Annotated in this window: 45 protein-coding genes (2 of these 45 running past the window's edge); 26 read left to right on the top strand and 19 right to left on the bottom strand. The window is 61.7% G+C overall.

Annotation, left to right across the window (positions count from 1 at the left end):
• The 3 genes from IHE57_RS06255 to IHE57_RS06245 all read left to right on the top strand — a co-directional run.
• Positions 1 to 777, top strand: partial view of an acyltransferase family protein gene (locus IHE57_RS06255; RefSeq protein WP_209371729.1) — the 3' portion only. 1344 nt of this gene lie to the left of the window's left edge; the window shows 777 of its 2121 coding nt (coding positions 1345-2121); the start codon falls outside the window, past its left edge; its stop codon occupies positions 775 to 777.
• Between the two features lie 109 nt (positions 778 to 886).
• Complete coding sequence (locus IHE57_RS06250; RefSeq protein ID WP_209371728.1) at positions 887 to 3544, top strand: hypothetical protein; 2658 nt, start codon at positions 887 to 889, stop codon at positions 3542 to 3544.
• A 665-nt stretch (positions 3545 to 4209) separates the two neighbouring features.
• Positions 4210 to 5478 carry a glycosyltransferase gene (locus tag IHE57_RS06245; RefSeq protein WP_209371727.1) on the top strand — a complete coding sequence of 423 codons (1269 nt, stop codon included), beginning with the start codon at positions 4210 to 4212 and terminating at the stop codon, positions 5476 to 5478.
• A gap of 57 nt (positions 5479 to 5535) precedes the next feature.
• Here the strand turns inward: IHE57_RS06245 and IHE57_RS06240 are convergent, their stop codons facing one another.
• The 3 genes from IHE57_RS06240 to IHE57_RS06230 all read right to left on the bottom strand — a co-directional run bounded on the left by IHE57_RS06240 (position 5536) and on the right by IHE57_RS06230 (position 10145).
• Positions 5536 to 6828, bottom strand: a complete 1293-nt coding sequence (locus IHE57_RS06240; RefSeq protein WP_366933868.1) for a CDP-glycerol glycerophosphotransferase family protein — start codon at positions 6826 to 6828, stop codon at positions 5536 to 5538.
• A 197-nt stretch (positions 6829 to 7025) separates the two neighbouring features.
• The gene (locus IHE57_RS06235) at positions 7026 to 8027 is read right to left on the bottom strand and encodes a polysaccharide pyruvyl transferase family protein (protein ID WP_209371725.1); all 1002 of its coding nucleotides are present in this window, start codon (positions 8025 to 8027) and stop codon (positions 7026 to 7028) included.
• Positions 8028 to 8303: 276 nt separating this feature from the next.
• Positions 8304 to 10145, bottom strand: a complete 1842-nt coding sequence (locus IHE57_RS06230; protein ID WP_209371723.1) for a glycosyltransferase family 2 protein — start codon at positions 10143 to 10145, stop codon at positions 8304 to 8306.
• A 307-nt stretch (positions 10146 to 10452) separates the two neighbouring features.
• On the opposite strand from IHE57_RS06230, the gene IHE57_RS06225 reads away from it, so the two are divergent.
• The 4 genes from IHE57_RS06225 (at position 10453) to IHE57_RS06210 (ending at position 18217) form a co-directional block, all read left to right on the top strand.
• Positions 10453 to 11883: a bifunctional cytidylyltransferase/SDR family oxidoreductase gene (locus IHE57_RS06225; RefSeq protein ID WP_209371721.1), complete on the top strand. Its 1431-nt coding sequence runs from the start codon at positions 10453 to 10455 to the stop codon at positions 11881 to 11883.
• Positions 11884 to 12223: 340 nt separating this feature from the next.
• Positions 12224 to 15616, top strand: a complete 3393-nt coding sequence (locus tag IHE57_RS06220) for a CDP-glycerol glycerophosphotransferase family protein (RefSeq protein ID WP_209371719.1) — start codon at positions 12224 to 12226, stop codon at positions 15614 to 15616.
• Positions 15609 to 16982 carry a polysaccharide pyruvyl transferase family protein gene (locus tag IHE57_RS06215; RefSeq protein ID WP_209371717.1) on the top strand — a complete coding sequence of 458 codons (1374 nt, stop codon included), beginning with the start codon at positions 15609 to 15611 and terminating at the stop codon, positions 16980 to 16982. The genes IHE57_RS06220 and IHE57_RS06215 overlap by 8 nt, the downstream gene beginning before the upstream one ends.
• Positions 16983 to 17008: 26 nt before the next feature.
• Positions 17009 to 18217: a CDP-glycerol glycerophosphotransferase family protein gene (locus IHE57_RS06210; protein ID WP_209371715.1), complete on the top strand. Its 1209-nt coding sequence runs from the start codon at positions 17009 to 17011 to the stop codon at positions 18215 to 18217.
• A gap of 17 nt (positions 18218 to 18234) precedes the next feature.
• On the opposite strand, the gene IHE57_RS06205 is transcribed toward IHE57_RS06210, so the two are convergent.
• Together IHE57_RS06205 and IHE57_RS06200 are read right to left on the bottom strand one after the other, a co-directional pair.
• On the bottom strand, positions 18235 to 19908 hold the full coding sequence (locus IHE57_RS06205) for a stealth family protein (protein WP_253719947.1): 1674 nt from the start codon (positions 19906 to 19908) through the stop codon (positions 18235 to 18237).
• A 14-nt stretch (positions 19909 to 19922) separates the two neighbouring features.
• Positions 19923 to 21542 (bottom strand): stealth family protein, encoded by a 1620-nt coding sequence (locus tag IHE57_RS06200; protein ID WP_209371707.1) that lies wholly within the window; start codon positions 21540 to 21542, stop codon positions 19923 to 19925.
• A 298-nt stretch (positions 21543 to 21840) separates the two neighbouring features.
• Between IHE57_RS06200 and IHE57_RS06195 the strand changes: the two genes are divergently transcribed.
• The 7 genes from IHE57_RS06195 to IHE57_RS06165 all read left to right on the top strand — a co-directional run bounded on the left by IHE57_RS06195 (position 21841) and on the right by IHE57_RS06165 (position 29609).
• Positions 21841 to 22851, top strand: coding sequence for a TetR family transcriptional regulator (locus IHE57_RS06195; protein ID WP_366933867.1), 1011 nt, complete (start codon positions 21841 to 21843; stop codon positions 22849 to 22851).
• An 11-nt stretch (positions 22852 to 22862) separates the two neighbouring features.
• Positions 22863 to 24410, top strand: coding sequence for an ABC transporter substrate-binding protein (locus tag IHE57_RS06190; protein WP_209323618.1), 1548 nt, complete (start codon positions 22863 to 22865; stop codon positions 24408 to 24410).
• 1 nt (position 24411) lies between these two features.
• A complete protein-coding gene (locus tag IHE57_RS06185; RefSeq protein WP_209323617.1) occupies positions 24412 to 25365 on the top strand; it encodes an ABC transporter permease in 954 nt (317 codons plus the stop codon).
• Positions 25362 to 26279 carry an ABC transporter permease gene (locus tag IHE57_RS06180; RefSeq protein ID WP_209371705.1) on the top strand — a complete coding sequence of 306 codons (918 nt, stop codon included), beginning with the start codon at positions 25362 to 25364 and terminating at the stop codon, positions 26277 to 26279. Before IHE57_RS06185 ends, IHE57_RS06180 begins: the two co-directional genes overlap by 4 nt.
• Positions 26279 to 28075: an ABC transporter ATP-binding protein gene (locus IHE57_RS06175; RefSeq protein ID WP_209371703.1), complete on the top strand. Its 1797-nt coding sequence runs from the start codon at positions 26279 to 26281 to the stop codon at positions 28073 to 28075. Before IHE57_RS06180 ends, IHE57_RS06175 begins: the two co-directional genes overlap by 1 nt.
• Positions 28076 to 28247: 172 nt before the next feature.
• Positions 28248 to 28415 (top strand): GPGG-motif small membrane protein, encoded by a 168-nt coding sequence (locus IHE57_RS06170; RefSeq protein WP_209371702.1) that lies wholly within the window; start codon positions 28248 to 28250, stop codon positions 28413 to 28415.
• Between the two features lie 153 nt (positions 28416 to 28568).
• The gene (locus tag IHE57_RS06165; protein WP_209371701.1) at positions 28569 to 29609 is read left to right on the top strand and encodes a baeRF2 domain-containing protein; all 1041 of its coding nucleotides are present in this window, start codon (positions 28569 to 28571) and stop codon (positions 29607 to 29609) included.
• Between the two features lie 69 nt (positions 29610 to 29678).
• On the opposite strand, the gene IHE57_RS16675 is transcribed toward IHE57_RS06165, so the two are convergent.
• Together IHE57_RS16675 and IHE57_RS06155 are read right to left on the bottom strand one after the other, a co-directional pair.
• A complete protein-coding gene (locus IHE57_RS16675) occupies positions 29679 to 31151 on the bottom strand; it encodes a cryptochrome/photolyase family protein (RefSeq protein WP_209371700.1) in 1473 nt (490 codons plus the stop codon).
• Positions 31148 to 32872: a DEAD/DEAH box helicase gene (locus IHE57_RS06155; RefSeq protein ID WP_209371699.1), complete on the bottom strand. Its 1725-nt coding sequence runs from the start codon at positions 32870 to 32872 to the stop codon at positions 31148 to 31150. The genes IHE57_RS16675 and IHE57_RS06155 overlap by 4 nt, the downstream gene beginning before the upstream one ends.
• A gap of 269 nt (positions 32873 to 33141) precedes the next feature.
• On the opposite strand from IHE57_RS06155, the gene IHE57_RS06150 reads away from it, so the two are divergent.
• Together IHE57_RS06150 and IHE57_RS16320 are read left to right on the top strand one after the other, a co-directional pair.
• Positions 33142 to 33774 carry a phospholipase D-like domain-containing protein gene (locus IHE57_RS06150; RefSeq protein WP_209371698.1) on the top strand — a complete coding sequence of 211 codons (633 nt, stop codon included), beginning with the start codon at positions 33142 to 33144 and terminating at the stop codon, positions 33772 to 33774.
• Entirely contained in the window at positions 33746 to 34582 is an 837-nt protein-coding gene (locus IHE57_RS16320) for a phospholipase D-like domain-containing protein (RefSeq protein WP_209371697.1), read from the top strand. Before IHE57_RS06150 ends, IHE57_RS16320 begins: the two co-directional genes overlap by 29 nt.
• Here the strand turns inward: IHE57_RS16320 and IHE57_RS06140 are convergent.
• On the bottom strand, positions 34524 to 35663 hold the full coding sequence (locus tag IHE57_RS06140; protein WP_209371696.1) for a phosphatase PAP2 family protein: 1140 nt from the start codon (positions 35661 to 35663) through the stop codon (positions 34524 to 34526). The genes IHE57_RS16320 and IHE57_RS06140 overlap by 59 nt on opposite strands.
• Before the next feature lie 160 nt (positions 35664 to 35823).
• Here IHE57_RS06140 and IHE57_RS06135 point away from each other — a divergent pair, with 160 nt between their 5' ends.
• The 4 genes from IHE57_RS06135 to IHE57_RS06120 all read left to right on the top strand — a co-directional run bounded on the left by IHE57_RS06135 (position 35824) and on the right by IHE57_RS06120 (position 38394).
• Complete coding sequence (locus tag IHE57_RS06135; RefSeq protein WP_209371695.1) at positions 35824 to 36909, top strand: AI-2E family transporter; 1086 nt, start codon at positions 35824 to 35826, stop codon at positions 36907 to 36909.
• A complete protein-coding gene (locus tag IHE57_RS06130) occupies positions 36906 to 37280 on the top strand; it encodes an MGMT family protein (protein ID WP_209371694.1) in 375 nt (124 codons plus the stop codon). The genes IHE57_RS06135 and IHE57_RS06130 overlap by 4 nt, the downstream gene beginning before the upstream one ends.
• Positions 37222 to 38148 carry a YihY/virulence factor BrkB family protein gene (locus IHE57_RS06125; protein WP_209371693.1) on the top strand — a complete coding sequence of 309 codons (927 nt, stop codon included), beginning with the start codon at positions 37222 to 37224 and terminating at the stop codon, positions 38146 to 38148. The genes IHE57_RS06130 and IHE57_RS06125 overlap by 59 nt, the downstream gene beginning before the upstream one ends.
• 69 nt (positions 38149 to 38217) lie before the next feature.
• Positions 38218 to 38394, top strand: coding sequence for a hypothetical protein (locus IHE57_RS06120; RefSeq protein ID WP_209323607.1), 177 nt, complete (start codon positions 38218 to 38220; stop codon positions 38392 to 38394).
• 87 nt (positions 38395 to 38481) lie between these two features.
• On the opposite strand, the gene IHE57_RS06115 is transcribed toward IHE57_RS06120, so the two are convergent.
• The 4 genes from IHE57_RS06115 to IHE57_RS06100 all read right to left on the bottom strand — a co-directional run bounded on the left by IHE57_RS06115 (position 38482) and on the right by IHE57_RS06100 (position 41703).
• Positions 38482 to 39537, bottom strand: coding sequence for an alpha/beta hydrolase fold domain-containing protein (locus IHE57_RS06115; protein ID WP_253719945.1), 1056 nt, complete (start codon positions 39535 to 39537; stop codon positions 38482 to 38484).
• 64 nt (positions 39538 to 39601) lie between these two features.
• The gene (locus IHE57_RS06110) at positions 39602 to 40912 is read right to left on the bottom strand and encodes an MFS transporter (RefSeq protein ID WP_209371688.1); all 1311 of its coding nucleotides are present in this window, start codon (positions 40910 to 40912) and stop codon (positions 39602 to 39604) included.
• A 57-nt stretch (positions 40913 to 40969) separates the two neighbouring features.
• Complete coding sequence (locus IHE57_RS06105) at positions 40970 to 41425, bottom strand: DUF6098 family protein (RefSeq protein WP_253719943.1); 456 nt, start codon at positions 41423 to 41425, stop codon at positions 40970 to 40972.
• The gene (locus IHE57_RS06100; protein ID WP_209371684.1) at positions 41425 to 41703 is read right to left on the bottom strand and encodes a hypothetical protein; all 279 of its coding nucleotides are present in this window, start codon (positions 41701 to 41703) and stop codon (positions 41425 to 41427) included. Before IHE57_RS06100 ends, IHE57_RS06105 begins: the two co-directional genes overlap by 1 nt.
• Before the next feature lie 178 nt (positions 41704 to 41881).
• Here IHE57_RS06100 and IHE57_RS06095 point away from each other — a divergent pair, with 178 nt between their 5' ends.
• Both IHE57_RS06095 and IHE57_RS06090 read left to right on the top strand, forming a co-directional pair.
• Positions 41882 to 42571 (top strand): peptidyl-tRNA hydrolase, encoded by a 690-nt coding sequence (locus tag IHE57_RS06095; protein WP_209371682.1) that lies wholly within the window; start codon positions 41882 to 41884, stop codon positions 42569 to 42571.
• A gap of 228 nt (positions 42572 to 42799) precedes the next feature.
• Entirely contained in the window at positions 42800 to 43366 is a 567-nt protein-coding gene (locus IHE57_RS06090) for a hemerythrin domain-containing protein (protein WP_209371681.1), read from the top strand.
• A gap of 86 nt (positions 43367 to 43452) precedes the next feature.
• Here IHE57_RS06090 and IHE57_RS06085 read toward each other — a convergent pair whose 3' ends face one another.
• The 3 genes from IHE57_RS06085 to IHE57_RS06075 form a co-directional block, all read right to left on the bottom strand.
• Positions 43453 to 44193 (bottom strand): MBL fold metallo-hydrolase, encoded by a 741-nt coding sequence (locus IHE57_RS06085; protein WP_209371679.1) that lies wholly within the window; start codon positions 44191 to 44193, stop codon positions 43453 to 43455.
• 1 nt (position 44194) lies between these two features.
• Complete coding sequence (locus IHE57_RS06080) at positions 44195 to 44662, bottom strand: DUF4383 domain-containing protein (protein ID WP_209323600.1); 468 nt, start codon at positions 44660 to 44662, stop codon at positions 44195 to 44197.
• A 104-nt stretch (positions 44663 to 44766) separates the two neighbouring features.
• Positions 44767 to 45522 carry an OBAP family protein gene (locus IHE57_RS06075; protein ID WP_209371677.1) on the bottom strand — a complete coding sequence of 252 codons (756 nt, stop codon included), beginning with the start codon at positions 45520 to 45522 and terminating at the stop codon, positions 44767 to 44769.
• 211 nt (positions 45523 to 45733) lie between these two features.
• On the opposite strand from IHE57_RS06075, the gene IHE57_RS06070 reads away from it, so the two are divergent.
• The 3 genes from IHE57_RS06070 to IHE57_RS06060 are packed head-to-tail and all read left to right on the top strand — an operon-like array spanning position 45734 to position 51840.
• On the top strand, positions 45734 to 47536 hold the full coding sequence (locus tag IHE57_RS06070) for a thiamine pyrophosphate-requiring protein (protein ID WP_209371676.1): 1803 nt from the start codon (positions 45734 to 45736) through the stop codon (positions 47534 to 47536).
• Positions 47529 to 48653 carry an enolase C-terminal domain-like protein gene (locus IHE57_RS06065; RefSeq protein WP_209371675.1) on the top strand — a complete coding sequence of 375 codons (1125 nt, stop codon included), beginning with the start codon at positions 47529 to 47531 and terminating at the stop codon, positions 48651 to 48653. Before IHE57_RS06070 ends, IHE57_RS06065 begins: the two co-directional genes overlap by 8 nt.
• A 10-nt stretch (positions 48654 to 48663) precedes the next feature.
• The gene (locus IHE57_RS06060; protein WP_209371673.1) at positions 48664 to 51840 is read left to right on the top strand and encodes an FAD-binding and (Fe-S)-binding domain-containing protein; all 3177 of its coding nucleotides are present in this window, start codon (positions 48664 to 48666) and stop codon (positions 51838 to 51840) included.
• Positions 51841 to 52016: 176 nt separating this feature from the next.
• Here IHE57_RS06060 and IHE57_RS06055 read toward each other — a convergent pair whose 3' ends face one another.
• The 3 genes from IHE57_RS06055 to IHE57_RS06045 form a co-directional block, all read right to left on the bottom strand.
• Positions 52017 to 53354, bottom strand: a complete 1338-nt coding sequence (locus IHE57_RS06055) for a hypothetical protein (RefSeq protein WP_209371671.1) — start codon at positions 53352 to 53354, stop codon at positions 52017 to 52019.
• A 649-nt stretch (positions 53355 to 54003) separates the two neighbouring features.
• Entirely contained in the window at positions 54004 to 54192 is a 189-nt protein-coding gene (locus IHE57_RS06050) for a hypothetical protein (protein ID WP_209323594.1), read from the bottom strand.
• Positions 54193 to 54286: 94 nt separating this feature from the next.
• Positions 54287 to 54829: an STM3941 family protein gene (locus tag IHE57_RS06045; protein ID WP_209371669.1), complete on the bottom strand. Its 543-nt coding sequence runs from the start codon at positions 54827 to 54829 to the stop codon at positions 54287 to 54289.
• Positions 54830 to 54947: 118 nt separating this feature from the next.
• On the opposite strand from IHE57_RS06045, the gene IHE57_RS06040 reads away from it, so the two are divergent.
• Positions 54948 to 56477, top strand: a complete 1530-nt coding sequence (locus tag IHE57_RS06040) for a deoxyguanosinetriphosphate triphosphohydrolase family protein (protein ID WP_209371666.1) — start codon at positions 54948 to 54950, stop codon at positions 56475 to 56477.
• An 81-nt stretch (positions 56478 to 56558) separates the two neighbouring features.
• On the opposite strand, the gene IHE57_RS06035 is transcribed toward IHE57_RS06040, so the two are convergent.
• Positions 56559 to 57671, bottom strand: the end of a protein-coding gene (locus IHE57_RS06035) for a choice-of-anchor G family protein (protein ID WP_209371664.1). The gene runs 2532 nt beyond the window's last position; only the last 1113 of its 3645 coding nucleotides appear in the window; the start codon falls outside the window, past its right edge; its stop codon occupies positions 56559 to 56561.

The raw sequence follows: 57671 nt of genomic DNA, 5'->3' as shown, positions 1-57671 counted from the left end.
GCCGCTGCCAAGAACGACAAATCGAAAGCCTACGCTGACGGCTGCTGGGCAAGCGCCCCGTATCGCAAGAAGCCCGAATGCACCTACGGCGACGGTTCGAAGCATGTGGCCCTTGTCGGCAACTCTCACGCAGGACATTGGCTGCCGACTCTGGAGCGGTTGGCCGACAAGAACGATTGGACCATCACCACGTTCCTGGCATCGAACTGCGGCATCTCGACACTGCCGCAGCAGCTGTCGACGCAGGGAGAGACCAAGGGGTGTCAGGACTACTCCGACTGGGTCGTCGATCGGACGACTCAAGGCGGGTTCGATGCAGTGATCACCTCCGAACGTCAGTCCACACCGCTCCAGGGCATGGGGTGGGACGAGACCGAGAAGAAGGCACCTGAAGGGCACCGTGACATACTTCAGAGCTGGATCGACGCGAAGCTCGACGTCGTGGTCGTCAGGGACACCCCCTACCCGGGCGGGGAAGACATCAGCGTGCCCGACTGCGTGGCCAAGCATGAGGACGAACTCGAAGAATGCTCCGGAACTCCGGAATCATGGCACTGGATGGACCCTCTGGCCGCCTCGGCCAGAACCTTCGATTCGAAGAGGATGTCCATCGTGTACCCGCAGGACTGGTTCTGCCCTGACGGACGCTGTGAACCGGTCATCGGCGGAGTCATCACGTATTTCGACACCGCCCACATCACCGCCACCTACGCGAAGACACTGGCGCCGCAATTCGATGCAAGCCTCCGTCGAACCGGACTGGGCACTTTCGACTGACCCAACCGGAAGCGTCAGTTCATCGAACTGACAGTCAAGTCGGATACTGTGACCCTGATCGATCCCGACTACCGAATGTTCACCGAGACCTCTGCAAAGGACGAGACGAGTGACCGATAGACGAAACACCGCCGACCGGTACATCAGCAAAGGAAGAGAACTGATCAAACCTGTAGTCCACGGCGTTGCTCGTCGTGCCCTGCCGGTGGTGGAGCGAGCATCAGGCACGAAGTACGTCCGAGAACGCGCTGGCGGGGGAGCAGGGACTGGGAAATCGGCTGGAACTCCGAAGAAGACCGCGGCAGCCACCGCTCGGGCGTACCGCAAGCTTGCAACCTCTCTCAAAGGCAATACAGCCAAGGACATCGACGGTTGGACCGTCGCACCCTCCACGCGAGAGGTCGACGCCAAAGCACGACAGCTGACGCGGATCAAGGCACACGCTGCCCTGTCAGAATCCCTGGCAGGCGGCGCGTCCTTCGGAGTCTCGACCGTCGCGTCGGGGAGAGCTCTCATCGCGGGTGGTCTGCAAACGGAGGCAGTCTCCATCGGACTGAGTCTCCGCAGTCAGCCCGGGAACGAGGAAGCCGGCCGAGCCCTGCTGGGAATGGCGTATCAGCGCTCTTCCGATCCGGAGGTGGCATGGTCAGAATTCGCCCGGATCGACGATCGGGAAATCATCGTCGCCGCAGCCGAAGAATACTATCCGACAGCCATCGATTCCCTTGGGCGTGATGCACTGCCGCTCGTGGAACGTTCGAATGAGTCGGGAGAGACGGACAGGTGGAGCGACAGGGCCGTACTGCGTACTGCCGAGTCAGTCTTCTGCATCGATGCTTTCGACCATGTCCGCACACTTGCCGAAGCTCGCCTCGAGCAGGACTCGGACGAACTCGACCCTGCAGTGGGCTATGAGCTCAAGCGAATGCTCGACTGGCTGCCCGGCGGAAAGCACTTGGAACCGCTTCCGACGACTGCAGGCAAACGCAACTTCGGGGTGCTCAGCTACGACCAGCCGGGCATCCGATCCCGCAACATCGGCGACTACATTCAGACGATCGCCTCGATCGGACATCTGCTCCGCTATGAGAACCTCAGCTTCTCCGGCGACCAAGGGCTCACTGGGCTCTTCGCGAAACTTCGCCAATCGGTCAAAGACGAACGGAAGTACGCGGGACCGGAAGCTGAACTCAACCTCGTCGAGGTCTACCGCGACGGCAACGTCTATCAGGACATCCCCGAAGACACGTGGTACATCGCATTCGGCTGGTACATGCACGACATCTTCGGGAAGTCATTCAACATCCCCTTCCACCCGAACCTTCGCCCGATCCTTCTGTCCGTATTCGTCCGCTATCCGGAGATGCTCACGCAGGACGCCATCGCCTACCTGAAGAAATACGGTCCCGTCGGATGCCGTGACTGGCAGTCCGTCGCAGTCCTCCGTGCCGTGGGAGTGCCCGCATTCTTCTCCGGCTGCCTGACGACAACCGTCGATACGCTGTTTCCTGCGCCGTCGGCGGACCGTCGCACCGGTACGCTGCGCGTCGACTGGACGAAGGACGGCAAGGGACCGAAGAAGAAGCAGACCGTCACAGCGATCCGAGATAAGTCGTTCCCGGAAAACCTCGAACTGGCCCGCAACTGGGTCGCTGACTATGCCTATAAGTACAAACAGGTCCTCACGTCTCGCCTGCACGCGAATCTTCCGGCGCGATCGGTAGGCGCCGAAGTCCAATTCGAGCCGAAGAACAAATCAGATTCCCGCTTCGGTGGGCTGATCGGTATCGATGAAACCGAGTTCGACGCCATCCGGGACGGTATTCTCGACAAGCTGTCCGTGCTGCTGCCGCTCATTGCCGGCGGCGCTTCCGAAGACGAGATCTACGCGAAGTGGGTGGAGATCACCGCGGACGACATGGCTGTTGCGGACGAATATCTCGCTTCGGCACAGCTGCCTCGTGCAGAGAGCACAGCTATCGCAGCAGGGGTGAGCAAGGTCGAACGACCAGTGCCCGAACCTCAGGTCACGGACGTCTTCATGACGGTCGAGAAGGGTGAACAGACTCTGGTCTCCACCGCGGTTGAGACCCTCGACGCTCATGCTTCACAGCGTTATCGAGTGTGGCTGCCGTCGGGTGCGTTGAGTGCGGCGCAAGTCGACGATCTGCAGCCGCGCCTGTCCAAGGGAGACGTTCACGTCCTCGCACCTGTGTCCTTCGACGACATTGCGAACACGAACGATCTGGTGCAGGCTCTGCTGCCGGCCTTGTTCCCCGACCACGACCGCCTCGTCGTCATGCCCGCCGCAGCAGAAGTGTGGGCCGACGTCGCCGAACTCTCGACCATTGATCTCGACGATGCTCTTGTCGCTGCGAAGCATGATGTCAGGAAGAACCGGACGAGTGGGCTCACCCTGATGAGGCGGATAGCCAGCTCCTTCGGAGAAGACCATGTCGGTGCTCTCAAGTTCGTCTTCGCGAGCCACTCCGGCATGAGCGAGGACTTCGTTCCCTTCGATCCGCAGATCATGGTGCTCAACCTGAACGAGCTGCGCAGCGACAGCATCGTCGAGCGCGTCGTGGGTCTGCTGTCAGACGTCGATATCAGCTACGTCGATGCGCTGCAGATCGCAGTCGGCGGCCGGTATCGCGAACTCGACAGCGAGTGGAATGTCTGCGCACAGTGGGAGACATCGGACAGCCCCAAGATCGTCAATTGGCGTCGTCAAGCACATCACTATGGTCAGATGGCATTGAACCGGTGAACTCCGTCGTTTGCAGCACGGCTCTGAGCTCCATCTGAGGAGAGGTAACAACTGTGGAAATGATTGCACGACCGTCCCGCGGCGCTGACGACAACAGCCGATCGTGCGAACCTCCTCTGGGGACCGACGAAGTGCACGTCTATAACGTCTTATGGGGCATTCCCGAATCCATGGGAGGAATGACGACGGCTGCGCTCCGGCGGATACGGAGCTTCCAGAAGTACGGCAGACCACTGTCTCAGACGGTCCTGACCTTCAGCCCACGGATGGACCCCGATGAGACTCGAGCTCGGCTGGTCTCCCAAGGTAAGATGCAAGATGACGTCGAGCTGGTCAACATCTGGCAGGATCTGCGCGGCAGAACCGAAACGGAGCTGAACGCATTGGCAGGAGAGCCATTGCGTGCCCCGGTTCCCGAAGAAGACGGTGAAGTCGCGAACATCACCGCTTTCTACGACACGTTCCGCAGTCCACGCACCGGCAAGGTTATCCGCCGCAATTATCATCGAGCCGACGGGAGTCTGCTGCTCACCGACGTCCGGGACCCGAAATTGGGAACGCGCTTCATTCTCCATTCTCCCTCGGGATCGCCCATGACGGAGTGGAGCCGACCGCGTGACTTCTACAATGCATGGATCTCTGCATTTGTGACGAAGGAACCGGCCGTGGTCATCGTCGATGACAAGAAGGTCAGTGAGTTCATCCACGAAATTTCGGACCGGAGTTTCGGCCTGGTCCTGTTCCTCCACGGAAGTCACCTCCGCCACCCGTGGAATGGAAACCACGGGCAGGTGCTGCCATACAGGGCAGACACGATGCGCAACTTCGATCGCTTCGACATCGTCGGAGTCCAGACCAAGCAACAGGCCGACGCTATCAGAGCCATGGGCTTCTCAGGAGACAACATCAGGCTGCTGACGGGGGAGCTGCCAGCAGGATCGGTTCTGTCCGACGCGCAGATACAACGGCCGTCGAACCAGGCGGTGATGATCGCGAACCTAGTTGCCCTCAAACGCGTGGATCATCCGATCCGCGCAGTGTCGAAGCTGCGGGACCGAGGAATCGACGTCTCCCTGACAGTCCTCGGCGAGGGGCCTGAGAGACGGAAGTTGGAGAAGCTCATCGCCGCGCTCGATGTCGGAGACCGTGTAGAACTGTCTGGGTACGTCAACGATGTGCCGAACAAACTGAAGTCCGCCTCATTCTGCATGCTGACCAGTGCGAGCGAGGGACTTCCGCTCTCGCTCATGGAATCGATGGGAGCAGGCTGCATCCCCATCGTGTACGACATCACCTACGGTCCCAGGGACCTGATCGAGCCGAGAGAGAACGGTTTTATCACGCCAAGAGGCGATATCGATGCGCTTGCCGACAGGATCGAATACTTTCTCTCTCTGAAACCAGAGACAGTCGAGACTATGCGCAAGTCGGCGAGGAAGACTGTCGAACGCTATCTTCCGGAAGTCGGCTACGAACGGTGGAAGACCGTCCTCGAAGAGCTGCGTCCCTCGAGCAGGCACAATGATCCGATCAGGGAACCGGTTCCACCGATCGAGGCGAAGAAGCTCAAGTGCGAGCAGACGGTTCGGGGAAGCCGAATCGAGGTTGAGCTCGACCAGGTCGATCCGTCGATCGCTGAGACCCTGGAGATGGTCGTTGCAGCGCGCCACCTCAACACATTCTTCATCTGCCGGAACCCCGTGGTTTCAAGTCGCAGACGAGGCCGAAGGCTTGTCCTCTCATTCGATGTAGACGATGAGAAGTTCTCTGAATCAGCTGGTGAGACTTTCGACGTCTACTTGCGGAGGCCACAAGATCTGTGGTCGTCGAATCGACGGATCAGGACTCCGAGACGGTACGGGTCCGACCGCACCGGAGCGTGGGAATGGTACACAACGAAGCGCGGAAACCTCTCCGTTCGCCCCTGCACATAGACTGCGACGGCAGAACGACCTTGCTCCTCCGGTGCAAAGGTGTCGGGAGCTCAATAGCTATTCGGCAGTGGATTCGTCACTGGACTCAGCGTTGATGCTCTCAGAATGGAACTTCGTCAGTTCGACGGCTCGATTGGCAATGAGCTTGGACACGGCCTCAGTGAACAATGCCATTGAGGTTCCTCTCTCGCCTTCACCGAAATAGTGTCGTCTGAGCTCGTGCCTGGCTCCAGCCGAGGCGTCTATATTGAGCATGTCGATAAGCATCGACTTCACGCCTTCGACCGTCGATTCGTCGATAATGGGGGTCGCCCGACTGATCGGAGCCTCAGCATTGAGTTTCGCGGTGTCGCTACGACGATCCGTCAGAACCAGTGGCTTGTTCGACTGAAGATAGAGAAAATCAAGCCCGACACTGGAGATATCAGTGATGAGCAGATCGACCGTGTCGAACATGGCAAGAATGTCTCCCTGCATGAGCACTTGGTGTTGCAGAGACTCGTCGGCAATGAATTCGTTGGCTCCTTCAATGAGCTCAAGGATTCGGGCGTTCGCCTGTGCCATAGCAGGGTCTTTGGACGATTCGACACGGGGGTGAGGCTTATAAATCAGCCGAGTATCTGGGATCTGAAGGGCGGCTTCGACGATCTGTGGTCCGAAGAGGTCGACCGACGTGTAATTGTTCGAGTCATTCTCACCCTCCCAGGTGGGCGCATACATGATTGTCCACACCATCGAGGGCTCGAGCTCCAATGGTTTATCGATATCCAGCTGTGGCCGGCCCACCTTGATCAATGAGCTTTCGTCGAAATCGATGAGAGCGCGTCGATGTCTCTCAATCGCAGCATCGCCGGCGACGAACACCTTGTCGTAGGATTTTGCCTGGTTGGAGACCATGCTCAGCTTGTCTGACTCGCCATGATTGACATGGACGTGCACCATCGGGGCGAAGCCCAATGATTGGAAGTTCGTCACCCCATTGTTGACGTAGAGGGCCAGTTTGAAGTTGTTCGCATGATAGAAGGTGTGCAATGGGTCGAAGCGTCGTTTGAACACGACGGGCAGGCGGGTAGTCTCCAATGCTCTCAGCAAGGCAGATCCCTTGCGCAGGACCAATACGACTCTGTGTCTCTTGTGCAGCTCCTCGAGGACGGGAATCCACTGTTCGAGCTGGTAGAACTTGGAACCCCGGTCGCCGAAGTAGACGACGACTTCGGCCCTGATATAGCTGCCATCATATTCATCTTCGAGACGGTTCCAACGCTCAGTGCCTCTGATCCACTTGCTTGTTGTCTTCCAGGCAGACGATCGGACAGCCATAAGAGCCGTCTTACGGAGCAGGTTCTTCACAGTGAGCCTTTCATCGGCGAACAATCATCGACAACACCTTCGCGTGGGTTGAACTCCTCAATGATAATTGCAGACGTCTAGGGCTGTCTGCTCGTTCAATGGGAAGTTGGTCCGGCGCAAGCGGGTCCACTCGCGATGTTTAAGTCATTGAACAAATGCACCTGCCGTTGTCGACAGACTTGTTTATAGGCGCAGTCTCAAGGGTGTTGTCTCTTCTTCGAAACAGAATTCTCTACATATTCGCCGGGCAGGAAAGGCATGAGGTCGTAAGGGAAGGCGTCAATCAAGGCATCGGAGGAAAAGCGCGATTGAGGTAAAGTCGCCTGCGCTGCCAGACCCACAATATCGAGGTTCGCCGCCTCGTTTGTAGTAGTTTCGACTGATGCAACGCCAGACTTCTCAACAGTCGAGAAAAAGTCCTCGAACTTGAAGTCTTCACCGATCAATTCCTGGTCGGTGATGCGAAGCCAAATCCACGGGACACCGTAGGCTTGAGCGATAATAAGCCCATGCAGAGACGTCGACACAATAGAAGAGGCATTAGCGATCTGAGCGACGACGACCTCTGGTGGCTTGCGGACATCAACAGTCTCGAAACCATTTTCCTCACGGTTTTCAGGGAGCAGCTTTCGATGTGCATAATGCGGGACAAGCGCTGGCAGCTTCGACGATTCCGAGCGCGAGTATGGTGTGAAATACGTCGGTAAGAGCAACGCCGGATCTCCGAGGGTGGCGGGCACGTCCCAACCGAGTCGCGTTGTGAGTTCGGAGCGAGTGCGCTCTCCACGTACTGCAGCGATCTTGCGTGGTGCACGGCTTCGCAGGATCTCCACTTTCAGATCATCGAGCGGAGAGATCAATCCAGAGCCCCAGACCGTCATGTCTCCCCGGTTCATTCCGGTGATGATCGACCCCGCAGCCATCACCGCCTGACCCGCTCGGGGGAGACCCATGGTGTTGTATGCTGGTCGGCCCGTCAACATTTCAATGAGCCACGGGGTGATCTGATCTCCGAAATTGCTTTTCAGATCCCACCAGTAAGCGGGGATGTTCCGGTTTGGCACGACCGGTTTTTGGGACATCAGCGCACAGGCCCGGCTGATGGAAGCCAAAGTCTCCAGAACAAGATTGCGATTGTTGATAGGCAGCGGCCACGTTTTCAACTGGCGCTTCTGAGTCTTCCTGATCGATTTGGTCATCGATCCTAATCGAGCCCTTACTGCGTACCGCGAGGGGTCATCCCGGCCCACCACGTCCAATGTAAATCGTTTGTCCGTGAGAACCAGATCAATCCCATATTTCACCCCGTACGAGGTCATAAATTCGAGTACGAGGGTGCTCTCTTTCCAAAACCACGATTTGATGTAGGACGACTCGGTTTGCAAGTGCGGGACGAGAAGACTCTGAATTTTCGCCAGTCGCTTTGCAGGCGGAAAAACATCCAAACGAGGGAATCTCATATTGCTCTCCTGAATCTATGCCTGTGGGACTTCTCTGGTGTCGATCACAATAACGTGATTATCTTCTGCATCAATCAAACGGATTTCATAGCTCGTCCTTGAGGAGACCCTTCGAGGCATCACGACTGCAATGCATGTCTCGGTCAATCTATGCCATTCAGTTTGTATTTCTTTGGCCGATGAACCGATTGATATTGCGACAGAGACGACATTTGACAGCTGTCCCTCAACAATCACTGACTGTCTCTTCGGCGACGGGAAAGAGCCGACAATTTGCGGGGCCGCTGACGGGAGAGCTCTGGAGTATTCTCTCGTTGGACCAATGTCGACGCTCAGGTTTCCGAACTTAGTGAAAAATGCAACGGCGAAATTAGGATTTCCAAAAAATACGGGCTGCGTCGAGATTCCCTTGCCTTTGGACCTTCCGAATCTCTCACGAATTATGTAAGAATCCCAGCGGACTTCAATGAATGCGTCCCATTCGCTGCTGAGATTCAGGTGGTCGAGATCAAGCGTCGAGCTGAACTCAGTGCGGATGCCTCGATCAGTAAGGTACTGCGAATCTGTTTGACTTGCGGCGGCAAATCGTTCTCCGCTGCGCCTATGAATCCAAATCAAGGAAATTTCATCTGGTGCGTGACTGGAACCGGGCAGAATAGCGTTGCCCTTGAAGCCTAAGGTTGAGCCGTGGCAACCGATTTGCGCGAGATACGGTTCGACCGATAGAGACAACTCCGTGATCGGCGAACCTTTCGTTGGTTGATAGACGAATTGTTGAGAGTTCTGGTCGAAATCCACTGGAATCGGTTGTCGTTCGGCCAGAATTCGACATAGGTGTTCGATGGATTCGACATCGTCTCTGCAGATGAGATCGGAGATGATCTGCGATACTGCATTTCCCTTTGCACGCAGGGACTTTGTCATCAAGGGGTTCACCAGGCGGCTGAGTTCGTGGACGACTTCTTTGCGCCGACCAGCGTCAAATTCAGTCAGGAAAGAGCTGTCAAATACTGTTTGGAACCCGGTGGGGGCGACGGTGGGCCTCTCGAGAAGGGGAGTGCTCCGCTTGGACGGTAAATCAAAAGATGCGACGACTTCAATAAGCGCTTTGATCTTCTTGAAATGCTCTGGAGCGGGTTGACCAATGCTTGTGACATTGGTTCCGTCGGCCCGGCCACGGGCCCAGTAGTAGATTCGGTCTGAAAGTATCGAAACATGCGGGCTGTGAAAGTATGCCTGCATGGTAAAGGGTTGATCTTCGCCGACGGCGTAGCCTAGCGGAAAACGTATCTTGTGTTCTTCCAGTATCGATCTGCGGAAGAGCTTGAGAGCTCCGAGAGTCGTGAAAGCCTTGGAGTCTATAAAATCGACGGCGAGCTGTGTCTTCTTGAACGCTCGGGACGGTAACGCACTAGCTCGTTTGCTAGGGCCGAAGGGACCGAGCTTGCAAGCAATAACTCCCGATCCCGATTGCTCAGCGACCTCCAGTAGCCGTTCGAGTGTCTCTTCCGCCAGCTTGTCGTCTGCGTCGAGGAAGAAGACGTACTCACCCGTCGCCAAATCAAGACCAAGATTTCGAGGCGCCGAAGCGGATCCGCTGTTTGGTATCGACTCGACGCGCATGTTCGGATGTTGCTCCGATATCTGTTTCATCACCGCGAGGCTGTCATCAGTTGATCCATCGTCGACTGCGATGACTTCCAACCGCTCTTCCGGCAAGGTCTGGTCGAAGACTGATTCAAGTGTTTCGGAGATGTACCTCTCACAATTGTAGACCGGAATGATGACGGATACCTCTGGCCGAGTGGCGATCGTATCAGATGCTTCGCTAGTGAACTCCGTGACTTCGATTGTCATGTGGCTCCGTGGTGTCATTGAACTGTCAGGCTGGCCGAAGGGCAAGTATGATGCCGATCCGGGGTTGGAGGATGGAAACTTCTAGGCAGACCCATTACAGCACGAGGAGCGGGCGGCCGCTCGCAACGCCAAGACCTACAAGCGTAGGTGGCGAGGGCACACCACTTCTCTTGCGAGCGCATTCTCTACGTCTTCGCGGCCGACGAATATTTCATGAATAGTCGGTTAAATCTCGGCGCTGGTAGACTGCCAACGGCTGTCCGCAGTACTGCGGAGTGTCTGTGTCAAAAATCGTGGGAGTGGGTCATTGGAAAGTACACGCAATATTGCGGTCATCCTCGCCGGGGGAGTCGGTACCAGAATCGGTCTTGACACGCCGAAGCAGCTGATCAAGATCGCCGGACGTCCGATCATGGAGCATACTCTGGCCATTTTTGATGAGCACCCGCAGATCGATGAAATCGTTGTGCTCATGGCCCGTGGTCACCTCGACAGAGTGCACGAAATCGTACGGAAGAACGGGTTCGAGAAAGTAACAACGGTGCTCGAGGGCTCGGGTACACGAAATGACACCACCCAGGTTGCTCTTCGAGCAATTGCTGAAAAGTATGACGAAGACTGCAATGTCATCCTTCATGACGCAGTACGTCCGTTGCTTGCCCCCTCGATCATCAACGATGTGGTTCGTGCTCTTGAAACGAACGATGCCGTGGACGTTGCGATCCCATCGGCGGATACGATCATTGAAGTTGAACCCGGAAGCGGCTCATATCCCGTGATCAAAGACGTACCGCCGCGTGCAAATCTGAGGCGGGGGCAAACCCCGCAGGCATTCAAACTCTCTGCGATTCAGCGCGCTTATGATTTTGCGAGGAATGACGCCAATTTCGAGGCCACTGACGATTGCACTGTGGTGCTCCGGTACACTCCCGACGTTCCAATTGCTGTCGTCACCGGCGACGACAGCAATATGAAGGTCACAGAACCGATCGACATCTATATTGCAGACAAGCTATTCCAGCTTCCTGCACGAAATGAGCATGCGGCAACCGAAGAGAAGTTGAAAGCCGCACTGACAGGCAAGACAATGGCAGTTTTCGGCGGCTCCTATGGCATTGGGGCAGATATCGCGGCCTTGGCAAGTGAGTACGGAGCGACTGTGAAATCGTTCTCACGATCGATGACGAAGACTCACATCAACAATCGTGATGATCTCGTTGCTGCCAGAGACGAGATACTGAGGGAGACAGGACGCGTTGATTTCGTTGTGAATACGGCAGGTGTGCTACCTCTTGCCCGCTTGGAAGACACAACAGATGAAACCATCTACGAGGCCACCGAAATCAACTATATCGGCCCGATTCTACTGGCCCAGACGTTCTACCCGGAACTGGTCAAGACGCAGGGGTCGCTATTGCTCTTCACGTCGAGTTCTTATACACGCGGACGTGGCAATTACAGCCTATACAGCTCCGCGAAGGCGGCAACGGTGAATTTGACCCAGGCGTTGGCTGATGAATGGGCGAACGAAAAGGTCAAAGTGAACTGCGTCAATCCCGAACGCACCGGAACTCCTATGAGAACCAAGGCTTTCGGCAACGAAGACCCGGACTCGTTGCTCGAATCGAAGACTGTTGCCAGGGCATCTCTGGAGGTTCTGGTGGCCAACAAAACGGGACATGTGATCGACGTTCGCCGTGAGGACCCTCTTTCGGCATACGCCGACCACCTCGATTGACAGCGCCGACAGGCGAGTCCGGTCCAGTATTCGGGCATGTAGAAGCGGCTGGGTGGATTTTTCGGGCTTGCTTTCGAAACGATTGTCCAGAACCAGACAGGGTATAATAGTGGCGAATACTGAGATCGCGTCAGAGGCTGACGACGGACTAGCAAATAAGTTCGTGAGGAGCGCACTAACTTCGCTCGTATCATACGTAGCACTAGCGCTGCTGGCGCTTTTCTGTGTGTTCGCAGCGGCAGAGGGAGCGTCAGGCCCGTTCCTTTTCGGCGTGTTGGCCGTTACAGGGTGGGACACGTTCCGAATTTGGAAGAAGCGGTCACGGCTGGGGCATCGCGCAGTGGTCCGGGCACTGTTGGCAATTGCGGTCGGTGTCGCATTTGCGTCCGCGCCAAACGACATCGACGTTATTGTCGGTGCTATCGCCGGAGCCTGTGTAGTTGGGCCGATTTTTTTTGAAAGCCTGTTGGCCAAGGGGACGAACAAGAAGGAGACGTTCGTCGCGCACCTTCCCGGCATTCGAATCTATTCCTCATTGAAGAATTTCGACAGACCGCTCCTCACCGCCAGCGAAATCGCAATCGCGTTTGGCGCCCTGGTAGCCTGGAGTGGCGTCGAGCCGCTGTTGTGGTTGATTATTGCGCTCGCACTCGATGTTCTCTATCTGTCTTTGGCCATCGCAACCTACATCAGAATTCGTCGGAATGCACTGGCTAAGTCGGGCCTCCACGACGCTGTCGAGTCGTATGGGCCTGAATTCTATATATATACCTCGAGACCAGATGATGCTTCCTACCAGGTGGCGATGTGGTTGCCCTATTTGGCGCGAACCGGCAAGAGGTTTGCGGTCATTACACGAAACAACACTCCAGCAAAAGCGATCGCAGAATTGACGGATGCGCCGGTCATCACCTGCCCGAAGTCTGCTGATCTTGAGAAGATGCTGATTCCGTCATTGGGAGCCGTGTTCTACGTCAACGCATCGTCTCGCAATGGCGAGATGATTCGTCACCAGGAATACACTCACGTGTATCTGGGCCACGGTGACTCCGACAAGCCGCCGTCATACAACCCGACTCATGCGATGTACGATCGGATCTTCGCCGCCGGCCAAGCCGCAACGGAACGATACGCGGCGCATGGAGTGACGATCTCACCGGAAAAGTTCGAGATCGTGGGACGCCCGCAGCTGGAGACGGTCGACGTGACGACCGAGCTTCCTGAAGGGGGTAGCACAACCGTCCTGTACGCCCCTACCTGGCGCGGACACGTCGATGAGACAATGCTTCACTCACTGCCCGTCGCTCCACAGATGATCACTGCACTGATCAACCGTGGTATGACCGTAGTGTTTCGCCCACATCCTTTCAGCTACGAGTTCGAAGAAGATGCTGAAACGATTCGTCAGATCCATCTCATGCTTGAAGAAGACCGCTCTCGGAGCGGTCGACAGCACATCTTCGGTGAAGCAGCGGAAAGGGACATGGATGTCATCGAGTGCATGAACTTGTCAGATGCCATGATCTCTGATGTTTCGAGTGTAGTGTCCGACTACCTCTATTCCGGCAAACCGTTCGCGATGACTGCGGTCAGCGCCCAGGGCGATGACTTCGTTGCGCAGTATCCGATTGCTCGTGCGTCTTACGTCCTCAACGGGGACCTCAGCAACCTCGACAATGTGCTTGATGAGATTCTGGTGACTGATCCAGGGCGACGGAACCGCCTGCAGTATCGAAGTTTCTACCTGGGTGATTTTCCCGATGAAGGCTACGCCGAGAATTTCGTTTCGGCAGCCGCACGAATGGTAACGGAGTCGCAGAACGACGTAACTGACATTGACGAGCCAGGCGCCGATGTTGAGGATCTCGGGACCGAAACGGAACTCGACGACAATGCAGATGAACAAGGGGCAGCAGCTTCTTCTGCTGATGTTGAGACTGAGTCCCCCGAAGAGGCAGCCGATCTGACCGACGCGAAGACTCCTCGAGCCACGCTTTCTCTGATCTACCGCAAACTCGGCGGCAGAACCCTTGTCCCGGCCGGTTTCGCTGTGCTGACATTCGTCTTGGCATTAGCTGAGGCTCCGAAGATGGTTGTGTGCACATCCGGCATTTTGATCGGTCTGGGATTTCTCTTCGTCCACCGTCGTAGCTTCAAGTCACGCGGCCGACTGGCAGGGGTCCTTCGGGCAAGCAACTCTGCGCGAGCGGTGGCAGCGGCAACGCTAACAGTATTCTGGACAGTTGAATACGGAACGAATTGGGGTCTGAATACTGCTGTCGCCATCCTCATCGCCACCATTGTGCTGGAATCCAGCCTGGCCAAATCGTGGAAGGTGACCGGACTCGAAGCGAGGAACCTGCCGAATGCGGAGACCCGCGGATTCCAGCCGATAGGTCGAGGCATGGTGGCAATCGCGAACGTCACGGTGATTACGCTGGGATGGTTGTTCGCGATAGTCGGCGGTCTGACAACTCTGTTGCTGATACTCTCGCTTCTGCCGACGGCCCTCGCCGTAGTCCTCTTTGCCGCCGGACTCAAGCGGGGAACGCGCAGTCTCCGTTTGGACAGCCAGCTGTACGAGATTCTCTCCAAATATGACGCAGAGTTCGTCGTCTACTTCGGGTCGAACGTTGGGATCACATACCAGCTGGGCATGTGGCTCCCGTACTTCGAGCGAATCGGCAAGAAATTCATCATCGTCACCCGGAGCCTGAAGATGATGAGGGCCGCCGGGCAGATCACCGAAGCTCCAGTGATCAATCGTCCGACCTTGCGCAGTCTTGAGGAAGTGATCACCCCGTCGGTCGGCGCGGCCTTCTACGTCAACAATGCGGGCAAGAATACTCACTTCATCGAACGCCGAGAGATGAAACATGTTTGGCTCAATCACGGAGACTCAGAGAAGCCTGCCTGCTTCAACCCTGTGCATGCGATTTATGACGTAATCTTCGCCGCGGGCCAGGCCGGAATCGACCGCTATGAACGCCATGGTGTCATAATCCCACGTGAAAAGTTCGAGATCGTCGGACGTCCACAAGTCGAGCAAATCGAATTCGTAGGACCTCGTTCAACTGCTTCGGGCGCAGGAAAGACAGTGCTCTATGCTCCTACATGGAAAGGCGCATACAAAGACTCGGAACTGTATTCTCTCCCGGCCGGAACCGTAATTGTCCAGGAACTCATCAACAGAGGCTGTACGGTCATATTCAGAGCGCACCCTCTGAACTACAGGTACGCAAACGCCAAAGAATACATCGCTGAAAACCAAGAGCTTCTGGCAACCGATGCCGAAGCCAGTGGCCGCCAGCACATTTGGGGGGCTGCGGCAGAGAAGGAGATGACGGCCGACGACTGCTTCAACGCATCGGACGCCATGATCTCCGACGTCTCCGCGGTCGTTACCGACTACCTTCAATCGGGGAAACCTCTGTCCGTCGTGTCTGTCTCGAAGACCACAGAGGAACTTCTGAATGAGGTTCCTGCAGCGAAGGCTGCCTACATTCTCGAGGAGGACCTGTCGAATCTTTCGGAGGTCTTGGACGGACTGCTCGTCGACGATGCCAAAGCCTCAGAGCGCGACACGATGCGAAAGTACTACCTCGGAGATTTTCCTCCCGAGACGTACGCCGACGCGTTTCTCAAGGCCTCTAGGCAGATGATTGCGGCGGGCCAAGAACGGTATCGAAACAATGAGGAATCCGACGCGGCACAGGTTGGCGACGATGACTGACATTCTGCTTCGAGCCTCCAAAGAACCCTGGGAGTTCATCTCGGCCCCAGACGTGCTGAAATCGAACTCGATTGCGAACAACGCAGGGAATCTTCTGTTCGGCCAATCCGTATATCGAATGCTTTCGGCTTCGGGGACGACCATCACCCCCGACCGCTACGCGAGCCATCGAACTCAGAACGCAAGCGATTACGCTGCCTGGATAAACGAATCCTTTGACCACTTCGTCATCCCTTTGGCCAATGCCTTTCGCCCAGCCTTCAGACCCGCTCTCCGACGCCTGACGAAAGTCGTGCGAAGGCTGGAAGTCCCCGTGACGGTAATTGGTGTGGGCAGTCAGCACAAACTTGACGGTGGAACAGCCGACGAAGAGCTCGGCCGAGACGTGCAGGCTTTTATGTCGGCTGTACTCGAGCGTTCGGCCAGTGTCGGGGTTCGGGGGGAACGGACCGCGGCATTCCTCGAGTCTCTGGGATTCGGCGGCAACCAGATTGATGTCATCGGCTGTCCGTCCGTATTCATGAACGGGCAACCTCGGAACATTGAGAAAACAGCTTCGTCCCTGACCGATCTCTCGAAGATCGCGATGACAATCTCACCTTATGTCGGCAAACTCAACAGAATGATCGCATCTCAGACGAAGCGATATCAGAATCTCATTTATATTCCCCAGAACCTCAAAGACCTCAACATGATGATATGGGGAGAGGATCGATCGAAACCGAAGAACCGTTGGAATCCCACTCATGTCGCTCATCCTTTGTATACCGAGGATCGGATGAGGTTCCCGCTCGATCCAAGAACATGGGTCGAATATCTTACCGATTTCGACTTCGTCTTCGGCAGTCGTATCCATGGTTCCATCGCAGGGATACTAGCCGGCGTACCGACCATGTTGCTGGCGCACGACTCTCGAACGCTGGAACTCGCCGAATACCATGCCATCCCGCATCTGAAGGTGACTGAGCTGAGTTCGAAGGTGGACGCAAAGCAACTGTACGAGCAAACCGATTATGCAGATTACAACTCGCGACTGCCCGAAATACAGCGAACATTGGTGGACTTCCTGGAAAAGAATGGGCTTGCCCATGTGCTCAACGAAGCCGACACAAGTTTAGAATTCGACGAGAAGCTTGCGGCTGCCGAACTGCCGGACATGGTGACGACGCTCTATGCTGATCGGCAAGAAGGCAGAACGGCTATTCTCGACCGAGTCCGTGCATTGCACCACGAGCAGACCGAGCTCGAGACACGAATGGAACAGCTGGAAAAGTGCGTCGCGGAATACTCCTTCGCAGCAGAAGCCCGAAAACTGGTTGGCTCGTGGCAAAGGCGTGTCGTAGGAAAGCTCAGGCGACGGAAATGAAAAGGCAATTTCGACGAGCGGCGAGAGTGCTGCTGGATTCCAACGCCGGCAGCTATCTCAAGTCCCTGGTCCGCGACAGCGGTCCAGCCCGCCGTAAAGGTATCCACGTGCACGGTCCCAGTCGGTCAGCAGATGTCGTCGCCTATTTCGGGGACAGTCCAGACAAGCTGTACCAACTGGAGCAGTGGCTGCCGGCACTTGAACGTCTCGACCGAAGTCGACGAGTGGTCGTCGTTATGAGGAATGCGGCTTCCTTTGCGGAGGCCAAGCGGCTCACCAGCCTTCCGCTGGTGCTGGCAGAGACACAACCGGATCTCATCGACCTGTATGCGGCCGGTGTTTACAAACTGGCGATCTACGTCAACAACAGCATGCGGAACTTTCAGTCGATGGCAGAACCGTCGATCATCCACGTGCATGTTGACCATGGCGAGAGTGACAAGACCAGTTCGATCTCGAATCAGCTCAAGGCATACGACAAGATATTTGTAGCGGGCCGAGCAGCGAAAGAGCGCTGTCTGCGAGCACTGTGGGGGCTCGACCAGGACAAATTGGTATCGATCGGACGACCACCTCTCGACGGTAGTTTCTCGTCGGTTCTCCCGCCAGACGATCGACTGACAGTTCTCTACGCTCCTACTTGGCAGGGTGAGAACGAAGCGAACAATTTCACCTCACTCGACCTCCTCGGTCCCGACATCATTCAGCAGCTGCTGGCAGTAGGCGTCCGAGTGGTCTATCGCCCGCACCCACGGATGGCAGAGATGGGCGAATCCGAGGTTCAGCGCGCAGACGAAGAGATCCGGCAGCTGCTGGGCTCGGCCAACGTTGACGACGGCAGGCATGTGATCTCCACGGACCACGCGATCTTCGACCTGTTCGAAGACGTCGATGTTCTCGTCACAGACGTCTCCAGCGTCGGACTCGATTTCCTCTATCTGCACACCGACAGGGGCCTGATTCTGACAGATCGCCACAGTGACTCGGACAGAATGAGGGAATCGTCTCCGATCGGCGCAGAGCTTGCCGCAATATCTGCAGACACGATCCGGGACCTCCCACAGATGCTCGAAGAAGTGCGGTCGGAAGAATCAGCGTTCGCAACTCGGCGGAGGCTCAAAGCCCACTATTTCGGCACACACGCGGAGGGGCAGTCGACTGCGGCATTCATCAAAGCCGTCGGCGAGGCGATCGATGAAAGAATCGAAAGTCAGAGAGCTGCCGCCAACGGGTAGATCGATCTGGTTTTTGTTCAAACTTCAAAGCTGCTGGTGACTGGGAAGTAAGCGTTGAGGAACTCCATGACCTCTTCGTCGCTGAGAGGCTCAACGTCCTCGGTTGGAGCATCATTGAGACACAGAGTTGAGCGATTGCGCTGGCGAAGCGTCTCTCGCAGGACCCAGCGATAGTTGTCGTCGCGTATATTGATATAGCGGTACGTGATCGAGGTGGCGACAGATTTTCCGACTATTTGTGAGTAGTAGTGGAACAGTTGGTCGGCGACGATATCGTCATGGTGCCGGAACCGGCTGGCCCATGTGCGCTCGTAGACGCTGCGGAACTTCTCCTCCATTTCGAAATGCACGCTCTTGAGCATTGCGTACGGCGTGTGTTTGACAGCCCTGGTAACCGTCACCCCGAACTCTTCGCGCAGCAATTGGCGGATGTTCCGCGTAAGGTTGAAATGTGGTCCGTCCTCCGCCGTCGGAGCGCCGAACGGACGATGGTTGCGAGATGGAAAGACCTTGACCGTACCGTTGGGCAGAAAGAAGTCCTGCGGGCGCACTGGTTTGCCGAACATCACATCGTCGTTCAGATAAATGAAGTGCTCACTCAATCCGGGGATGTGGTGCAGCCTGGAAATTATCGAATTGCTGTTGAATGTCGGAAGATGTGCCGGATCATCGTAGATGTCATCATGGTTGACCATGACGATTTGCGGATGATCTATGTCCAGCCATGAAGGTACCTGGCCCGCGGTGACGATGTAGATCTTGTTGAACCACGGAGCAAAGTATTCCAACGAGCGAAGTGAGAACTTCAATTCGTCTTTGGACTCGAACCGAGCGTCGTGGTTGGCTTCCGGATGATATTCACGGCCGGTCAAGTGTGCCTCGAGTTGTCGTTTCGATGCTATCCACCGCGGATCTGCGCCGTCGACCCAGGTATAGACGGCATCTATCGGGAAAGTGATGTCCTCGAGCATCGTTGCTTTCAGGACCGCAGGAATCAGACATCCTCGGCCCGCTGCTGTTGCCGAAGGGACCAAGTCGAACTCCGCTTCTGACATCAGCTTCGCGGCACGGTTCTCGGTGGGAGCCTCGATCACGACACGTGATTCCGTCGCCGTGGTCGTCCAGAGCTCGATCGAACACCCGAATCTGAACCCGAACGACCAGTTGGAGTCCCGAATCTTCTTCGGTGCAGTCACTGTGATGACGGTCGTGGCGGGGTCAAATGCGAAATCAGTGACCGACGAGAGGGCGACAGTTCTTGCACGGCCTGACCTGGCATAGATCGGTCTCACCAGGTTTGTTCTCACTAGGGCAGCCGTCACTCGGGGCTTGTCCTCGACATGGACGCCAATGCGATAGCCATGGCCAGCATAGTCTTCGACCAGCCACCATCTGACTTCGCCTGCGTCGAGTGCTTCCACAGTGAAGTCGAAGTTCGCCTTGGCTGCGGCCGCCGGCGTCATCTCATCGACGAGTTCGGTGAGTAATCCGCCGTGCCGAGTGACTTCTCGGTTGAGCGTGAAGCCGAGTTTCTCTGACTTGAGACGTTCTGCAGCTTGCCTCTGGCGATTGAAGGACCGCAGACGTTTCAATCCAAATCGGCGAAGCTTGAGGTAGCGTTTCTCGCCGGCAACTCCGATAACCAACGGTTTCGTGACCCCTGCCGCTTTGGTGATCAATCGTCGATCCATGTTGGTCCTTTCGTCTACTGCAATTCGAAGGTGGAGGGAGACGGGAAACGTGCATTCATGAATTGGCCTACGACTCGGTCAATGGTCTCACGTGATCCGGTGCACAAAGTGGTCTCATTGAGACAGAAGACATCGAGATCGGTGCGTCGTGCGACTCTGAGCAGGCGAAGCTCGAGGTCAGGTTCGCTGAGATCGACGAACTGGTATCCGATTCGTCCTTCGATTGACAGTCCCCGGGCAAACGCGTCGAAGTGGTGAAGAGACGATGCGATCGACACATCTTCAGGAGACCGGAATGGTGCCGCCGCGACGTTGGCGAACAGCTCAGGCTCTTCGGACTCCATCGCCTCAAGAACCGGACGCAGCTGAGGGTGCGGAGTGTGTTTGAAGCGGTGAGTGACCGTGTTGCCGTACTTTTCGAGAACGTGGTCTCGTCCTTGTTTTGCCGCCGAGATGATGGGCAGATCTCGCGGAGTCCAGCCCCCGATGTCGATGGGCACAATCGAGGGGAAATGTTTGGTCAGCCCGTTGGCGGTGAAGAACAGCTCAGGGTCGGTGGGGCGGAGAAAGAAGCAGTCGTCGTTGAGGTACAGGTAATGGTCCGCCAGCCCGGGGATGTGGTGAAGCTGGGATTCGATGGCGTGCGAGTTGAAGACCGGGAGAATGCTCGGATCAGAGAAGATATCCCGGTGGTCGATCACGGTGAGCTTCGGATGGTCAGTGTCCAACCACGAGGGAACTTGACTGTCGGTGACGATGAAGACGTGACGCGCCCACGAAGCGTAGTACTCGAGAGAGCGCAGAGAATATCTCAGCTCATCACGTGAGGTGAACCGCGACTCGGCGATCGAACTCGGTTCTGTGGTTCTCAGATCGAGACTGTCTCGGGTGGCGCTCATTCGTCGTCGCCACGAGGGGTCGGAGCCGTCGACCCAGGTATAGACGATGTCGACCGGTTCATGTAATACGCGAAGATGTGGGGCGGGCAAGCGGAGCCGATTGCCGTTGCGCAAAGCATCGTGCCAGACAGTCGGCTCGATGTAATCGACCGTGAGTGTGTGATCTGTCTGCCGTCGGAGCAGCGTCCCTGGAAGATGGTAAGCACCATCGGTGCGAGGGGTGTCATCCCCTGTCTTCTTCCACATTTCCACCGTGAGCGTCTGCTCCGGGGTGGTCAATTCCCTGCCGTTAGCGGCGTGACGTCGTCGGAGACATGTGACGCTGCCGACTTTATCGGGCCTATTCCGGACTGTTCTGAGACTCAGCTTCGTACCCCGGACGTTGCGGTATCGGATCGTCCAGTTCTCGCGGGCTTCAGATTCGTTCCAGTCGGTCCGCGCGCGCAGCCACGTCAGCAGAGCGGTCAGTACAGCCTCAGTGTTCTTTTCGTCGACCACGAGCGTCGGACGAAAGTGGCTCAATCGAGGCAGTTCCACGAATTCGATACCGGCGTCGGCCAACACTGTGCGCACGGCTGCAAGGGCCTGACTTTGCTCTTCACGAGCATCATAGGAGCTTAACACTGAGGGCAAGCCTGATCGGGGCAACGCTCGTCCGCGGCGGGCGATCGACCTCTGCCACTTTTGCTCACCGTGCCGTGTTCTGGAGAACCAGGCCTTGCGTTCGGGGGTCATCCTGTCCGCCAGGAACGAACGCACTGACGTCGGTGAATACCACAATCTGGCAACGCCTCCTTGCGTTTTACCGGAATTCAGAGGCCGGGCGGGTAATAAGTGGGGATTCCGCCAAGGCATGTTGGATGTGACTCTATCGTTTCGTACTGAAGAAGACCCATCAACTTGCCGAGGGGCCTCAAATGGATGCCCGCCAAATCGAGCAGAGACCCTCGGCTGTGAGGCGCCGTATAACAAACAACTACCAAAAGCCCCTGTAAGTCTTGCCAAAATCGCAACTTCTCGGCACACTGTAGTGGTGGTCACGACGAATGAGAGTGCGCACAGCACACAGAAGAGCCTGGTGGGCCGTGTCCGCAGCGCCATCAAAAGCGCCGGGATCAACCACAGCGAAGTCGCCCGCCACATCGGCCTCGACGCCAGCAAACTCTCGAAATCGCTGGCCGGCACGCGGAAGTTCCGAGTCGAGGAGATTTCAGGCATCGCGGAACTCACCGACGTCACCACCGATTGGCTCACGACCGGACGAAGGACACGGCCGCCTCGGCGACATATGGTCTCCGAAGCTCGACCGGAAGAGGCCGGGGAAGCAACGGAAGCCCTGAGCTCGGCGTCGGTTTCGGACGAGACCGAGGCGCCGGATGCCCCGGTGGTCGAAGAGCCGTGGATGTCGAAGGGGACCCGCAACCGGGCGAAGATCATCGCCGCCGCGTGGGAGCTCTACGCCGACCGCGGCATCGACAAGGTCCGCACCGAGGACGTCGCCCGCGCGAGCGGACTGACCGCCTCGGCGGTGAACTACCACTTCCGGACGAAGAACCAGCTGCTGCAGGCGGCCCTGCGCTACTCGCTCGAGGTCATCGGCCGCACCCGTGATCTCAACGAACCCTCCGACCCGGTCTCCGTGCTGCGCCGCTTCGCCCGCATGCACGCCGGCGTCGATGTGCGCATCCGGCGCGTGTGGTCGATCTGGATCCAGAGCTGGGCGCGGGCGTCCACCGACGCAGACGCGCGGGCCAACCTCGCCGGCGTCTACGGCGAATGGCTGGAGATGATGACCGGGGTCGTCCTCGCCGGACAACGCGAAGGCACGATCCGCACCGGCGACACCGCACTCATCGTCAAAGCCCTGTCGATCTTCATCGACGGCCTCGGCGTGGCCCGCAGCACCGAGCAGATGCCGCTGACCGACGAGGAAGCCCTGTGCATGCTCGAGAACTACCTGAACGCCCACATCCTCACCGATGACCTCCCAACCCAGACGAAAGGACGGGGCACCGCACCGGGCTGTCCCGAACTGACGCAGTAGGAAGAAGGCACATGAACACACCGAACCGAAGACAAGCGCTGGGAGCCGGGCTGACCGTGACCGCGCTCGCCGGCCTCAGCGCCTGCGGGGGAGGAACCGTCGGCGCCATCGACGCCGGCGACCCCGTCAAGGGCGGGACCCTGCGAGTGGGCGTGACCGGCGGCAACTCCGCCGACACCGTCGACGCCCATATCCCCGTCAACAACGGCGACGTCTGCCGCGCCGTCAACCTCTACAACGCCCTCTACGGCTGGGACGACGACTCCCAGGTCGTGCCGCTGCTGGCCGAGTCCTTCGAAGCCAACGGCGACTCCACGGTGTGGACCTGCACCCTGAAGAAGGGCATCAAGTTCTCCAACGGCAAGCCGATCACGCCCGAGGACGTGATCTTCACCTTCGAGCGCATCACCGACCCCGATGACCCGAAGACCGCAGCGGCGAACTTCACCATGCTCGACAAGGTCGTCGCCACCGGCGAGCGCACCGTCGAATTCCGGCTGACCGAACCCAACGGCCTGTTCAACGACGCCGTGGCCGAATACACCGCGGCCATCGTGCCGGTCGGCTACGATCCGGAGAACCCGGTGTGCTCCGGACCGTTCAAACTCAAATCCTTCACCCCCGCACAGTCGACGGTGCTCGTGCCCAATGAGCACTACTTCGACTACGACAAGATGTACCTCGACGAGGTCGAGGTGCTGAACTTCAACGACGACGATGCGCTCATCAACGCTCTGCTGTCGACTCAGGTCGACGCCATCGCCGGCATCCCGCTGTCTCTGGTCGAGGTCATCGACGCCGACGAGCGCATGAACATCCTCAACTCCGAGACCGGTATGTGGTTGCCGTTCACCATGCGCGTGGACAAGAAGCCCTTCGACGACGTCAAGGTCCGCCAGGCCTTCCGACTCGTCGTCGACCGCGAGCAGATGATCGAACAGGTCCTGTCCGGGTTCGGCACCGTCGGCAACGACATGTTCGGGCCCCTGAGCGAGAACTACCCGGACTTCCCGCAGCGCAAACAGGACATCGACAAAGCCAAGAAGCTCCTCGCCGAGGCGGGCTACCCCGACGGGCTCGAAGTCGAACTCGTCACCGCCCCCATCCAGTCCGGCGCCGTCGAATCCGCGCAGGTCTTCGCCCAGCAGGCCGCCGATGCCGGAATCACGGTCAAGATCCGCAAGGTGGACGCGACGACGTTCTTCGGCGACGGGTACCTGCAATGGGACTTCGCTCAGGACTTCTGGTACACCCGCGACTTCATGCCGCAGGTGATCTCCTGTGCACTGAGCGAGTCCCCATTCAACGAAACCCACTGGGACGACCCGGAATTCAACAAGATCTTCGACAAAGCCCGTGCCATCCCCGATCCCGGCGAGCGCCGCGACATGGAGCACGAACTGCAGAAGATCCTCTACGACCGAGGCGGCTACATCGTCTGGGGCTTCGCCAACCAGGTCGACGCCTTCCAGAAATACGTCGGCGGTCTCGTCCCCAACTCGACGGGACGACCCCTGAGCGGTTGGCGGTTCGACCGCGTGTGGATCGGAAAGGTGTGACATGTTCGGAAAAGTCATCGTACGCAGGCTGATCTTCTCCGCCTTCATCCTCATCGCAGTCTCGCTGCTCGTCTTCGGCGCCACCCTGCTGCTGCCCGGCGACGCGGCCAGAGCCATCCTCGGCCAACAGGCCACCCCGGAACGCATCGCCGCGCTGAACGAACAGCTCGGCCTCGACAAGCCGGCCTGGCTGCGGTACCTGACCTGGCTCGGCGGACTCTTCGTCGGCGACTTCGGAACCTCCTCGGCCAGCGGTGGATCCGTGGCCGAACTGCTGGGGGAGCGCATCGGCGCCTCCTTCATCCTCATGGGCGTGGCCGCGGTCATCTCCGTGCCCCTGGGCATCGGCCTCGGCGTGTACCAGGCCCTGCACCGCAGCGGTCGGCGCGACCAGGCGATGACCGGCATCAGCCTCGTGCTCGCGGCGATGCCCGAGTTCGTCATCGGCATCGGCCTCATCGCGATCTTCGCCACCTCGGTGTTCCAGATCCTGCCCGCCGTGACCCTGGCCCCGCCGGGCGAGCCGGTATGGAACAGACCCCAACAGCTGATCCTGCCGACTCTGACTCTCGTCCTCGTCGTCACCCCCTACATCGTGCGGATGATGCGAGCGACGATGATCGAGGTCCTCGACTCCGGTTTCGTCGAGATGGCCCGCCTCAAGGGCGTGCCCGAGAAGCGAGTGATCATGCGCCATGCCGTGCCCCACGCACTCGGCCCGGTCGCGCAGGTCGTGGCGATCCAGCTGGCCTGGCTGGCCGGCGGTGTGGTCGTCGTCGAGTTCCTCTTCCGCTACCCGGGACTCGGCCAAGCACTCATCGACGCGGTGACCTATCGTGACGTGCAGGTCGTCCAGGCGATCTCCATGCTCGTCGCCGCCGTCTACGTCGTGGTGAACCTGGCGGCCGATGTCGTCGGCATCCTCACCAATCCGAAACTGAGGAGCGCAGCATGAGCACCGATGCCAACAGCCTGGGCGACCTCAAGGCCGGCGCCACCGACGCCGCCGAGGTGCCCAAGGAATCCCTGACCACCTATGTGCCCTTCTATAAGAGGGTGCTGGCCCAGAAGCAGGGCAAGATCGGTCTGACCATCACCATCGTCGTGGTCGCTCTCGCTCTGTGCGGGCCGCTGCTGCTGCCCTGGGCGACGGGGAACACTGCCACCGAGTTCGTCGCGAAGCCCTTCAGCCCCTACGGGCTCTTCGGCTCCGACAACCTCGGCCGCGATGTGCTCTCCCGGTTCATCGCCGGCGGGCTGACCCTCATCGTCTACGCGGTGCTCGCGACCGTGCTCGGCATGGTCGTCGGTGCCCTCATCGGCATGCTCGCCGCCTACATCGGCGGTCGCTTCGATGCGATCATCATGCGCCTCAACGACGTCATCCTCGCCATCCCGCAGCTCGTGTTCGCGCTGCTGGCGATCACAGTCCTCGGCCCGCAGGGTTGGGTGCTCGTGACCGTCATCGGCCTCACCCACGCCCCGCGCATCGCCCGTGTGGCCAGGTCGGCGACCCTGGGCGTGATCACCGAGGACTACATCAAGGCTGCGGAGATGTACGCGATGCCCCGGTGGAAGATGCTCCTGCGCGAGCTGCTGCCCAACATCACCGGACCGCTGAGCGTCGAGGCCGGGCTGCGCCTGACCTACTCGATCGGCTACATCGCCTCCCTGTCGTTCCTCGGACTCGGCCTGCAGCCGCCGGCTGCCGACTGGGGTCTGATGATCAACGAGAACCGGATCGCCCTGAGCATCCAACCCTGGGGTGTGCTGTTGCCGGTCATCGCGATCGCGCTGCTGACCATCGGGACCAACCTGCTCGCGGACTCCTTCGCCCGAGCCACCGCATCGACTTCAGTGGAGGCATGATGAGCCCGAAGACAGAGACCGTTCGCCACGATGCCGCGAACGAACCGAACGAGAAGATCGTCCTGCGCGTGACCGACCTCAAGGTCGTCACCAACGCCGGCGATGAGATCCTCCACGGCATCGACTTCACTCTCGCCCGCGGAGAGATCCTCGGCCTCGTCGGCGAATCGGGATCGGGCAAGACCACGGCGGGGCTGGCCTGCATGGCCCACTTCCGCGATGGTCTGAAGTTCGAATCCGGGTCCGTGAGCCTGTGGCCGCGCGGGGATGCCACCGCCGTCGAGGTCGTCGAACTCGACGAGGCGGCCGTGCGCGCCCTGCGCGGGTCGCGGATCGCCTATATCCCGCAGGACCCGGCCCTGTCGCTCAACCCCGCCATGCGCGTGGGCGAGCAGATCCGCGAGGTCCTCGACATCCACCAGTTCGGTTCCTCCGAGGCCGAACGGACAGAGCGGGTCGCCGAGGTGCTCGTCGACGTCGGCCTGCCCGGGGACAAGGACTACCAGAAGCGGTGGCCGCACCAGCTCTCCGGCGGCCAGCAGCAGCGCATCGGCATCGCCATGGCGTTCGCCATGTATCCCGACGTGCTCATCCTCGACGAACCGACCACCGGCCTGGACGTGTCCACCCAGTCGGTCGTGCTCGACACGATCCGGCAGATGACAGTGGCCAACAACGTCGCCGGCCTCTACATCACCCACGACCTCGCGGTGATCAAGGACATCTCCGACCGGGTGGCCGTGATGCTGCGCGGCGACCTCGTCGAGGAAGGCCCTGTCGATGCGGTGCTCGACCATCCGGAACACGAGTACACGAAGATGCTCATGGCCGCGGTGCCCGACCTCGATGGCCGCAAAACCATCGGCGACGGTGCCGCCGAGGCGAAGACGGCGCCCGAGGACGATGACAAGACGCACATCCTCGTCTCCACCGGAGCGAACGGCTCGGCTGCGGGGCAGGACTCCGCGGATGAGGACTCGACCGCCGAGTCCGGGGCCGCGGCCGCCTCGGCGGGGGCCGCGGGTGGGGGAGCCGCCTCGGCGGATGCTCCGCTGCTCGAGGTCAAGGACATTGCGCTCGCCTACGGGAAGGCGCAGATCCTCGACGGCATCAATCTCGTCCTGGAGCCGGGGGAGTGCACGATGCTGCTCGGCGAATCCGGCTCGGGCAAGACGACCCTGTCGCAGTGTGTCGCCGGACTCAACGACGACTACACGGGCTCGGTGCGGCTGCGCGGGACGGAGCTGGCGCGCTCGACCAGGAAGCGGACGAACGAGCAGCGGGTGGGCATCCAGTATGTGTTCCAATCGCCGTTCTCCTCACTCAACCCGCGCCGGTCGATCGGGCAGTCGCTGACCGTGCCGCTGGAGATGAGCGGTGACGGCACGGCCGCCAGTCGCAAGGCCGCCGTCGAGGAGGCGCTCGATTCGGTGCGTCTGGGTCGGTCGTTCTACCACCGGCGCCCCGGCGACCTGTCCGGAGGCGAGCGGCAGAGGGCCGCGATCGCCCGCGCCCTGGTCAATGCGCCTTCGGTGATGGTCTGCGACGAGATCACCTCGGCCCTCGACGTCAGTGTGCAGGCCTCGATCGTGGCGCTGCTGCGGACCCTGCGGGCCGAGCGGCAGCTGGCGATGCTGTTCGTCACACACAACATCGCGCTGTCGCGGCACATCGCCGACAACCTCGCGGTGCTCAACAAGGGCAAGATCGTCGACTACGGGCCCACGGCGCAGGTGCTCGAGAACCCTTCGCACGAGTACACCCGCGCGCTTATCTCCGACGTTCCGAAGTTCTGAGTCAGGCGGCCGGGTCGGACGGGATGACCGTCCTCCCGGCCGCTCTGTTGCCGGAGCGTATTCCCATCGATCCATTGTCATCGGAATGAGAGCGTGTCACGATGAAAACCACCGTGTGGTTGGGTGAGCCGACGAGTGGCACCTCCAACCGCAGGGAGCGAAGGAGAGAGTCATGCTCATCGTTCTATGGATCATCGCCGGAATCATGGCGCTGTCAGGCGTCCTCGCTCTGTTCCGGAAAGAATACAAATGGGGCATCGCCCTCCTCGTCGCCGCCGTTATCGTCGGCCCGATGCTGACTGCTTTCCTCGGAGGACCCCCAGCCGGCCCACGGAGCTGAGACCGACTCGGATACGTAAAGGTGCTGCCCCAGATTGTCAAGGTTGTTTACAGGAGCAGTGGACGATGACAGGCTGAGGTCACCGCGCAGAGCGTGGCGGGTCCCGTTCGCGGGCCCGTCAGATGATCCGCAGATTCTGAGGAGGAACAAGCGATGAACTACAGTCACTTGCGCACGATCTACGAAAAAGGCGGACCGTATGCCACGGTCTATCTCGAAGGACGTTCTCCCTCAGCTGACGCTGCCACGCAGATCCGTCTGCGCTGGGAAGAGCTGCGCGAGCAGCTGTCCGACAACGGGGCAGACGAGTCTCTGCTCGAATCCATCGACGCCGTCGTCCTCGTCGACGAACCCACCGAGGTGCACACCGATGGCCGGATCATCGTGGCGACCTCGGAGGGCGTTCTGCTCGATGAGCACTGGGACGCGGCGTTGGGAGATGGGGACGCGGCACATTACGGCCAGGTGCCTGAACTCGGAGCCTTCCTCCGACAGGAATCCCGGCAGTTCGATGTCATCCTCGTCATCGCCGGCCAGGACGGAGCGAACGTCCGTGAGCTGAGCGTGACCCCGGACCGCGAACGCAGTGAAAACGACGGGGTCCACGTGACCGGCGACAATGACGAAGAGATCAACAAGCCCCGCCGAGGCGCGTATTCGCACAACCAGATCCGGCGCCGTGTCGACGAGATCATCAAGGACAACGCGCGCACCGTGGCCGACTTCGTCGACCGTCTCATCACGGACCATGCACCGGACGCGCTCGTCCTGGCCGGAGAGGTGCAGGGCAGAACCGTCGTCAAGGCCGAGCTGTCGGTGAGAGCCGAAGAGATGCTCCACGAGATCTCCGAAGGCGGCGACGAAGACGCAGGCGCCGAAGAAGCGATCGACGTGGCCATCAGGACGCTGGTGACGAAGCTCGCCGAAGAACGCGAGGCCGAGAACTCGGACCGACTGGGCGAGAGCAAGGCACACGACCGCGCGGTCGAAGGACGCGCAGAAGTCGAAAAGGCAGTACGCCGCGGCGCGGTGGCGACCCTTCTGCTCGACGATGCCGAAGCATCCGAAGGAGAAGCAGAAATCGTCGCCGAAGCCATCCTCTCCTCCGCGGAGATCGGGCTCAGCCACGATCCGATGAGCGACGGGATCGCTGCGATCCTTCGGTACGACGTCGGTGCGGCACTGGCCGACTGACCCGAAGCGCGCCGCTCTGATCCGAAGCGCGGCTGCGACAGCATGTGAATCGTGCGGTCGCAGCCGCGCTCATTCTGTTCCGCTCTTCATCCGGTCATAGGCCGCCAGAGCCGCCTGACGTGACTGTCTGAGATCGACGATCGGCTCGGAGCCCGCAAGCGAGCGCTCTGCCGTCGGGCGGCTGCCCGGACCCTGCCCGATCCATGTGTCGACGTATTCCCCATCGGGGTCGAAGCGCTCTCGCTGCCGTTCCGGGTTGAAGATCCGGAAATACGGAGCCGCATCGGCACCGCACCCGGCCACCCACTGCCACGACACCGGGTTGTTGGCTTCATCGGCGTCGACGAGGGTGTCCCAGAACCACTGCTCTCCGTGCCACCAATGCACGAGCAGATTCTTCGTGAGGAAGCTTGCTGTGGCCATCCGCACCCGATTGTGCATCCACCCGGTCTGCCACAGCTGAGCCATGCCGGCATCGACGAGGGGCACCCCTGTCGTCCCGTTCTGCCAATGCTCGAGTGCCTCGGGGTCGTCCTCGTAGGGGAAGTTAGTGAACTCCGACCGGATCGGCTCGGTCTCGATGTGCTGAATGTGATAGGTCAGATGCCAGGAGAACTCCCGCCAATAGAGCTGACGGACCCATGCATGACGATCGTCTTCACGCACCTCCGGCAGGTCCTGCGCCGTCCGCAGCGCCTGCCTCGGGGAGACCTCACCGAATCGCAGCCGCGGGGACAGCCGGGACGTGCTGTCGGGATCGGCAGGGAAGTCATGCGAGTCGGCATAGTCGTCGATGCCATCGGCCAGTCTGCGCAGACTCTCCGTCGCCGCCCGGCAACCGGGTTCCCAGTGTTCTGCCACAGTGGTCTGCCACCACCGCGGAGTCCGGGCCGAGGTGGAATCGTCTGTGCCTGTACCTGTTTCGTCGACGAGGCCGAGACCGTCGAGGTCGGTCGCCCACCGGCGGGAGCGCACCGATGCGGCCCAAGCAGCGGAGAACGCTTCCTGCCGGTGCGGACGAGGAAGGACCTCTCCGACCTCTCGATCGCGGGCGGCCGTGAAGAACGGTGTGAAGACCTTGTAGTGTCCACCGTTCTGGGGGCTGACCGTCCACGGCTCGACGAGCACGGCACCCGGATGGGAGTGTGATGCGCAGCCGACCTCGCCGAGCCGGGCCTTGATCCGTGCGTCGAGCTGCCGAGAGGCAGGGGCGTAGCGGCGCGACCAGCGAACGGCGTCGACATGCAGATCCGCGACGACCTGCGGGACGATGTCTTCGGCAGGTCCGGCGGCGAAGAGCAGCGGGATGCCGAGCTCGGAGAGCTCGTCGCTGAGGGTCCGCAGCGACTCGTGTGCCCACCAGCGGGAGGCCCCGCCGAGAGGGCGCGGCCCCAGACCGGAGGCGTCGCGACGCTCTCTGATCCAGAGTCCGATCACTCGCCCCTCGGCGCGGGCTGCAGTCAGTGCCTCGTGATCGTCGACGCGCAGGTCGTCTCGGAACCAGACAAGCGTGAGATGCTCGTGGCCGTCGTTTGCGCTCACGCCCGGGAGCGCTGTGCTTCTCGGCTGTCGCTTCGGCTGCGGTGGCTCATCCTGGTGGCTGCGCTCGTTCCGCGTCCCTGAGAGGACCGCCGACTCCGCGACGGACGGGACGCCTGATCGCCTCCGGTACTCCGGGCACGGCTCTGACGCTGGCTCCTGTCGCCGCGGCCATGCTCCGGCGATTGACTCCTGCCGGCGCCCGCGGTCTGCTGACCACTGCGGGCGGACTGCTGACCACCGCGCGTGCTCTGCTGTGAACGACCGCTGCCGGTCTCCGACGACTGACCGCCCCGGCCTCCGCGCCTGCGGCGGGGCCGACGCTTGCGTCCCTGTCCTGCTGCTTCCGCCTGACCGGACTGCCGAGCAGGCTGTTTGGGTTGGGGCGGCTGCGGGGCGATGAACTCGGCGATCTCACCGACGAGCTCGGTCACCTCGGGGGAGTCGGCCGTGACCTTCTGCGGGGCGGCCTTGATGGCGGCCTTGCGCAGCAGGGTCTGGGTGTCCTTGCGCTGGTCGGGCGTCATGACCGTGACCACATCGCCGGCGCTGCCGGCCCGGGCGGTGCGGCCCGAACGATGCAGGTAGGCCTTGTGTTCGGTCGGGGGATCGACGTGGACGACGAGTTCGACGGAATCGACGTGGACTCCGCGAGCGGCGATGTCAGTGGCCACGAGCACCTTCGCATCTCCGTCGGTGAACGCAGCGAGATTGCGGTCGCGCGCACCCTGGGACAGGTTGCCGTGCAGGTCGACGGCCGGAATGCCCTGAGCGGTCAGTTGGCGGGCGAAGCGCTTGGCCCGATGCTTGGTGCGGGTGAAGAGGATCCGGCGGCCGGTGCCGGAGGCGAGCTTGTGGACGAGTTCGTTCTTGTCGTCGACGTCGACCTCGAACACGTGGTGGGTCATGGCCGAGACATGGGAAGTCGGTTCGTCGACGGAGTGGAGGACTTCATTGTGCAGGAAGCGACGGACGAGTTTGTCGACGTCGTTGTCCAGTGTGGCCGAGAAGAACATCCGCTGCCCCTCGCTCGGGGTCTGCTTGAGGATGCGGGTGACCCCGGGCAGGAATCCGAGGTCGGCCATGTGGTCGGCTTCGTCGAGGATGGTGACCTCGATGTGATCGAGGCTGAGCAGATCCTGCTGGAGGAGGTCCTCGAGGCGGCCCGGGCAGGCCACGACGATGTCGACGCCGGCGTTGAGGGCGTCCTCCTGGCGCTTCTGTTTGACGCCGCCGAAGATCGTCGTCGTCTTCAGACCGACGGCGCGGGCCAACGGGTCGATGACATTGGTGATCTGGGTGGCGAGCTCACGCGTGGGGGCGAGGACGAGACCGCGGGGGAGGCGGGCTCGTGACGAGCCGGAGGTCTGCGAGCCGGCCAGGCGCGCGACCAGCGGAATGGAGAAGGCGAGGGTCTTGCCCGAGCCGGTCTTGCCGCGGCCGAGCACATCCCGACCCGCCAGGGTGTCCGGGAGGGTGTCCTGCTGGATCGGGAAGGCGGAGGTCTTGCCTTCGCGGTCGAGCGTTTCGGTCAGCTGCGCAGGAACGCCGAGGTCGGCGAACGTGACGGGCTTCGCGGCAGCTGCGGTGCTCGCGCCGCTGCGGGAACGCGAGGAGTTGCGAGTGGTGGTGCGTGTCTGTGAAGTAGTGATGGGGTGGCCCTTCGACGTGCCGGAGGGCGTGCCGGTGCCGTGGTTTGGTGGCAGGCAGCCGCTTCCGGTCATGGAATGAGCGCTGTCGGCGCTCTCGATCGCCGAGAGAAAACGGCTTCGGAAACTTGCGCGGGCGATCTCACCCAGCTGCAGTGACGAGGCGTCCTGACGACGCAGGGAACCCGAAAACGGGTTCACAAGTGACTCCAGTATACATCGGCAGACGGCGATCAGCTTTCGCGGGCCCGGCCCTGAGGTTCGTCGTCGTCTCGACACGGTCATCCGCTGTGGAAACAATGACGGTGTCATCAGGATCGCACGGCGACATCTGAACCGCCGACATGATCTGCCGCACTGAAGGAGTTTCAGCGAGGAGGCTCTCGATGCACGCCCACGGAATCACCGCACAGCGCAGAACCGCACGAGAAGCGAGACAAGGTCTCAGGCTTCTGGCCGCTGCTGCTGCCTGCGCCCTCGTCTCAGGTCTGCTCGGGACCGCCGGCGGCCCGCACGACGCCCGACCGGCGTCGGCGGCGCCGCAGCTGACGACAGGAGGGACCTTCAACTCGCCCGGCAGCGATGAGCTCGTCGAGCAGGTGAAGACGATGATTGACGGCACCGGCGAGGACGAATCGATTGAGATCGCCCAGTACCGCCTGAGGGATCGGGTGATCTACAGCGCACTGCGCGACGCCGTGAGCCGAGGCGTCCACGTGCGGGTGCTTGTCGACCACGGCATGCTCACTGCCGGCAGCGAGGCGCAGCAGAGGGAATTCCGAGATCTCCAGAAGGAATTCAACGCCTCTGCCGACTCCAGGACGTGGATACGGGTCTGCGGGCAGGAGGGCGGTGAGGGAGCTGTCGCTGGACCTGACGGCGCAGACACGGGCTGCAAACAACAAGTTCTACCTCTTCTCCAGCACCCTGGGACACGATCGTGTCGCTGTGACCAGTTCAGCCAACCTCAGCAATGACTCGATCGGTGGGACGGGCGGGTTCAACAGCATGTACACCCACGTCGAGGATCCGGCAGACATCGGCTTCGGCGGCAGCTCTCTCTTCGAACGGTTCCACGAATACTTCGGGCAGCTGAGTGCAGTTGCCGTCGATCCTTCGCAGGCCGACCCCGATTACTACGAGTCGAACCCGCCGGAGATCTCCGGCACGACGAAGAGCTACTTCTTTCCGCGCGCGGACGGCGACACGACGGAGAACACCTTGGGCGTCGTCGACTGTGATGCGCAGCCGAGTACGAAGATCCGAGTCGGCATGTGGTCGATCACGAGGAAGGAGGTTGCCACGGCACTGGCCGAAAAGGCGGAGGTCTGCGACGTCGACATCGTCGTCAACCGGATGAGCCAGGATGTCTGCACCGCCCTCACCGAAGACTTTCCGACGAACCTGCGCATCCGCACGTTCCCGCGCGATGAAAAGGGCAAGGACAGTGATGAGGGCATCCATGAGAAGAACATGACGATCGGCGGCAACTACAACGGCGGCAACCACCGTCATGTCGTCTTCACCGGCAGCGGGAACTTCAACAAGCTGTCGCTGCGGCGCAACGACGAGAACATGGTGAGGATCCTCGGCGACGAAACCGTCTACAACGACTTCATCCGCCATTTCGATGACGAACTGATCAGCAGCGCGACGGTCGAGATCACCAGTGAGGATGACTGCGAAGACGTCGTCGTCGGAGAGCGGAAATCCGACGATCGCTCGGTCAGGCGCTCCGGCGTGCGGGTGCATCCTGAGGCTGCGACAGATCGGCCTCAGGGCTGAGTTCGACGGCTTCGACGAGGGACCGCTTCTCGGCCTCGAGCGAGCTAACATTCGTCTCGACGGCATTGGGAGCCGGGGCGGCCTCGGGAGTCGAGGCGTCGATCGGCTCCGCAGGCTGCGGCTTGCGCCTTCTCCCATGGCCGGTGGCCCAGCCGGCCACTGTCACCGATGCCCATCCGATGCCCATCCCGGCGATGTCATCGAGGATGTAATGCCAGCCGAAGTAGAGAGTGGTCACGATGGTCACACCGAAGAAGACCCAGGTGATCGTCTTGATCAGTCGCTTCTGGTTTGTGCGCATCATGAACAGTGCGGCGGCGAAGGTCACGGAGACATGGAGTGAGGCGAACGCGGCCACCCCTTGGATCGATTCGCTGCCGGCAGGATTGCTGAGGAAGTCGAGCCGAGCGGAGATGAGTGCGTCCTGCAGCCGACTGACCCCGGTGTCGGGCAGGCTGCTGTAGAGCTCGGGGCGGCTGAACGCCGGTCCGACCGAGGGCAGCATGTAGTAGCTGATCGTGCCCAGGACCCAGTTGAGGCACAATGTCGTCGCGTACCAGGCTCCGACGGCGTGATTGCGGCTGAGCACGAGGAACGCGCCGAGGCTGATCGGGATGAGCGGAAGATAGGCGAGGTAGGCGATCGAGAGCACATTCGCCATGATCTCGGTGCCGAAGAGGTCGTGCAGGAGCACAGCCGGGTTGTTCCCGCCGCTGAGCCAGTGGTCGAGCTGCAGCAGCTGCCGGTCGTAGAGAGTGCCCTCTCGGTAGATCGGGAGATCGCTCTTGAGGTTGCGGTAGGCGACGTAGCAGATGTAGAAGCTCAGCAGCCCGGCGCCGATGCACAGGACACGGTGGGCGTTCCACTCCTTCTTCACGATCTCGACGATCGTGCCAGGCAGCTGCCGCCAGCCGCTTCTGCGCAGTGCCTCCACGACGAGCCCCGCTCCGACGAACCCCAGAGCCAACAGGGGCAGGCGGATGAAGGAGGGGCCGAGGAACCCGTCGGGATCCTTGAGCGGCAGATCGAGATAGAGCGAAGAGACCACGGCGATCGCTCCGATGAGGAGAGCGAGCGCCATGGCGAAAGTGTAGGGCCAGCGTCGCATTCGGGTCATCGGGACACCCTATTAACTCTGTTTAAGCGCTTCGTCGGATTTCTCTTGGTGCTCGCTGACAGGAGGCGGCGCTCTGAGTTAAACGGGCCACCCATTGTGTGCCTCGCGGCATTAGTGTTGATGCATGACAGAAGGTTCGCTGAACGCGCCTCCGAATCGCGATGATCCGATTCCCGAGGGCCTCAAACTCGGTGCCCGTTTCACCGGATACCTGCTGGTGATCGTTGCAGGAATCACAGTCGCGGTCTTCATCGCTCTGCAGGTCGCGCAGATCGTCGTCCCGTTCCTCGCCGGACTCGTCCTCTCGGCCCTCCTGGTCCCGTTGTCGTCGTTCCTGCAGCGGCATCGGTGGCCGAAATGGTTGGCCGTCGTCAGTGTCTGGGTCGTCGTCCTCGGCCTGCTGGCCGGGCTCATTCTCCTCATCACCTTCCAGGTCAGAAGCGAGATCCCGGCGATTCAGAAGCAGGTGGCGACGTCTCTGGATGCGGCGAAGCAGTTCTTGGCCACGCAGCCGTTCGGGCTCACCGAATCCAAGCTCAACGACTTCGTCGACTCCTCAGGGCAGTGGCTGCAGGACAACGCCGCCGGACTCGGGTCAGGCGCCGCCGAAGTCGGCTCGACAGCGGCTCACGTCATCGAAGGCGTCATCATCATCCTGTTCGTCACCCTCTTCGCGCTCATCGACGGCAGGGGCATCTGGACCTGGGTCATCCATGTGTGGCCGAAGAGGGCGCATGCGCGGATCTCCGCCGCCGGCGAGGCCGGATGGAAGACGCTGTCGAACTTCATCCGGATCCAGCTCGTCGTCGCGGCCAGCGATGCGATCGGAATCGGGGTGGGAGCACTGATCCTCGGCGTCCCACTGGCGGTCCCGATCGCCACGGTGGTCTTCCTCGGCGCTTTCGTGCCGTTCGTCGGAGCGATCGTCGGCGGCGCGGTCGCCGTCGGTCTGGCGCTGCTCTTCAACGGCTGGGTGCACGGCCTGATCATGCTCGGAATCGTCATCGTCGTGCAGCAGCTCGAAAGCCACGTCCTGCAGCCGTGGCTGACGGGACCGACAGTGAAGATCCATCCTCTGGCGGTGATCCTCGGCGTCACAGCAGGAGCGGCGGTCGCAGGCATCGCCGGAGCGTTCTTCTCCGTGCCGGTCATCGCGACTCTCAACTCGATGATCCGCGCGGCCAAGGACTACAAGGTGGGAATGGGATGAAGCACGCTGACGGGGACGACGAGAGGCATCTCGCTGTCCGGGATGCCGTCCGCTCGGTGCCGGCAGGTGCAGTGGCCACCTATGGTGACATCGGGAAAATGGTCGGAATCGGTCCGCGACAGGCCGGACGCCTGGTGGGGATGAATGCCGACCGGGCACCATGGTGGCGGGTCGTCTATGCCGACGGCTCCCCGGCCACATGTCATTCAGGCACTGCGCCGAGCCTCCTGCAGGCGGAGGGCGTCGGGTTCGACGGGGCACGGGTGGACATGAGGGCACACCGATATGCGAACAGAGTGGAGGACGGCACGGATGACCGCGTTGAATCGGATGCGCATCGTCAAGGGCGCTCTGCGACGTCTGCTCGATGACGAGTGCCTCGACAGAGCCGCCGGCCTGAGCTTCTACGCTCTGCTCTCCGCGGCACCAGCGATCCTCGCCATGGTGTCTCTGCTCGGCGTGGTCGGGGAAGCCGAGTCGACCACGGAGGCGGTGCTGTCCCTGGCTCACGATGTCTCGGCCGAGGCCGCCTCGGCGATCCGACCGATCATCGTCGAACTCACCGAATCGTCATCGGCCGGTGCCACCCTCATCGGCAGCCTCGCCCTGGCGATCTGGTCCTCGTCGAAATACATCGGCGCATTCGGCCGAGCTCTGAACACCGTCTACCGGGTCGAGGAGACTCGGCCCTATTGGAAGTTCAAGCCGCTCATGCTGCTGATGACCGTGCTCACGCTCATCGTCCTGGCCACCCTGGGACTGCTGCTCGTGCTGTCCGGGCCCATCGCGGAATCGCTCGGCGGGCTCATCGGCATGGGGCCGGCAGCCCTGCTGATCTGGAACGTGGCCAAATGGCCGATCTTCGTCTTCTTCATCATGCTGCTCATCGCCCTGCTCTACTACGTCACCCCGAACGTCAAGCAGCCGAGGTTCCGGTGGGTCAGCCTCGGTGCGCTGATCGCTCTGATCGCCCTACTCGCCGTGTCATTCGGCTTCGTCCTCTACATCAACAACTTCAGCAACTACAACGTCACCTACGGGTCGATCGGGGGAGTGATCGTCGGGCTCGCCTGGGTGTGGATGGTCAACCTCGCCCTGCTCCTCGGCGCCGAGTTCGATGCTGAGATCGAACGCGAGCGGCAGAGGGTCGCGGGCGACGCCGGGGAAGGGGCGACCCGGCAGCCGACGAACCTCACCCGTTCTCAGCCCGGGCGACGCGATGACTTTGCACCCGGATGACAATAAGCCCCTACCGTGTTGAACGAAACGATGACAGCATAGTGGCATACCCGAGAAAGGATGGTCTTCATGTCAGACGACAACGAGAAGAACGAGAAGACACCGACCGAGGTCCCCGAAGAGGCCAGAGACGATATCGCGGAGAAGCCCGGCACCGATTCAGCCAGCAAGAAGCGCGAGGACGATCTGGTCGATGAGTGGGAGGAGGAGTCCTTTCCTGCCAGCGACCCGCCGGCACACTACTGACGTCCCCGAACACATGGCCCGGCACCTGCCAACAGGTGCCGGGCCATTCTATGTCACATGGACCAGGCGGGAGCCGAGCTCAGGGCCTCAGAGGTGTGCGGCAGCGAACGCGGCGCTGCGACTGAGAACATCTCCGGCGTCATCGAGCATCCGACCGAAGTGGAGGAAGGAGTGCAGCACTCCCGGATACAGGTGGTAGTCGACCGGAGTGCCGGCCTCCTCGAGCCGCACGTGCAGAGCCTCACTGTCATCGCGGAGAGGATCGAGGCCCGCCGCGGCGATGAAGACCGGGGGAAGGCCTGCCAGGTCGGCCTCGAGGTGATCGACATAGGGCGATGAGGCATCCGCCGCGGAGCCGAAGTGCTCCGTGGTGATCGAATCGAGATCCTCGCGGCTCATCCCGTCCCAGCCGCCGCCGTAGAGGCGCCTGCTCGCGGAATCGACGAGACCGTGTCCGCCGTAGAAGAGCAGCAGAGCGCGGATGGCGGAGAAGGTCCGCGGATCGAGGCCGATGCTTTCCGCATCGTCGCGCAGCAGCAGAGCAGAACCCAGCGTCAGCATAGCCCCGGCAGAGTCGCCGGCGACCGCCAGATGCGATCCGTCGACTCCGAGGTCGCTGCCGTTTCGCACAAGATGATCGATCACGCCCGCGACCTCATGCAGGGCCTGTGGGAACTTCGACTCCGGCGACAGCGAGTAGTCGACGCCGATGACCGCGGCTCCGCTCTCGGCGGCGATGACCCGCATGATCCGATCATGGGTGTCGAGGTCGCCGACGGTGAAGCCGCCCCCGTGGAGGAAGACGATCCCCGGCAGGACCGCCTCGGCGGTGGGACGATGGATGCGGATGGGCACCTGGGCTCCGGCGGTGTCGATGACCTCGTCGACGGTGTCGGCCATCGTCGGTCCGCCCTCGTTCCAGAAGGAGCGCTCGGCCCGGTACTCAGCCCGCATCGCGGCCAGCCGCGCGGTTTCGGTATCCATGCCGGCTTGGACTGCGCGGCGTCCTGCTTGGGTGCATTCGGCCGCTCTTGCGGCCTGGGTGTCGAGCACGGCCCGCATCTGGCTGGTCATCGCTGTGACGATGAATGCGGGGATCTCGGTGCTTTCGGCTCCGGGAGCAGTGACTTCGTCGATGGTCAATTGCGCCTCCGATGGTCGGTCTGGTGGAAAGGCCCCGAAGGGCAGGGTACGACAGCTGAGATCCTCATGATCCGGTGGGGGCCTCTTCGGCTTCTTCGACGGCGGCCTGGCCACCGGTGCGCTTGACCCAGACGATGAGGGCATAGCTGAGTGCCGCGGCGAGCAGGGCGCAGACGATGAGGATGGTGAAGATGATCGGGTAGGCCGCGGAGCCGCGGTCGTCGATGATCGCGCCGAACCACACGCTGGAGAAGGTATCGGGCAGGAACCCGATGACCGAGAGCAGGCCCGAGGCCGCACCGAACATGTCGAGTCCGACCCGGCCCTCGCTCAGCTGGGAGGAGGCGATGCCGTAGCAGCCGTTGGCGAGGAAGCCGAGGGCGACGACGACGACTGCGGCGACGATGACCAGCACCGGTCCCGAGGGGATGACGATCAGGGACGCCAGGGCGACGGCGATGACGATGGAGGCGACGATGATCACGCGCGACGGGGAGCGGACCTTCGTGGCCAGGGCACCGAAGGCCGGACCGGCCAGCAGCGTGATCCCATAGGTGCGGATGACGCTGACGGTGGAGACGACGGCGGCCGGGGCGGCGAAGACCGCCGAGAGGTAGGGGGTCGTATAGGCCACGCCCGTGTAGACGAAGTAGACGAAGAACATCGTGCCTGCGGCCAGCCAGACGACGGGGGAGCCGAAGACGCGCGTGAGGTCGGCGAGCTTGAAGCCCTCGCCGGGATGTTCGATCTCACCGGCGAAGCGCGGAGTGAGCAGATGAGAGGCGATCGCGAGCAGGAAGATGAGCCCGCCGAGCATCATGAGGATGGTGCGCACGCCGAGGTCGGCGCGTTCGGCGAAGGCGGAGAGGATGCCGACCTCGACGAAGCCGAGGACGAGGCCGACGGCCCCGTAGATCCCGTAGCTGAGGCCGATGTTGCGGGCATAGCCGTCGGCGTCGGAGATCAGCCGGACGAGCTTGAAGCGCACACCCCACCAGATGAGGATCGTCGACAGCCCCATACCCACGAAGACCGCGAGCAGTGTGCCGAAGCTCGGCAGGGCAGCGTAGACGAAGGTGAGGATCGCTGTGATGAAGTAACCGGTCGTGGCCAGAGTCCTCACTCGGACACGGTCGGCGATGAACCCGGAAGGCAGGTAGCAGATCGTCGCGGTGATCGCATAGGCGCTGACGAGCCACCCGATCTGAGCGTTGTTGATGTCGAGGGCGTCGAGCAGGGGATCGTAGAAGACGTTCTTGAGGTAGGGCGGGGCGAACAGGATCGAGCTGCCCATGCTGACGAGGATGAGGAGTGTGATCCGTCTGCCTCGGGACAGATCGGCTGCGCTGACTTCGCGCATGGGCTTCTTCGACACGGGCACGTGCTCCCTCGGTTCGACTGCAGTACCCGAACACCATAACTGAATGACGGTTCAGGAGTCTCGTTTCGTCCGATCTGCGGATTCGTCATCTGTGCCCTCGGCGTCCTCCGGGCCCTTCTCTGCGTCGAAATTCTCCCGGTAGCGTCGCTCCGCCTCGTCGAGCAGCCTCGGCGACAGGCGCGCGATCGGTTCGACATCACTCAGCAGCGGTTCGCAGTCAGGGCCGCGTCCCACCTGCGTTCCGCTGAGGATCCAGGCGAAGCGGTCGGGGTTCTTCTCCTGGAGATGTTTGTACTGGCAGAGCTGCCGGGCCAGCCAGTCGCCGAGGGGTCGGGTCCACCATGCTTCCGGGGTCAGCGGATTGACTGCCAGTCCCGGCAGCTCCAGACCGGATTCGGTGTCGATGCTGCCTCCGGCGGAATCGCTCTCATAGCCTTCCGAGTAGCGGACATAGAGAAGCTTGCCGCTCGCGGCGAGTTCCTCCACTTCGGCCAGGCTCTCGAGCATCAGGCGGAGAGTCCGTCGGTGACCTTGAGGGCGACAGGACATGTCACGGCCACGGTCAGCCCCTGACGAGCGACGGCGTCGGTGGCCAGACGCAGGAGTTCCCGGCAGTGGTGGGCGGCCATGAGTGTCTCCTCGATCTCGCAGTAGGCGAATTCGATCTCCATCGTCTCGATGTCGAGCGTGTAGTGGAGGGTGGCGACGACCTCGTCGACGAAGCTGAGTTCGAAAGCTCCTGCTGCGCGATTATCGTTAAGGGTGTATTCGCCGTCTTCGATCACAGGATCGGGAGAGTCGGGAAATCGACCCCGGCCGACTGCGCTTTCGCATCGACCGTCAAGAGGCTTGGGCATACCGGCTCCTCAGAAAGAGTTGGCCGACTTCTTGACCTGCTCAAACTATACGTTTAGTGCATTGGTCCGGCAATAGGGCATCCCGTGTGCGACTAGGATTGCCCGCATGAGCGAGCAGATGCGCAGACACGAGTCCGATCATGAGGTTCCCTGGTCCCTGCCGATCGTCCTCAGACGGTCGAAGTCGAAGATCGCTCGCCACATCGATGTCCTCGAGGCCGCGGCGACGGCCGTGGTGATGTTCCTCGATGATCCGCGGTCCCAGCTCGGCGGAGAATGGCACGAGGCCGTCGACTATTGGCGCGATGGTGCGATCCGCAAGGTCGTGCGCCGAGGCGATGGGAAGAAGCTCGAAGACGCGCGCGAGCTCGGTTGTGTGTCGGTCAGCCTCGGCGGGGATGAGGAGTTCGGCGCGGCCGAGGCACTCGTGTTCCCTCCCGGTCCTGTCCAGCCGCTTCCACCGGAGCTGAAGAAGCTCCAGGTCTCCGGCACCGAGTTCCCCGATGCGGGAGAGAGCTCCGTCCCCGCAGCCGAGGCAGTCGTGCTCATCGAGCTCTCGCCCGGGCTGGACCTGACGACGGGCAAGGCGGCCGCCCAGTGCGGTCACGCCGCACAGCTGGCCTATGAGCAGATGCCCGCAGAGGCGCTGCGGCAGTGGAGGGATTCGGGGTTCAGTCTGCGGGTGACCACGGCGTCTGAGCGATCATGGGCCGACAACGCCCAGCAGGTCAGCGTTATCGATGCGGGTTTCACCGAGGTCGACGGACCGACGGAGACCGTCAGAGCTTCGTGGTGAGCCCGGTTCCGGAACCGATCGTGTGCCGAGGGGATCTTCTGCGAGCAGGAACGTGATGCACCGCAGAACGCGTCCGCGGCGAAGGGATGTCTGGACGGAGGAAAACCCCGTCATTAGTGTCGAGGCACAAGTCGGACCGGCTGGTCCGGAAACCGCACACTGCTCCGCAGCCGACGGCGATCGCATCGCACGGCCGGCCGCACAGGGGCCCGGAGAGGAGAAGGCACAATGAATGAGACCGATACGAGCGACAAGGATGTCGTCGAACTGCTCACCGCCGATCACAGAGACATGCTCGAGCTGCTCCGCCGGATCGAGAGGACCGAGGATCCCGACGAGCAGCGCGATATCGCGGACACCGTCATCGCCGAGGTGATGCGCCATTCCGTGGCCGAAGAGATGATCGTCTATCCGTCCATCGAGGAGTACGTCCCCGGCGGGAAAGAGGAAGTCGAGCACGACAAAGAGGAGCACGACGAGCTCGTCTGCGTGATGAAGGACCTCGAGGACGTCGATGTCTCCGATGGTGCCTTCCTCAAGCTCGTCATCGAGTTGGAGAAGCTGCTCGAACACCACGCTCGGGATGAGGAAGACGAGCAGTTTCCGAAGCTGCGCGCCCATATCCCACAGGATCAGCTGAACGACATGGGCAAGAAGGTCATCTCCGCGAAGAGGGTGGCTCCGACGCGACCGCACCCCAACGCGCCGCATTCTGAGCTGTTCCACAAGAGTGTGGGCCCCGGCGTCGGCATGGTCGATCGGCTGCGCGACAAGCTCACCGGCCGGGAGTCCTGAACCGGCCGGGAATCCTGAGGATCTCCGTGTGACACGGCGCGATGTGACGGCGAAGCGACACGGCGCGATGTGACGGCGAAGCGGCGTTACGAGGCGCCGTTCGCCTTGGCCGTCCTGACGAGGCGTTCGATGCCGCCGGTCCACGGTTCACCGTGGCCGACGAGGACTGTCCCGGCACCGGTCTCGGCGAGGGCGTCTAAGGACTCGAGCGCACGTTCGGGATCGGCCGTCGCCGCATTCGAGACGATCTGCGCTCCCGTAGTGCCCCGGTAGGGATTGAGCGTGACGAGAGCGTCTCCGGCGATGAGCGCGTCCCGATCCCGGAAGTGAAAAGCGCAGTGGCCCAGAGTGTGCCCGGGGGTGAAGACGACCTCGGGGTTGCCGGGCACCGGCAGCGCGAATTCTCGGATGCGGGTGACCTCTGCGATCGGTTCCGGCCACCACGCGCGGTTCCGCACGAAGGCACTGACCATGGGAAGTGCCTTGAACTGCGTGAGGAGGTACCACGTCAGTGCCCGGTCGCGCCCGTACTGCCGAGGGTGACGTGTCAGAGGCACATCGTTGTCGTGCACATACACGGGCACTTCGGCTTGAGAGCGCAGCCGCTCAGCGAAGCCGATGTGGTCGAAGTGGCCATGTGTGAGGAGCAGAGCTCGAATGTCCTCCAAGCTGCGGCCGAGGCGTTTGAGCGCGCCGAGGAGGGACTGCCACGAGGTTGGTACGCCGGCATCGACGATGGTCAGTCCCTCGTCACCTTCGACGATGTACCAGTTGACGTACGAGTCCTCGACGCGATGGATGCCTTCGGCGACCTCGGGGATGAGCATATCAGCGGCCCTTCTCTTCGAACCGGCGATAGCGGAAGACGAGCGCGCAGCCGATCATGAGGACAGCCAGACCGAAATGCAGCCAGTTGTCCGGGGTGTTGAGCGGAACGAAGTTCGCCCCGGAGTCCGAATTGATGAACAGGCCGTAGAGCCAGAGAGCCGCGTAGACGATGCCGCCCCAGAGCAGGTAGTGGAAGGACGCGGTGGGGGAGCGGCGGACCAGGGCCCCGGCGATGCCGTAGAGCAGATGCACGATGTTGTGCAGGACCGAGACCTGGAACAGTCCGAACAGCATTGCCGTCGAATGGTGGCCGGCGAAGCGCATCGACATGTAATGCGTCGTCGTTCCCGGAATGAACCCGAGAATGCCGACGCCCAGGAAGAGCACGGTGAAGATGAGAGCCGCCCATTGGATCGGCAGCCCGCGTTCATATGGGACGTCGCGATCAGCAGGTACGTCGGTGTTCATGCGAACCCCCTCGCTCGTTCCGAATTCGTTGGGCCCTCAGGCTATTGAGCGCCGAACGGGCTCACAAGGATCGTTCGTGACTCACAGATCGCAGACGCTGGGCCTCAGCCCCTGCGGAAAGGCACGTCGTGCAGCGTCGTCTGCACGCTCTGTCCGCTCTCCCAGGTGTTCGCCTCGGCGGCGACGTCCGGCATCGGAATGTCCTCGCGGTGGGCGCGTCTGTCCGGGGTGGATACGCCGACTCGGGCGTCCCTGTCACTGAGCAGCTCGTCATCGGCCTGACCGTCGTCGGTGAAGCCCATCATCAGCTGCGGGATCCCGAAGGGGAAGTCCTCGCGGTCGTACTGCCAGGTGTGGAAGGTCTTGCCGTAGGTCGAGACGAGGTCCTCGAAATACGAGTGCTCGGCGATCTCCGGCACGCCCGGGGCGGTGAGGATGCCCGATCTCACCTCGTAATGGTGGCTGTGCCACAGGCGCTTCTCCTCGGCGGGGAGGGCCTCGAAGCGTTCGGAGCTGATGATGTACTCGATGCCGATGAGGCGGGCATCGGGTTCATTGCGGTCGAAGATCACGCACTGGTGCAGGTCATGCCGCAGGTGGATGCAGAAATGAGCCGCTTCGACCTGCCGCCCCATGTCGTCGGCATACATGTGCAGACCGTTGAGGTAGGTGCTCATGGCCTCGAGCGGGTACTTCGTCTGCAGAGCCCGCGAGGACATGTCGAGGATCCGGTGTTTGAGCGGATGCCCTTTTCCGACCTTGGCCAGTGTCGTGAGTTTTCGGCCTGCGATCGTGCCGAGGACGGCGGTCATCGCGGTGGCGGCACCGAGGCCGAATGATTTCAGCTGTGATGTTCCCATCTCCTCACGCTAACCCCGGCCGACGAGTCTGATAAGCCCCCGCGGAAACGGACTGCGGAGGCGGGCCGCGGCGGTTTCAGTGAGGCTTCCCCACCCGTACCGGGGAGTCTTGACAGGTGTCGTAACCGGGACAAGCCTGGAGGGCCAGGCCGCCGCACAGCACGACGGCTGCTGCACATCCGACATCCGAGACTTCCGGAGGAGAACGCACATGGCGACGTCCGTCAGCGACTTCATCATCGATCGACTCATCGCCTGGGACCTGCACCACTGGTACGGGTATCCCGGCGACGGCATCGGCGGTTTCGACGGCGCCATGGGCCGTGCTCAGAACGAGGGCAAGGACTTCACCTATGTGCGCCCGACCCATGAGGAGGAAGCGGCCTTCATGGCCACCGCTCATGCGAAATTCACCGGCGACGTGGGCGTGTGCATCTCGACCTCGGGCCCCGGAGCCATCCACCTCATGAACGGCCTCTACGACGCCAAGGGCGACAACGCGCCCGTCGTCGCCATCGTCGGCCAGCAGGCCCGGGTATCGCTGAGCTCCGAATTCCAGCAGGAGATCAACCTCGAACGGGCATACGCCGACGCGGCGGTGTTCGTGCAGACCGTGACCACGCCGATGCACGCCCAGCTCGTCGTCGACAAAGCCGTGCGCATGGCCAAGGCCTACCGAGGACCGGCAGTCGTCATCCTCCCCGCCGACGTCCAGACCATGGACATGGAGGAGCCCGCGGTCGAGCACTTCGTCTCCCGCACCGGCGTCGGCTACGCCGAGGATCGACTGCGACCCGATGATGACGCGCTCGCCCGCGCCGCGGAGGTCCTCAACAGCGGCGAGAGAGTCGCCATGCTCGTCGGACAGGGCGCGATCGGGGCGACCGATGAGGTCATCAGCGTCGCCGAGCGCCTCGGCGCCGGGGTGATCACCACGCTGCTGGGCAAACAGGTGGTGCCCGGCGATGTCGGATACCACACTCAGCAGCTGGGGCTGCTGGGTTCCCGGCCGAGCTACGACATGATGCAGAAATGCGACACCCTGCTCATGGTCGGCACGAACTATCCCTACGGCGAGTTCATGCCGCCGACCGGTCAGGCCCGTGCCGTGCAGATCGACCTGTCACCGCGCCATCTGGGGATCCGCTACCCCACCGAGGTCAACCTGTGGGGTGATGCGAAGACCACGCTGGCGGCCCTGCAATCGCATCTGACCCAGCATGAGACCGGTTGGCAGGAGAAGATCGCCGATGAGAACCGGGACTGGATGAAGGAGAACAAGCGGGTCGCGATGACCGAGGCCGACCCGATCAACCCGCGCCGCGTCTTCGTCTCCCTCAACGAACGACTGCCCGAGAACGCGATCATCACCTGCGATGCCGGCAGCACGGCCGACTGGTACGGCTTCCACGTCGAACTCGGACCGAACCAGATGGGCAACCTCTCGGGCCGAATGGCGTCGATGCTCGCTGCGATGCCGTATGCGCTGGCAGGCAAGTTCGCGCATCCCGACCGTCCGGTGGTGTGCACCATCGGCGACGGCGCCTTCCAGATGATGGGCATGAACGGGCTGCTGACGGTCAAACGCCACTGGCAGGAATGGTCGAACTCGACCTTCGTCGTCCTCGTCATCAACAACGGCGACCTCAACCAGGTGTCCTGGGAGATGCGCGAGGCCGGCGACCCGAGGTGGGACACGGCTCAGATGGTCGAATCCATGGACTACGCCGGCTATGCGGAGCTTCTGGGACTCAGAGGCATCGCCGTCGACGACCCCGAGGACATCGATAAGGCCTTCGACCAGGCGTTCGCCGCCGACCGACCCGTCGTCCTCGACGTCCGCTGCGATCGCAACACCCCACCGCTGCCCGCCCACATCGCCTTCGCCCAGGCCAAGGGCCTCGCCGAATCCCTGCTGGCCGGCGATCCCGAGCTCGGGCGGGTGGTCAACCAGAGCTCACGCGCCACCGCGGCACGGCTGTTCGCCCGCATGGGTCTGACCTCGGATGACTGACGTTGCCTCTGCGGGCACGACCGGCAGTGTCGCACCGGTGACCGGAATCGACACCGCGGCCTATCGCATCCCGCTCGACGAGCCGGAGTCCGATGGGACTCTGAGCTGGTCGGCGACCACACTGGTGGTCGTGCGCGTTCGCTGTGGAGACGAGTCAGGTCTGGGTTACACCTATGCGCCGGCCGCCGCCGCTCACATCATCGACGACACTCTGAGTCAGGTCGTCACCGGGCTGAACGCCTTGGCACCCGGAGCCGCCTGGGATGCGATGGCCCGTGCCCTGCGCAATCAGGGTCTGCGCGGGCCGGCGGCCGCGGCGGTCTCGGCCGTCGACGTCGCACTGTGGGACCTCAAAGCCCGACTGCTCGACGTATCGCTGGCGGCTCTGCTCGAAGGCTGCCACGACAGTATTCCCGCGTACGGCAGCGGCGGTTTCACGAACTTCGACGATCGAGAACTCGGGACACAGCTCAACTCGTGGGCGGAGGAGGGTCTGCCGGCCGTGAAGATCAAGGTCGGCACCGACCCTGATGACGATCCGCGGCGAGTCGCGTTCGCCCGGCGGGCGATCGGCGACGGCCTCGGGCTCTTCGTCGACGGCAACGGCGCGTTCGCGCGGAAGCAGGCGCTCGCACTGGCCGAGGAGTTCGCAGGCAACGGGGTGAGCTGGTTCGAGGAGCCGGTGAGTTCCGACGACCTCGACGGCCTGCGGCTGCTGCGTGATCGGGCGCCGGCGGGCATGGAGATCGCAGCGGGGGAGTACGGTTGGGACCTCACCCATTTCCGGGACCTCCTGCGGGCTGAAGCGGTCGACTGTCTGCAAGCCGATATCACCCGCTGCGGCGGACTCACCGTTGTGCTTCGCGTCGGCGCCCTGTGCGATGCGGAGAACATCGACCTGTCCAGCCACTGTGCTCCTCAGCTCAGCGCCCATGCCCTGACGGGAGTGTGGCATTCGCGCCACCTCGAGTACTTCGCCGACCACGTCCGCATCGAGAAACTCGCTTTCGACGGGGTCCTGACCCCGGTCGACGGCGCCCTGCATCCTGACCGCACCCGCCCGGGTCACGGTCTCCTCCTGCGCGAAGAGGCGCTGGAGCCATATCGAATCTGCTGAGGAGTCAACGATGTCCGAAACTGTCGTAAGCAGAACCGCCGATGCCTCGACAGACAGGCTGCCGATCCGATTCGACGGGATCCCGACCATCTCCCGCACCGCCACCGCGCGTGATCTCTCGACGCCGGTCAGACGGCTGGTCGCCGAACTCGAAGCGAACACGCAGGCCGAGGTGCGCTTCGACGACGGCAGCCGCACGGCGTATTCGACGGATGGGTCGAACTACCGGCAGGTGCCGATCGGAGTCGTCGTCCCGCGCACGTTCGACGACGTCATCGACACCGTCGCCCTGTGCCACCGCTTCGAACTGCCGATCACGACCCGCGGCGGCGGGACGAGTCTGGCCGGGCAGACGACGAACGAGGCCGTGATCATCGACTTCTCGAAATACCTCAATGCGGTGGAGTCGATCGACCCGGAGGAGAAGACCGCCTGGATCGAGCCCGGATGCAATCTCGACCATCTGCGTCAGGACGCTGCCGAATACGGGCTGACCTACGGACCCGATCCGTCGACGCACAGCCGCAACACCCTCGGCGGGATGATCGGCAACAATTCGTGCGGCACCCACTCGATCATGTCCGAGTTCTACGGCCACGGGCCCCTGACCGCCGACCAGGTCATCGAACTCGATGTGCTCACCTATCGTGGGGAGCGCTTCACTGTCGGGGCGATGAGCGCCGAGGAACTGGATGCGGCGATCGCCGAGGGCGGTGAGAAGGGGCGGATCCTCGAGGATCTGAGGGCCCTGCGCGATGAGCACATCGCGAAGCTGCGCACCGGCTTCCCGCAGATTCCCCGCCGGGTCTCGGGATTCAACCTCAACCGGCTGCTGCCCGAGCACGGGTTCGATGTCGCCAAGGCCCTCGTCGGCTCCGAGGGCACGTGCGTGACGATCATGCGCGCGAAGGTCCACCTCACCGACGCGATGGCCGAACGGGTCCTCGTGGCAGTCGGCTACGAGGACGCCGCGACCGCCGGGGACGCGGTGCCGATGGTGCGCGAGCACCGACCGGTCGCCTGTGAGGGCATCGATGACAAGCTCCTCGAGTACATGCGGCGGAAGGGGCTGCACCCCGACGACATCGACATCCTGCCTGAAGGAGGTGGCTTCCTCCTCGTCGAGTTCGGCTCCGATGACCGAGACGATGCGCACCAGCAGGCGGAGGATTTCGTCGCCGACTGCAAGGACGACGACCGGGTGTTGGGCACGAAGATCGTAGAAGAGGACTGGGAGGCGCAGAAGCTGTGGCAGGTCCGAGAAGCCGGGCTTGGCGCGACTTCCCATGTGCCCGGTCTGCGGGAGACGCACCCCGGCTGGGAGGACGCGGCGGTCCCGGTCGACAAGGTCGGTGACTATCTGCGTGATTTCAAGGACCTCCTCGAGGAATTCGACTACGAGGCGTCGCTGTACGGTCACTTCGGGCAAGGCTGCATCCACTGCCGCATCACCTTCATCCTCGACACTGCTGAGGGGGTGCGGCAGTGGCGTGACTTCCTCGAGCGGGCCGCACACCTGATCGCGGACTACGGAGGGTCCCTCTCCGGCGAGCACGGAGACGGGCAGGCGCGGGCGGCGCTTCTCGACATCATGTACAGCTCCGAACTCGTCGACGCCTTCTCCGAGTTCAAGCACATCTGGGATCCCGATTGGAAGCTCAACCCGGGCAAGGCGGTGCGTCCGTACTCGCCGACGGAGAACCTCAGGAAGGGACCCGACGCCCGGCTGACCCCGGTGAGCACGCACTTCGCGTTCCCCGACGATGACGGGGACTTCGGAAAGGCCGTCTCCCGCTGCGTCGGCGTCGGCGAATGCCGCAACACCGACACCGGCTACATGTGCCCGAGCTATATGGCCACCCGAGAGGAGGAGGACTCGACCCGCGGGCGGGCACGCATGCTGTTCGAGATGCTGCGTGGACCGAACCTCAAACTCTGGCGTGACAAACACGTCCACGAGGCGCTCGACCTGTGCCTGTCGTGCAAGTCATGCAAATCCGAATGCCCGGTCAACGTCGACATGGCCACATACAAGGCCGAATTCCTCTCCCACTACTACAAGGGCCGGCTCCGGCCGCGCAGCGAATACGCGATCACACTCATCTACTGGTGGGCGCGGATGGCGAGCAAGCTGCCCGGGGTGGTCAATGCGGTGACGCAGACGCCGCTGCTGTCCTCGCTCGTGAAGTTCGGCGGGGGCATCGCCCAGCAGCGAGGCGTGCCGAAGTTCAGACGACCGTTCTCATCGCAGTTCCGCAGCTCGCGCCGGTCGCGCACGGCCGCACCGGTCAGCCCGGCAGACCGTGAGAGCAGACGGTCCGAACGGAGGCATGACGGAACGCATGATCTGCACCATTCGAAGTCGCAGGTCGCCGCCGAGAACTACTCGACATCGCATATGCAGAAGCACGGTCGTGCCGGTGCCAACCATCCGCACGGCGATCAGGCTCCCCTCGAGGTCGATCGCGTGATCCTGTGGCCTGATACGTTCAACAACTACCTCGAGTCGCAGAACCTCGAGGCCACGGCGGCCGTGCTCGAGGACGCCGGCTATGAGGTGACTCTGCCGCCTCGTCCGCTGTGCTGCGGGCGTCCCCTCTACGATGCGGGCATGCTCAAACTCGCGAAGAAGCTGTGGGCGCAGATGCTCGAGGCCCTGCGCGAGGACATCCGCGCCGGCATCCCGGTCATCGGGGTCGAACCGAGCTGCGTCGCGGCCTTCCGGGACGAACTGCCGGGTCTGCTGGCCGATGACGACGATGCGAAGCGCCTGTCCCACCAGACGTATCTGCTCTCGGAGTTCCTCGAGCGGCAGAACTATCAGCCGCCGGTCATCGAGGCATTCGACGGGACGACGGCGATGGTGCAGATGCACTGTCATCACATGGCGGTGCTCGGCACTGATTCCGACCGCGCTCTGCTCCAGCGCCTCGGATTCGAGCTCGAAGTCCTCAACGGCGGCTGCTGTGGACTGGCCGGATCGTTCGGGTTCAAAGCGGGGGAGAAGTACGATGTCTCCGTTCGCGCAGCCGAACGAGTGATCATGCCCCGCATCCGGGAGGCCTCGGACGACACGGTGATCGTCGCCGACGGGTTCAGCTGCACGCAGCAGATCAAGCACTTGTCGGACCGCGAACCGAAGAACATCGTCGAGCTGCTGCATCAGGCGGTGCAGCAGGCCTCCTGAAATCACACTGCGGACACCGGTGAGCCGGTGTCCGCGGTGGCAGCGCAAAGATGTGGGTGCTTCCCTTCTCGGCGTGTCCCTACGCTTCTCAAGCGAATGTGTTGAGCGAAAGAATTACCGGGCTTCGCTTCCCGCAGGCTAAGCGTCGGCGTGACCGGCTCGTGGCATTCTGTTGCTTAGGCTGGTCGCAAGGGGCTGTCGTCAGCATCCCATTCGGGACTAGCTTCTAAACCTTTTGATATATCCACCCACTCTGAAGATTTTGGACTTGGATACGACGCTGGTTCCTTTTCGCCCGCGTATCGCCAATGAGCGTCGAGGTCACTCGTCCCACCTACGCCTAAGTAGAAATCTCCAGGTGTATGACGCCACGCGCCCCAAGCTTGCCCATCGTTGCGCACGCTTAATTGAACGCCGTGGTTTTCGGGCAAATTCGCGAATCCTCCCGAAGGGAAAACAACGATCGGGTCGGCCCAGTATCGACTACCTCTATGGCGATACAGGCCTATTTGCGAGTAGAAAAGACGCTCGAGGGCCTCCTTGGTTTCGTGAAATTCTCGCCGATCCAACCAAAGACCATCTTCGTCCACACCCGTTACTCCAGCGTTCTCCTTGAGGCGACGACGACGTCTTCTGTTTTCCCGGGTGTTGCTACGAATAGACCGCCGATACTCGCGCATTGTTCGCAAAGCTTGGCGGAACGAACTTTGCGTAGCGAGCTCTGGCAACCAACGCCCGGAGAAAGACGTGGCGTAGCGCAAACTGCCGTGTACGTCAGCTAGAAAGCCGAGCCTGACGGGGAGAGGCAAAGCTTCTATGTCACTGTGAAACTTCGCTCTTATCAACGCCGCCTCGCATGACGCGATCAAACCAAAAAGATAGATGAAAGGGATGAGCGAGACAGGAAGCCACACTGATAGCTCGAACGTCGCAAATTCACGTTCCCAGTCGAATTCAGTGGAGTGTTTGAAGACGTGGACTGTGACATAGGCGATTAGGCCAAGAACTATGAAGCTTATAAGTCCTCCGACGAACTTCCCGACTGAAGCCGTATTAGGATCTCGCTTCGCAATGACGGCGACCATCGTTAGAAATAGAAGAGATACCTGAAGTACGAGTTCTCCCCACAACGGGAGTGGCCGTAGGTTGATGTAGAGGATCAGCAGGGCCGTAACGCCAAGTACCTTTTTCGTAACGTGCTTGACTACCTGAAGGCCGTTTTTGAAGTCCGTAGAGTTAAACAGAATTGGTAGTCCCACGAAGAAGCCAATAATAAGGGTGTCCTTAAGCAGGTCGATGGACCAAACCCCGAGGAAGTAAGCCGACAACACTGCGCAACCCAATACGGCCAGGTAGGCGAGCACTCCTGTCCAGACTTTCCAAGCCGCAAAAGCTCTCGCTACTCCAAGGAGGGACTGTAGCAATTCCTTCCGGTTCTCGCTGAGCGAGAACGACAGCAGAACGAAGCTGACTGTGATTATCACTGTCGCGATCTCGCGCGACGTAAATTCCATGGCTGCTCCCGTTCTTATGCCACAGTAGGATTCCTTGTGGACTCAATGCTACGGTTGCCCACTGACGCCCTGTCCCGATTGGCGAAACCCGTCGAGTTTCTCAAGTAGGAGAGCCGAGTCGCCGAGGACTAGCTTGATGTTCTGACGACGGAAGCCGCGCTGGTGCTGGCTGCAACAAATAGGTGAGGGGCCAGGTCTCCGCGACAAAGCTTCTTGTTACTGCGGGCGAGAATCCGAACCGTATTTCGTCGAAGACTATTCTCGATGGCACCTATGCGCGGGGCCAACCCGTACAACGCAGCGACGCAAGACGACCAGGTACTGGCCCGGGTTGTGACAAGCAATCCAACAGCGCCTTGTACATCATCTCGTGTTTTAGAGAATGGCAAATGATCCATCCCAAGAAGACGTATGTCATCAGAGAGCGGCTGAGCAGAACCCGGACAACGAGACCGTTAGGTGTTTGTTACGAGTCGTCGTCGATGAGGAACACCGGCTGATCTTCGATCCGCCTGTTGATCACCTGGATTCTTGGTGCATCTCGAAGCGCTTGGCTCTGAAGGTGGTGGCGAAGCTCCTCGATATGAAAGCGCGCTGACAACTTGGTGGCAGCGCTTGGCGGAGCGCTGCCACCAGTGAACGTTAGATCTCAGTCCTCGGAGTCCTCGTCGAGTTCTTCGAGCTCTTCGTCGGTCAGAGGACGCGTTTTCGTGCCGTTGCCGAATTCGTCGAGGTAGATCATGTGCTTGACCAGCTCACCGGTCTCTTCGTCCTCAACCTCGATGATGTCGCCGGGGCGGGTGCCTGGCTGGTAGAAATCTTCATTGACTCCGGTCATCGTGACTACCTCCTACAGGTGCTCTGACCATACGTCACAGTGATCTGAGTCTCAAGCAGCCCTGACAGCGGCTTTGGTGCGGTCGACGAGATTCTCAGGCCGCTGCGCGTGCCTGTCGTTCCTCCTCGAGCCACAGGCACAGAGCCGCCTTGTTCGCAGCGAGTCCGTTCGGTGCCCAGAGCACCTTCCGCGAGTGGCCCTCATCGTCGGTCATCTGTGCGACACCGAGGCCGGCCGCGGACTGACGATCCGCCTCGGCGTCGGTGATGTCGAATTCGATGAAGACATTGCTGTTCTGCTTGGCGCCGTGGATGTCGAGGATCTGTGACCAGGGGACGAGCCCGGCCTTGGCCGTATTCATCTCCACTCCTGCAGAGGTGACCGTCAGTGCCGGCCGGCCCGCAAAGAGCCGGCGGACCATTACGACGACGCCCCAGAGGAAGAAGACGACGGCGATCCAGCCGACGACGGCCCAGACGAGGCTTCCGCCCGCTGCCATCGCCAGGCCGACGCTGACGAAGATCAGCGAGGCGATGAGAAGCAGGACTGTCTTTCCCTTGGAGAATCTGAAGGACACGGACTCGCCGTTGTTGAGCGCGGCCGCCCAGTTTTCGATGGACTGCTGCTGGGTGCTCATGCGGGAAGCCTCTCCTGAGATCACTGGGCGCCGGTTACGGCAGAACGCCTTAGCCTATCGCGGCCGCGCCCGCAGACTGACCCGGGTCCCGGAGGGCAGGACTCGGTAGTCTGGGGTGATGGAACGTCAGAGATTTCACACCACTGGTGGACGCGAGCGCAATGTCGCCGAGGTGGCCCGCCCCGGAGAGGACGAGTTCCGCGTCGATATCGAACGGATCCGGTTCTCCCCGTTCTTCTCGCGCCTGGCCTCGGTCACGCAGGTCATCCCGCAGGCCGGGTCCGGCACGGTCATCCACAATCGGCTGACCCATTCGCTCAAGGTCTCGGCCGTGGCCCGGTCGATCGCGATCACCTTGAACAATGCGGACGCGCGCACCCGCGAGATCGTCAGCCACCTAGGCGGGTGTGATCCGGTGGTGGTGCAGGCGGCGGCCGCCGCCCACGATCTCGGGCACCCGCCGTTCGGTCACCTCGGCGAGAAGGAGCTCGACCGGGTGTCGCGGACGCTGCTGCACCTCGAGGACGGGTTCGAGGGCAACGCGCAGACCTTTCGGATCCTCACCGCTCTCGACAGCTGCGAAGCCACGGCGCGCGGGCTCAACCTGACGCGAGCGGTGCGCGCGGCGGTACTCAAGTACCCGTGGGAACGCGGGGAGTGGAGCGGTGACCGGGCGCCCTCGGCGGCGCGGATGCCGCGCGGGGTCGGCAATGAAGTGAACGAGGGGGCGATGAAGTTCTCCGCCTATGCCACTGAGGTCGAGGAGATGGAGGATGTGCTCTCGGTGTTCCCGGCGATCGGCCGCTATCAGCAGACGCTCGAGTGTGCGGTCATGGATGTCGCTGACGATATCGCCTATGCGGTGCACGATCTCGATGACTTCTACCGGTCGAACGTGTTGCAGTACACGAGCGTGTCGGCCGAACTCGGACGCTGGCTGCGCGACTGCCGGCAGCTGGCGGCCGTGGAGGACTCGGAACTCGATCGTCGGCGGCCCGGGCACGCGCTCGAGGCGATCCGGCGGCACACGCAGGAGAAGGATCCGTGGATCGCTGATGAAGAGGCGTTCAGGGCCTCGGTGGGGCGGGTGAACCGGGACCTGGTCGAAGGTCTGCTCGGCGTTCCCTATGACGGAGGGCTGGAGGCCGACCGTGCGGTCACCGGGTTCACCAGGCGGTGGATCGACCGGTTGCAGGCCTCGATCGTCGTCGACCCGGATCCGCATGTGCGAACCGGTCATGTCCGACTGAGCCAGGAGGCCTGGCATGATGTCGTGGTGTTGAAATTCGTGCATGCGAAGTTCGTGCTCGAACGCTCCGACCTCGCGGTCTATCAGCGTGGGCAGACGCGGATCATCGCCTCGCTGGTCGAGGGGTTCCACGAATGGCTGCTCGACCCCGACGAGGCGACCCGGATCCCGCGTCGTCTGCTCGATTCCGTCGAGGCGGCGACGCAGGAGTATCAGGACCTGTACTCGAGAGATCCCTCGGCGCTGGGGGAGGAGGGCGCGGCTGCGATCGTCCGACGAGGGCGGGCGCGGGCGGTGGTCGACTACATCGCCTCCTTCACCGATGCGCAGGCGATGTCGGTCAACGCGCTCATCACCGGTGCCTCCGAGGAACCGTGGGAGGCCGGTCGCGGACTGTAGGGGCATGCAAACGGCGGGGCCGGAGTTCTCACTCCAACCCCGCCGTTGCAGCGTCAGCTCAGTGACTGAGCTGGATCAGCCTCAGTGCTTGCCTGCGCGGTAGCGGCGAGTCGCCCACACCGCTGCGGCACCACCGGCGAGGAGCAGTGCTGCGAATCCGACCATGGCCGGGATACCGTCGGTACCCGTCCGCGGCAGGTCTCCGCCGTCGCTGCTGCCCGAGGCGTTGGTGCTCGAACCGGCCGAGGCGTTGGCGCTGGCCGAGGAGCTGGCCGAGGATCCGGCGTTGGCCGATGCGGCCTTCTCGGAATCAGCCGATGCCTCTGCGTCGTCTGCCGACGATGCGTTGGCCTCGTCGCCGTCGGCCGAGGCACTCGCCTCTGCACCGTCCGCGTCAGCCGCTGCCTCAGAGGATGCCTCGGTGGAGGAATCCGCCGTCGACGCTGCCGAAGCGGCGGCACCGGCGTCGGCATTCGCTGCAGCAGATGCCTCGGCGTTCGTCGAGTCCGTGTTGTCGGCGTTGACGGCGGCATTGGCTGCCTTCTGTGCCGAGGCGTTCGGGTCCGACGAGACATCCGCCGAGGTCTCCGAGGAGGCCTCTTCGTTGGCTGCTGCCTTAGCGGCTGCTTCTGCCGACGTGTCAGCTGCTGCCGATGCGGTGGTAGTCGCATCATTGTTGGCTGCTGCCTGTGCAGCGGCCTCTGCGACAGCGTTGCTGTTGTCATCGGCGTTGGCCGAAGCCGAGGCCGAAGCAGCTGCGTTCATATTCGCGTCAGCTTCGTCAGCTGCGTCGGGATCAGCAGCTGCGTTTGCTGCGGCACCGTCATCAGCTCCGTCGTCGTTGCCGTCAGCATCGGCCGCGGCCTGAGCCGAGGCTGCAGTCGAGGAATCGGCGTTGGCTGCCGCCGATGCTGCTGCAGATGCGTTGGCATTTTGAGCGGCAGTGGTGTCAGCGTTGGCCGAATCATTGTCATTGCTGTCAGCGGTGGCCGTTGCAGCTGCCTGAGCGGCTGCGTTGGTCTCCGTGGTCGCATCGGTCGAAGCCTGTGCGGTGGCTTCTTCGTTTGCGGCGGAGGCCGCTGCTGCCTCGGCGTTTTCGTCCGCTGCGGCAGATGCCGTGTTGTTGGCATCCTCATCAGCGGCTGCTTGGGCAGCTGCCTGAGCAGCGGGATCCGTGTCGGCGTCGGCCTGTGC

The organism is Brevibacterium renqingii, assembly GCF_017808105.1.
GTDB classification, from domain to species: domain Bacteria; phylum Actinomycetota; class Actinomycetes; order Actinomycetales; family Brevibacteriaceae; genus Brevibacterium; species Brevibacterium renqingii.
The sequence above is the reverse complement of the archived record's forward strand: the minus strand, read 5'-3'. Positions and strand labels throughout refer to the sequence as shown.

What these genes read in the sequence shown, in the direction of transcription:
- IHE57_RS06170 (WP_209371702.1), top strand. Translation starts at nt 28,248, where the DNA reads ATGCTCATCGTTCTATGGATCATCGCCGGAATCATGGCGCTGTCAGGC.
- IHE57_RS06215 (WP_209371717.1), top strand. Translation starts at nt 15,609, where the DNA reads ATGACTGACATTCTGCTTCGAGCCTCCAAAGAACCCTGGGAGTTCATC.
- IHE57_RS06080 (WP_209323600.1), bottom strand. Translation starts at nt 44,662, where the DNA reads ATGAACACCGACGTACCTGCTGATCGCGACGTCCCATATGAACGCGGG.
- IHE57_RS06040 (WP_209371666.1), top strand. Translation starts at nt 54,948, where the DNA reads ATGGAACGTCAGAGATTTCACACCACTGGTGGACGCGAGCGCAATGTC.
- IHE57_RS06060 (WP_209371673.1), top strand. Translation starts at nt 48,664, where the DNA reads ATGTCCGAAACTGTCGTAAGCAGAACCGCCGATGCCTCGACAGACAGG.
- IHE57_RS06155 (WP_209371699.1), bottom strand. Translation starts at nt 32,872, where the DNA reads ATGACCGGAAGCGGCTGCCTGCCACCAAACCACGGCACCGGCACGCCC.
- IHE57_RS06230 (WP_209371723.1), bottom strand. Translation starts at nt 10,145, where the DNA reads ATGACAATCGAAGTCACGGAGTTCACTAGCGAAGCATCTGATACGATC.
- IHE57_RS06200 (WP_209371707.1), bottom strand. Translation starts at nt 21,542, where the DNA reads ATGACCCCCGAACGCAAGGCCTGGTTCTCCAGAACACGGCACGGTGAG.
- IHE57_RS06205 (WP_253719947.1), bottom strand. Translation starts at nt 19,908, where the DNA reads ATGGATCGACGATTGATCACCAAAGCGGCAGGGGTCACGAAACCGTTG.
- IHE57_RS06085 (WP_209371679.1), bottom strand. Translation starts at nt 44,193, where the DNA reads ATGCTCATCCCCGAGGTCGCCGAAGGCATCCATCGCGTCGAGGACTCG.
- IHE57_RS06190 (WP_209323618.1), top strand. Translation starts at nt 22,863, where the DNA reads ATGAACACACCGAACCGAAGACAAGCGCTGGGAGCCGGGCTGACCGTG.
- IHE57_RS06105 (WP_253719943.1), bottom strand. Translation starts at nt 41,425, where the DNA reads ATGCTCGAGAGCCTGGCCGAAGTGGAGGAACTCGCCGCGAGCGGCAAG.
- IHE57_RS06185 (WP_209323617.1), top strand. Translation starts at nt 24,412, where the DNA reads ATGTTCGGAAAAGTCATCGTACGCAGGCTGATCTTCTCCGCCTTCATC.
- IHE57_RS06045 (WP_209371669.1), bottom strand. Translation starts at nt 54,829, where the DNA reads ATGAGCACCCAGCAGCAGTCCATCGAAAACTGGGCGGCCGCGCTCAAC.
- IHE57_RS06140 (WP_209371696.1), bottom strand. Translation starts at nt 35,663, where the DNA reads ATGGCGCTCGCTCTCCTCATCGGAGCGATCGCCGTGGTCTCTTCGCTC.
- IHE57_RS06090 (WP_209371681.1), top strand. Translation starts at nt 42,800, where the DNA reads ATGAATGAGACCGATACGAGCGACAAGGATGTCGTCGAACTGCTCACC.
- IHE57_RS06180 (WP_209371705.1), top strand. Translation starts at nt 25,362, where the DNA reads ATGAGCACCGATGCCAACAGCCTGGGCGACCTCAAGGCCGGCGCCACC.
- IHE57_RS06120 (WP_209323607.1), top strand. Translation starts at nt 38,218, where the DNA reads ATGTCAGACGACAACGAGAAGAACGAGAAGACACCGACCGAGGTCCCC.
- IHE57_RS06125 (WP_209371693.1), top strand. Translation starts at nt 37,222, where the DNA reads ATGACCGCGTTGAATCGGATGCGCATCGTCAAGGGCGCTCTGCGACGT.
- IHE57_RS06095 (WP_209371682.1), top strand. Translation starts at nt 41,882, where the DNA reads ATGAGCGAGCAGATGCGCAGACACGAGTCCGATCATGAGGTTCCCTGG.
- IHE57_RS06065 (WP_209371675.1), top strand. Translation starts at nt 47,529, where the DNA reads ATGACTGACGTTGCCTCTGCGGGCACGACCGGCAGTGTCGCACCGGTG.
- IHE57_RS06050 (WP_209323594.1), bottom strand. Translation starts at nt 54,192, where the DNA reads ATGACCGGAGTCAATGAAGATTTCTACCAGCCAGGCACCCGCCCCGGC.
- IHE57_RS06075 (WP_209371677.1), bottom strand. Translation starts at nt 45,522, where the DNA reads ATGGGAACATCACAGCTGAAATCATTCGGCCTCGGTGCCGCCACCGCG.
- IHE57_RS06135 (WP_209371695.1), top strand. Translation starts at nt 35,824, where the DNA reads ATGACAGAAGGTTCGCTGAACGCGCCTCCGAATCGCGATGATCCGATT.
- IHE57_RS06070 (WP_209371676.1), top strand. Translation starts at nt 45,734, where the DNA reads ATGGCGACGTCCGTCAGCGACTTCATCATCGATCGACTCATCGCCTGG.
- IHE57_RS06150 (WP_209371698.1), top strand. Translation starts at nt 33,142, where the DNA reads ATGATCTGCCGCACTGAAGGAGTTTCAGCGAGGAGGCTCTCGATGCAC.
- IHE57_RS06235 (WP_209371725.1), bottom strand. Translation starts at nt 8,027, where the DNA reads ATGACCAAATCGATCAGGAAGACTCAGAAGCGCCAGTTGAAAACGTGG.
- IHE57_RS06055 (WP_209371671.1), bottom strand. Translation starts at nt 53,354, where the DNA reads ATGGAATTTACGTCGCGCGAGATCGCGACAGTGATAATCACAGTCAGC.
- IHE57_RS06175 (WP_209371703.1), top strand. Translation starts at nt 26,279, where the DNA reads ATGAGCCCGAAGACAGAGACCGTTCGCCACGATGCCGCGAACGAACCG.
- IHE57_RS06165 (WP_209371701.1), top strand. Translation starts at nt 28,569, where the DNA reads ATGAACTACAGTCACTTGCGCACGATCTACGAAAAAGGCGGACCGTAT.
- IHE57_RS06130 (WP_209371694.1), top strand. Translation starts at nt 36,906, where the DNA reads ATGAAGCACGCTGACGGGGACGACGAGAGGCATCTCGCTGTCCGGGAT.